Annotated in this window: 52 protein-coding genes and 1 pseudogene (2 of these 53 running past the window's edge); 18 read left to right on the top strand and 35 right to left on the bottom strand. The window is 71.1% G+C overall.

Annotation, left to right across the window (positions count from 1 at the left end; genetic code table 11):
• Window positions 1-3,840, top strand: the 3' portion of a protein-coding gene (locus ACIBJB_RS02795) for an RHS repeat-associated core domain-containing protein (RefSeq protein ID WP_398925802.1). The gene continues 2,655 nt to the left of window position 1, outside the view; only the last 3,840 of its 6,495 coding nucleotides appear in the window; its start codon lies off the left edge, out of view; it ends in the stop codon at window positions 3,838-3,840.
• 4 nt (window positions 3,841-3,844) lie between these two features.
• Window positions 3,845-4,159 (top strand): hypothetical protein, encoded by a 315-nt coding sequence (locus tag ACIBJB_RS02790; protein WP_398925800.1) that lies wholly within the window; start codon window positions 3,845-3,847, stop codon window positions 4,157-4,159.
• Between the two features lie 104 nt (window positions 4,160-4,263).
• Here the strand turns inward: ACIBJB_RS02790 and ACIBJB_RS02785 are convergent, their stop codons facing one another.
• The 7 genes from ACIBJB_RS02785 to ACIBJB_RS02755 all read right to left on the bottom strand — a co-directional run bounded on the left by ACIBJB_RS02785 (window position 4,264) and on the right by ACIBJB_RS02755 (window position 11,235).
• Entirely contained in the window at window positions 4,264-5,097 is an 834-nt protein-coding gene (locus ACIBJB_RS02785) for an enoyl-CoA hydratase/isomerase family protein (protein ID WP_398925798.1), read from the bottom strand.
• A gap of 30 nt (window positions 5,098-5,127) precedes the next feature.
• Window positions 5,128-6,138 carry an alpha/beta fold hydrolase gene (locus ACIBJB_RS02780; RefSeq protein ID WP_398925796.1) on the bottom strand — a complete coding sequence of 337 codons (1,011 nt, stop codon included), beginning with the start codon at window positions 6,136-6,138 and terminating at the stop codon, window positions 5,128-5,130.
• 57 nt (window positions 6,139-6,195) lie between these two features.
• Window positions 6,196-6,852: a response regulator gene (locus ACIBJB_RS02775; protein WP_398926817.1), complete on the bottom strand. Its 657-nt coding sequence runs from the start codon at window positions 6,850-6,852 to the stop codon at window positions 6,196-6,198.
• Window positions 6,853-7,001: 149 nt separating this feature from the next.
• The gene (locus tag ACIBJB_RS02770; protein ID WP_398925794.1) at window positions 7,002-8,177 is read right to left on the bottom strand and encodes a low temperature requirement protein A; all 1,176 of its coding nucleotides are present in this window, start codon (window positions 8,175-8,177) and stop codon (window positions 7,002-7,004) included.
• A gap of 22 nt (window positions 8,178-8,199) precedes the next feature.
• Complete coding sequence (locus ACIBJB_RS02765) at window positions 8,200-9,051, bottom strand: alpha/beta fold hydrolase (RefSeq protein ID WP_398925792.1); 852 nt, start codon at window positions 9,049-9,051, stop codon at window positions 8,200-8,202.
• Between the two features lie 33 nt (window positions 9,052-9,084).
• The gene (locus tag ACIBJB_RS02760) at window positions 9,085-9,903 is read right to left on the bottom strand and encodes an oxidoreductase (RefSeq protein ID WP_398925790.1); all 819 of its coding nucleotides are present in this window, start codon (window positions 9,901-9,903) and stop codon (window positions 9,085-9,087) included.
• Between the two features lie 126 nt (window positions 9,904-10,029).
• The gene (locus ACIBJB_RS02755; RefSeq protein ID WP_398926815.1) at window positions 10,030-11,235 is read right to left on the bottom strand and encodes an MFS transporter; all 1,206 of its coding nucleotides are present in this window, start codon (window positions 11,233-11,235) and stop codon (window positions 10,030-10,032) included.
• A gap of 124 nt (window positions 11,236-11,359) precedes the next feature.
• On the opposite strand from ACIBJB_RS02755, the gene ACIBJB_RS02750 reads away from it, so the two are divergent.
• Window positions 11,360-11,938, top strand: coding sequence for a TetR/AcrR family transcriptional regulator (locus ACIBJB_RS02750; protein WP_398925788.1), 579 nt, complete (start codon window positions 11,360-11,362; stop codon window positions 11,936-11,938).
• A 42-nt stretch (window positions 11,939-11,980) separates the two neighbouring features.
• On the opposite strand, the gene ACIBJB_RS02745 is transcribed toward ACIBJB_RS02750, so the two are convergent.
• Window positions 11,981-13,186, bottom strand: coding sequence for a glycoside hydrolase family 1 protein (locus tag ACIBJB_RS02745; RefSeq protein ID WP_398925786.1), 1,206 nt, complete (start codon window positions 13,184-13,186; stop codon window positions 11,981-11,983).
• Window positions 13,187-13,197: 11 nt separating this feature from the next.
• Window positions 13,198-14,541: a mucin-1 gene (locus tag ACIBJB_RS02740; protein ID WP_398925784.1), complete on the bottom strand. Its 1,344-nt coding sequence runs from the start codon at window positions 14,539-14,541 to the stop codon at window positions 13,198-13,200.
• Window positions 14,542-14,721: 180 nt separating this feature from the next.
• On the opposite strand from ACIBJB_RS02740, the gene ACIBJB_RS02735 reads away from it, so the two are divergent.
• The 5 genes from ACIBJB_RS02735 to ACIBJB_RS02715 all read left to right on the top strand — a co-directional run bounded on the left by ACIBJB_RS02735 (window position 14,722) and on the right by ACIBJB_RS02715 (window position 19,727).
• Window positions 14,722-15,741 carry a LacI family DNA-binding transcriptional regulator gene (locus ACIBJB_RS02735; RefSeq protein WP_398925783.1) on the top strand — a complete coding sequence of 340 codons (1,020 nt, stop codon included), beginning with the start codon at window positions 14,722-14,724 and terminating at the stop codon, window positions 15,739-15,741.
• Between the two features lie 130 nt (window positions 15,742-15,871).
• Window positions 15,872-17,212 carry an ABC transporter substrate-binding protein gene (locus ACIBJB_RS02730; protein WP_398925781.1) on the top strand — a complete coding sequence of 447 codons (1,341 nt, stop codon included), beginning with the start codon at window positions 15,872-15,874 and terminating at the stop codon, window positions 17,210-17,212.
• Window positions 17,213-17,351: 139 nt separating this feature from the next.
• Window positions 17,352-18,305, top strand: coding sequence for a carbohydrate ABC transporter permease (locus tag ACIBJB_RS02725; protein WP_398925779.1), 954 nt, complete (start codon window positions 17,352-17,354; stop codon window positions 18,303-18,305).
• 6 nt (window positions 18,306-18,311) lie between these two features.
• Window positions 18,312-19,154 (top strand): carbohydrate ABC transporter permease, encoded by an 843-nt coding sequence (locus ACIBJB_RS02720; RefSeq protein WP_398925777.1) that lies wholly within the window; start codon window positions 18,312-18,314, stop codon window positions 19,152-19,154.
• 180 nt (window positions 19,155-19,334) lie between these two features.
• On the top strand, window positions 19,335-19,727 hold the full coding sequence (locus ACIBJB_RS02715; protein WP_398925775.1) for a nuclear transport factor 2 family protein: 393 nt from the start codon (window positions 19,335-19,337) through the stop codon (window positions 19,725-19,727).
• 39 nt (window positions 19,728-19,766) lie between these two features.
• Here the strand turns inward: ACIBJB_RS02715 and ACIBJB_RS02710 are convergent, their stop codons facing one another.
• From ACIBJB_RS02710 to ACIBJB_RS02665, 10 genes are all read right to left on the bottom strand, one after another.
• Window positions 19,767-20,282 (bottom strand): MarR family winged helix-turn-helix transcriptional regulator, encoded by a 516-nt coding sequence (locus ACIBJB_RS02710; protein WP_398925773.1) that lies wholly within the window; start codon window positions 20,280-20,282, stop codon window positions 19,767-19,769.
• Between the two features lie 84 nt (window positions 20,283-20,366).
• Window positions 20,367-21,293, bottom strand: coding sequence for an SDR family oxidoreductase (locus ACIBJB_RS02705; protein WP_398925771.1), 927 nt, complete (start codon window positions 21,291-21,293; stop codon window positions 20,367-20,369).
• Between the two features lie 237 nt (window positions 21,294-21,530).
• A complete protein-coding gene (locus tag ACIBJB_RS02700) occupies window positions 21,531-22,010 on the bottom strand; it encodes a MarR family winged helix-turn-helix transcriptional regulator (protein WP_398925769.1) in 480 nt (159 codons plus the stop codon).
• Window positions 22,011-22,021: 11 nt separating this feature from the next.
• Window positions 22,022-23,083, bottom strand: a complete 1,062-nt coding sequence (locus tag ACIBJB_RS02695) for an alkene reductase (protein ID WP_398925767.1) — start codon at window positions 23,081-23,083, stop codon at window positions 22,022-22,024.
• A 64-nt stretch (window positions 23,084-23,147) separates the two neighbouring features.
• Window positions 23,148-24,053: an NADP-dependent oxidoreductase gene (locus ACIBJB_RS02690; RefSeq protein WP_398925765.1), complete on the bottom strand. Its 906-nt coding sequence runs from the start codon at window positions 24,051-24,053 to the stop codon at window positions 23,148-23,150.
• A 163-nt stretch (window positions 24,054-24,216) separates the two neighbouring features.
• Window positions 24,217-24,489, bottom strand: a complete 273-nt coding sequence (locus ACIBJB_RS02685; protein WP_398925763.1) for a hypothetical protein — start codon at window positions 24,487-24,489, stop codon at window positions 24,217-24,219.
• Window positions 24,490-24,665: 176 nt separating this feature from the next.
• The gene (locus ACIBJB_RS02680) at window positions 24,666-25,913 is read right to left on the bottom strand and encodes an ABC transporter permease (protein ID WP_398925761.1); all 1,248 of its coding nucleotides are present in this window, start codon (window positions 25,911-25,913) and stop codon (window positions 24,666-24,668) included.
• A complete protein-coding gene (locus tag ACIBJB_RS02675) occupies window positions 25,910-26,620 on the bottom strand; it encodes an ABC transporter ATP-binding protein (protein ID WP_398925760.1) in 711 nt (236 codons plus the stop codon). Before ACIBJB_RS02675 ends, ACIBJB_RS02680 begins: the two co-directional genes overlap by 4 nt.
• On the bottom strand, window positions 26,617-27,855 hold the full coding sequence (locus tag ACIBJB_RS02670; protein WP_398925758.1) for a hypothetical protein: 1,239 nt from the start codon (window positions 27,853-27,855) through the stop codon (window positions 26,617-26,619). The genes ACIBJB_RS02675 and ACIBJB_RS02670 overlap by 4 nt, the downstream gene beginning before the upstream one ends.
• A complete protein-coding gene (locus ACIBJB_RS02665) occupies window positions 27,842-28,390 on the bottom strand; it encodes a hypothetical protein (protein ID WP_398925756.1) in 549 nt (182 codons plus the stop codon). The genes ACIBJB_RS02670 and ACIBJB_RS02665 overlap by 14 nt, the downstream gene beginning before the upstream one ends.
• 92 nt (window positions 28,391-28,482) lie before the next feature.
• Here ACIBJB_RS02665 and ACIBJB_RS02660 point away from each other — a divergent pair, with 92 nt between their 5' ends.
• The gene (locus tag ACIBJB_RS02660) at window positions 28,483-29,184 is read left to right on the top strand and encodes a response regulator transcription factor (protein ID WP_398925754.1); all 702 of its coding nucleotides are present in this window, start codon (window positions 28,483-28,485) and stop codon (window positions 29,182-29,184) included.
• Window positions 29,174-30,985 (top strand): sensor histidine kinase, encoded by a 1,812-nt coding sequence (locus ACIBJB_RS02655; RefSeq protein ID WP_398925752.1) that lies wholly within the window; start codon window positions 29,174-29,176, stop codon window positions 30,983-30,985. The genes ACIBJB_RS02660 and ACIBJB_RS02655 overlap by 11 nt, the downstream gene beginning before the upstream one ends.
• A gap of 23 nt (window positions 30,986-31,008) precedes the next feature.
• On the opposite strand, the gene ACIBJB_RS02650 is transcribed toward ACIBJB_RS02655, so the two are convergent.
• From ACIBJB_RS02650 to ACIBJB_RS02640, 3 genes are all read right to left on the bottom strand, one after another.
• Window positions 31,009-32,562, bottom strand: a complete 1,554-nt coding sequence (locus ACIBJB_RS02650; RefSeq protein WP_398925750.1) for an APC family permease — start codon at window positions 32,560-32,562, stop codon at window positions 31,009-31,011.
• A 115-nt stretch (window positions 32,563-32,677) separates the two neighbouring features.
• Window positions 32,678-33,274 (bottom strand): hypothetical protein, encoded by a 597-nt coding sequence (locus ACIBJB_RS02645; RefSeq protein WP_398925748.1) that lies wholly within the window; start codon window positions 33,272-33,274, stop codon window positions 32,678-32,680.
• Between the two features lie 697 nt (window positions 33,275-33,971).
• Window positions 33,972-34,643 (bottom strand): ANTAR domain-containing response regulator, encoded by a 672-nt coding sequence (locus ACIBJB_RS02640; protein WP_398925746.1) that lies wholly within the window; start codon window positions 34,641-34,643, stop codon window positions 33,972-33,974.
• Between the two features lie 400 nt (window positions 34,644-35,043).
• Between ACIBJB_RS02640 and ACIBJB_RS02635 the strand changes: the two genes are divergently transcribed.
• From ACIBJB_RS02635 to ACIBJB_RS02625, 3 genes and pseudogenes are all read left to right on the top strand, one after another.
• Complete coding sequence (locus ACIBJB_RS02635; RefSeq protein ID WP_398925744.1) at window positions 35,044-35,982, top strand: anti-sigma factor RsbA family regulatory protein; 939 nt, start codon at window positions 35,044-35,046, stop codon at window positions 35,980-35,982.
• A gap of 142 nt (window positions 35,983-36,124) precedes the next feature.
• Window positions 36,125-36,452: pseudogene (locus ACIBJB_RS02630) on the top strand (alpha/beta fold hydrolase); the annotation flags it as partial.
• A gap of 185 nt (window positions 36,453-36,637) precedes the next feature.
• A complete protein-coding gene (locus tag ACIBJB_RS02625) occupies window positions 36,638-37,552 on the top strand; it encodes a DUF4231 domain-containing protein (protein WP_398925742.1) in 915 nt (304 codons plus the stop codon).
• Between the two features lie 140 nt (window positions 37,553-37,692).
• On the opposite strand, the gene ACIBJB_RS02620 is transcribed toward ACIBJB_RS02625, so the two are convergent.
• Together ACIBJB_RS02620 and ACIBJB_RS02615 are read right to left on the bottom strand one after the other, a co-directional pair.
• A complete protein-coding gene (locus ACIBJB_RS02620) occupies window positions 37,693-38,160 on the bottom strand; it encodes a hypothetical protein (protein ID WP_398926813.1) in 468 nt (155 codons plus the stop codon).
• A 208-nt stretch (window positions 38,161-38,368) separates the two neighbouring features.
• Entirely contained in the window at window positions 38,369-39,463 is a 1,095-nt protein-coding gene (locus tag ACIBJB_RS02615; RefSeq protein ID WP_398925740.1) for a Gfo/Idh/MocA family protein, read from the bottom strand.
• A gap of 131 nt (window positions 39,464-39,594) precedes the next feature.
• On the opposite strand from ACIBJB_RS02615, the gene ACIBJB_RS02610 reads away from it, so the two are divergent.
• Entirely contained in the window at window positions 39,595-40,224 is a 630-nt protein-coding gene (locus ACIBJB_RS02610; protein WP_398925738.1) for a ScbR family autoregulator-binding transcription factor, read from the top strand.
• A 57-nt stretch (window positions 40,225-40,281) separates the two neighbouring features.
• Here the strand turns inward: ACIBJB_RS02610 and ACIBJB_RS02605 are convergent, their stop codons facing one another.
• The 4 genes from ACIBJB_RS02605 to ACIBJB_RS02590 form a co-directional block, all read right to left on the bottom strand.
• Entirely contained in the window at window positions 40,282-41,319 is a 1,038-nt protein-coding gene (locus ACIBJB_RS02605) for a rod shape-determining protein (RefSeq protein WP_398925736.1), read from the bottom strand.
• A gap of 197 nt (window positions 41,320-41,516) precedes the next feature.
• Window positions 41,517-42,914, bottom strand: a complete 1,398-nt coding sequence (locus tag ACIBJB_RS02600) for a carboxyl transferase domain-containing protein (RefSeq protein WP_398925734.1) — start codon at window positions 42,912-42,914, stop codon at window positions 41,517-41,519.
• Window positions 42,907-44,352, bottom strand: coding sequence for an acyl-CoA synthetase (locus ACIBJB_RS02595; RefSeq protein WP_398925732.1), 1,446 nt, complete (start codon window positions 44,350-44,352; stop codon window positions 42,907-42,909). The genes ACIBJB_RS02600 and ACIBJB_RS02595 overlap by 8 nt, the downstream gene beginning before the upstream one ends.
• 36 nt (window positions 44,353-44,388) lie before the next feature.
• The gene (locus ACIBJB_RS02590; RefSeq protein WP_398925730.1) at window positions 44,389-45,786 is read right to left on the bottom strand and encodes an SLC13 family permease; all 1,398 of its coding nucleotides are present in this window, start codon (window positions 45,784-45,786) and stop codon (window positions 44,389-44,391) included.
• Between the two features lie 228 nt (window positions 45,787-46,014).
• Between ACIBJB_RS02590 and ACIBJB_RS02585 the strand changes: the two genes are divergently transcribed.
• Window positions 46,015-46,725, top strand: a complete 711-nt coding sequence (locus ACIBJB_RS02585) for a FadR/GntR family transcriptional regulator (protein ID WP_398925728.1) — start codon at window positions 46,015-46,017, stop codon at window positions 46,723-46,725.
• 443 nt (window positions 46,726-47,168) lie between these two features.
• Window positions 47,169-50,378: an FxSxx-COOH system tetratricopeptide repeat protein gene (gene fxsT / locus ACIBJB_RS02580; RefSeq protein ID WP_398925726.1), complete on the top strand. Its 3,210-nt coding sequence runs from the start codon at window positions 47,169-47,171 to the stop codon at window positions 50,376-50,378.
• 28 nt (window positions 50,379-50,406) lie between these two features.
• Here fxsT and ACIBJB_RS02575 read toward each other — a convergent pair whose 3' ends face one another.
• The gene (locus tag ACIBJB_RS02575) at window positions 50,407-51,279 is read right to left on the bottom strand and encodes a RimK family alpha-L-glutamate ligase (protein ID WP_398925724.1); all 873 of its coding nucleotides are present in this window, start codon (window positions 51,277-51,279) and stop codon (window positions 50,407-50,409) included.
• Between the two features lie 125 nt (window positions 51,280-51,404).
• Between ACIBJB_RS02575 and ACIBJB_RS02570 the strand changes: the two genes are divergently transcribed.
• A complete protein-coding gene (locus tag ACIBJB_RS02570; protein ID WP_398925722.1) occupies window positions 51,405-52,472 on the top strand; it encodes a MerR family transcriptional regulator in 1,068 nt (355 codons plus the stop codon).
• Window positions 52,473-52,477: 5 nt separating this feature from the next.
• Entirely contained in the window at window positions 52,478-53,137 is a 660-nt protein-coding gene (locus ACIBJB_RS02565) for an O-methyltransferase (protein ID WP_398925720.1), read from the top strand.
• Here ACIBJB_RS02565 and ACIBJB_RS02560 read toward each other — a convergent pair.
• The 6 genes in view from ACIBJB_RS02560 to ACIBJB_RS02535 are tightly spaced (at most 23 nt apart) and all read right to left on the bottom strand, a layout consistent with a single transcriptional unit that may run on beyond the window.
• Complete coding sequence (locus ACIBJB_RS02560) at window positions 53,100-53,702, bottom strand: hypothetical protein (protein ID WP_398925718.1); 603 nt, start codon at window positions 53,700-53,702, stop codon at window positions 53,100-53,102. The genes ACIBJB_RS02565 and ACIBJB_RS02560 overlap by 38 nt on opposite strands.
• On the bottom strand, window positions 53,668-54,501 hold the full coding sequence (locus ACIBJB_RS02555; protein WP_398925716.1) for an FkbM family methyltransferase: 834 nt from the start codon (window positions 54,499-54,501) through the stop codon (window positions 53,668-53,670). The genes ACIBJB_RS02560 and ACIBJB_RS02555 overlap by 35 nt, the downstream gene beginning before the upstream one ends.
• Window positions 54,498-54,707 (bottom strand): Trm112 family protein, encoded by a 210-nt coding sequence (locus ACIBJB_RS02550; protein WP_359375591.1) that lies wholly within the window; start codon window positions 54,705-54,707, stop codon window positions 54,498-54,500. The genes ACIBJB_RS02555 and ACIBJB_RS02550 overlap by 4 nt, the downstream gene beginning before the upstream one ends.
• Window positions 54,704-55,609: a hypothetical protein gene (locus ACIBJB_RS02545; RefSeq protein WP_398926811.1), complete on the bottom strand. Its 906-nt coding sequence runs from the start codon at window positions 55,607-55,609 to the stop codon at window positions 54,704-54,706. The genes ACIBJB_RS02550 and ACIBJB_RS02545 overlap by 4 nt, the downstream gene beginning before the upstream one ends.
• A 23-nt stretch (window positions 55,610-55,632) precedes the next feature.
• Window positions 55,633-56,370, bottom strand: coding sequence for a methyltransferase domain-containing protein (locus ACIBJB_RS02540; RefSeq protein ID WP_398925714.1), 738 nt, complete (start codon window positions 56,368-56,370; stop codon window positions 55,633-55,635).
• Window positions 56,367-56,572 carry the end of a condensation protein gene (locus tag ACIBJB_RS02535; RefSeq protein WP_398925712.1) on the bottom strand. The gene runs 1,186 nt beyond the window's last position, so only the last 206 of its 1,392 coding nucleotides appear in the window; its start codon lies beyond the right edge, outside the window — the gene reads right to left on this strand; it ends in the stop codon at window positions 56,367-56,369. Before ACIBJB_RS02535 ends, ACIBJB_RS02540 begins: the two co-directional genes overlap by 4 nt.

The following is a 56,572-nucleotide window of genomic DNA, read 5'->3' as shown; positions in this document are numbered from 1 at the left end:
CGCAACATGACCACCAGCTTCGACGGCTACGGCATGCCCACCACCGTCTACGACGCGGGTGACACGGCCGTCACCGGGGACGAGACCTGCACCCGCACCTGGTACGCCCGCAACGACAGTCTGGGCATCAACTCCCTGGTCTCCCGCACCCGCGTCGTCGGCCGCGCCTGCTCCACCGCCGAGACCGACCTGAGCCTGCCGGCCTCGTCGAGCACGCGTGGGGACGTGTTGTCCGACGCGGCCACGGTCTACGACACGGCCACCGCCACCGCCTGGACCGCCTCGCAGACCCCGACCCTGGGGGACGCGAGCTGGACCGGACGTGCCTCCGCCTACCCCGCCACGGCCACCAACGGCGAGCGGTACCCGACCTCCTGGCAGACCGTCGAGAAGACCACGTACGACACGCTGGGCCGGCCCTTGAGCGTGACCGACGCGCTGGGCAACCCGACGACCACCGTCTACACCCCGACCACGACGGGGCCGCTGACCAAGATCACGGCCACCAACGCGAAGACCCAGAAGTCCTACACCTACTTCGACTACGCTCGCGGCACTCCCGTCAAGGCCTACGACGTCAACACGAAGCTGACCGAGTCGACGTACGACGCGCTGGGCCGGGTGACCGCCGTCTGGCTGCCCAACCACCTGCGCGCCGCCGGGTACGGCGCCAACTACACCTACGCCTACTCGGTCACCAACAACGCCCCGTCCTGGGTCTCCACCTCCAGCATCCTCGGCGAAGGCGTCTACAACACCAGCTACACGATCTACGACTCGCTGCTGAGGCCGCTGCAGACCCAGTCCCCGACCGCGAACGGCGGCCGGCTGCTGACCGACGCGCGCTACAACAGCCGCGGCCTGGCGTACGAGACCTACGCCGACGTCTTCGACTCCACCGCCACCCCCTCCGGCAGCTACGCCCGTGCCGAGTACGGCGGCGCACCGAAGCAGACCGACACGGTCTTCGACGGCGCGGAACGCCCGACCAGCAGCTCCTTCTACGTCTACGGCGTCAAGAAGCGGTCCACATCGACGACGTACACGGGAGATTCCACCGCCACCACCGCCCTGGCCGGCGGATCAGCGGCCCGCACCATCACCGACGTCTTCGGCCGCACCACCGAGCAGCGCGAGTACTCCGGCACCGACCCGGCGGACACCGCCTACGGTGCGGGCGTCGGCGCCGCCTACACGGCCACGAAGTACACCTACACCCGCGACTCCAAACCGGACGTCGTCACCGGCCCCGACGGCACCCACTGGTCCTACACGTACGACCTGTTCGGTCGCCAGGCCTCGGCGACGGACCCGGACAAGGGCACGAGCACCACGTCGTACACCGACCTGGACCAGGTCGCCACGACCACCGACTCCCGCAAAAGCACCCTCCTGTACGGCTACGACGAACTCGGCCGCAGGACCGACCAGTGGCAGACGTCGAAGACCGACGCCAACAAGCTCACCCACTGGGCCTATGACACCCTGGCCAAGGGGCAGCTGGACTCGTCCACCAGCTATGTCGGAGGGGTGACCGGCACCGCCTACACCCGCAAGGTCACCGCCTACGACAGCCTGTACCGGCCGACCACCACCCAGTTGGTCCTGCCCTCGACCGACGCCCTGGTCACCTCCGGCGCCGTCACCTCCACGCTGACCTCCTCGACGTACTACAACCTCGACGGCACCCAGCAGTACATCTCCGAACCCGCCGCCGCGGGCCTGGCCGCGGAGAAGGTCGTCACCCACTACAACAGTGTCGGTCTGCCCACCGACGTCACCGGCCTCAGCGGCTACCTGCTCGGCGCCGCCTACTCCGAGATCGGCCAGCCCCAGCAGTTCACTCTGGGCACCTCCGCGGCCGAGGGCACCAAGAAGGCCTACATCACCAATACCTGGGAGGAGGGCACCGACCGGCTCAAGCAGTCGGCCGTCACCGACCAGACGCACAACTACGAACTGCAGGAACTGAACTACGGCTACGACGACGCCGGCAACGTCACCTCCGTCACCGACCCCACCGTCCTCGGCGGCACCGGCAAGGCCGACGACCAGTGCTTCACCTACGACGGCCACCAACGCCTGACCCAGGCGTGGACCCCGTCCACCGCCGACTGCTCCGCCTCCGGCCGCACCACCGCGAACCTCGGCGGTGCCGCCCCGTACTGGACGTCGTACAGCTACACCGACGGCGGCCTGCGCAGCACGGAGACCAGCCACAGCTCCGCCGGTGACACCACCAAGACGTACTGCTACGGCGACACCGCCCACCCGCACGGCCTGACCGCCACCACCGCGGCCACTTCGTGCACGGGTGTGACCGCCACGTACGCCTACGACGCGACCGGCAACACCACCGGCCGTCCCAACGGCACCGACACCCAGAGCCTCACCTGGAGCCCCGAGGGCCAACTCGGCACCCTCACCGAGAAGTCCGGCTCGGGCACCACGAAGAGCACCACCAGCCACGTCTACGACGCCGACGGCACCCTCCTGATCCGCCGCAACACCGGCGGAGAGACCGTCCTCTTCCTCGACGACGGCACCGAGGTCCACCTCGACACCTCCACCGCGACCGCCAAGTACTGGGCCCAGCGGTACTACGACGCCGGCGGCCAGGTCATCGCCGTACGCACCAACAAGACCGGCACCGAGACCCTCTCCTGGCTCGCATCCGACCAGCACGGGACCAGCAGCCTGGCCCTGGACGCCACCAGCCAGGCGGTCACGAAGCGATACACCACCCCCTTCGGCACCTCCCGCACCGGCGGCACCGGCACCTGGCCCGACGACAAAGCGTTCCTCGGCAAGTCCGCCGATTCCTCCAGCGGCCTCACCTACGTCGGTGCCCGCGAATACGATCCGACCATCGGCCGTTTCCTCAGCGTCGACCCGGTCCTTGACACAAGCGACACTCAATCCCTCAACGGCTACACCTACGCCGACAACAGCCCGTTGACCCAGAGCGATCCCACGGGTCTGGAAAGCTGTGGGCTCGTCCACTTCTGTTCCGGCAGTAACGGCACGTACGGCACCTATCACGAGGAGAACGACCCGGGGTCGAAGAAGTACAAGGGCTCCAGCCACTATTGCGACACGCACAAATGCGGCGGCAGCGGCGGCGGCAGCGGCACCGGAAGTGCCCCGGCGAGCGATCCGGTCACGATCGCGCCGATCCCGCCGCGTCAGTTCGGCGCGGAGGCGAAGCGAGCATGGCTCGACGCACTCCACATGGTCGACAAGCAGAACCGCATGACGGACGCCAACGACATGTGGGACGCCCGCAACGGAATCCATCTGGCGAGTGAGACGTTCTGGGAGGTCTTCTGCGACGAGGCCCCCGGAGCCTGCCCCAAGAGCCGGCCCGACGCACACAACTCCACCGACTTCGGGTACTTCCCGATGACTTCGGCAGACTCCTCGGGGGAGTCCCTCAAAGACGTTCTGAAGGGTGGCCCCTCGGCGGCAGCTGCCGGAATCTGGTACAGAAACCTGCGCCCCGACGAGGATCCGGCAGAAGGATTGTTCGCCAAGAACGTCGACGGCGACTACACCATCAACGTGCAGATAGGTCAGGGGAGTCGGGTACGGACCCAGTGGATTTCGGTGACGAAGAGCTGGGACGTGATCAAGAAGTGGCGCCAGCCCGGTCAGCGGGTCGCTATCATCGACGGCGACAAAGTCGAGGCGCGGCTGGTCGACCTCACCACCCCGGACAACAGGGCCAGGTACCTGCGAGGATTTCGTTCGCTCAACAATGCGCAATCATCGCAAGAGGGCCTCGTCGAGAGATACATAAACCCGAACGCCATCATCGGAATGGTCGAAGATGAGGAATGATCCCGTGGATGAGGAACTCGTGTCGCAACTCAACGACGCGGCTGAGGGATTCATCGGTCCCCTGCGCCTGAACGACGGCTTCGATCAGCTCGCGCTGGACGAGCTGTGCAGCCAGATCGACCGGCTCGGGCAGCAGTGGCGCACAGCCGAGGTCATTCCGAAATCGGCTGCGCTCCTCCTCTCGGAGCTGTACCCGTCGATCAGCGCCTGCGCCGACCTCTACGCGGGGGACGAACGCCAGAGAATGATCGAGGCTGCGGTGCGGGTCGGCGAAAGAGTCACCTTCGCCCTGGACCCCGCGGGCGAACCCGAGATGTGAGGCCTCGCGCAACCGGACACCCGTCCGGGGCCCTGCTGCGTGAGGTCGATCGCGCGGAGATCAGACCGGGCCGGCGCTGTGGTGTTCGCCCACGGGCACGGTCCCTATGTCTGCTGGTTGATGAGGCCGGCGTAGTAACCGAGGTTCCGCTCGATCTCTTCGAGACCGATCTCGGCGATGGCCTTCCCGAGCTGTGGCACGCGGGCCTGGAATCCCGGCCAGGTGACGGACTCCGCGAACTCCCTCCAGGACGCGCGCAGGTCGGCCACGGGCGGCAGGGTCGACCGGTTGATCTGTGCCCTGGCGCCCAGGACGGATGCCTTGTCGAAGGACGCGATGCGCGCCGCGACACCTTCGACGAAGGCGTCGAGTTCGGCGTCGGGGACGGCCCGGGTCACCCAGCCGTACCGTTCGGCGCGCTCGGCGTCGTAGTCCTCGCTGGTGAGGATCGCTTCGAGCGCGCGGTCCCGTCCCAGCAGCCGGGCCAGACGGTCGCTGCCGCCCCCACCCGGGACAATGCCGATCGCGACCTCGGGCTGGCAGAAGAAGGCTTCCTCGCGGCTGGCGTAGCGCAGGTCGAAGGCCAGGGTGATCTCGTCCCCTCCGCCCCGCGTGCGCCCGCGGATGGAGGCGATGCTGATGAACGGGGCGCTGGTCAGGCGGGTGACGAGTTCGACCCACGTCGGGGTCCCGTCCGCGGCGTTCAGCGCCAGGAGTTCGGGCACCTGGCCGAGATCGGCGTGGTTGAAGAAGTATCCGGGCGTTCCGCTGTCGAAGACGACGACCTGAACCTGTTCGTCACGGCTCAACTCGTCGACGGCGTCGATCAGTTGGACGACGGTGTCCGCGCCGACGACGTTCACCGGCGGATTGGTGAAGGTGACCTTGCGGATCTTCGGCCCGACGATGTCGATCTCGAACATGCTGTGCTGGGTCATGCTGGGCTCCAGTGCCGAGGGGGGGATACGTCAGCGGTCGAGGAACGTGTTCACCTCGGTGCCGAACTTGACGGCGTACTGGTAGAGGAAGCCGTGGCCCGCGTCCGGGTAGATGTGCAGCTGGGCGTCGGGGAGGTACGTGGCCAGCAGGTGGGAGTTCTTGGCGGGCATGAGGATGTCGCTCTCGCCGTCGGCGACCAGGGTGGGCTGGAAGAGGGCGTGCAGGCGGACGAACTTGGACTTGTCGGGGATGCCCCACTCGGACCACGCGGTGAGTTGGCGGTCGCGGGTGGCCAGGCTGGAGGGGGCGTCCTGATCGGTGGTGCGCCGGCCGAGGCGCTGCAGGAACTCGCGTCCCGCGGCCTGGCTGGAGGCGGTGTTCTTGAAGAAGAGGAAGAGGTAGTCCTCAGGGCCCGGGTTGTCCTTCAGGGTCCGCTGCAGGATGTCGGGGTCGGATGCGCGCTGGTCCACTCCGCCCTGGGGGCCGGTGGCGGCCAGGACGACGCGGCGGACCTGCCAGGGGCGGCGCAGCGCGACCTCCTGGGCGACCTCACCGCCGAGGGAGAACCCGAACACGTCGTAGCGGGGCAGCTTGAGGGCGTCGATGAAGTCGATGGCGTCCAGGGCCATCTGCTGGACGGTGCTGGGCGTGGTGCCGGTGGAGCCGCCGACGCCGACGTTGTCCACGAGGATGACCTCGCGCTGGGCGCCGATGGTGTCGATGAGCTTGGGGTCCCAGCTGTCGAGGGTGCCGCGGAAGTGCTGGAGGAAGACCAGGGGCACGCTGCCGGCACCGGGGTGGCCGAAGCGGCGGTACTGGTAGGTGACGCCGTTGGCGGCCTTGACGCGCAGGTTGGGGGCGGTGCCGGCGCTCTCCGCGTTCTGCGTCTGGGCGACTGAGTGGCGTGCGGCGCTGGAGCTGCCGCTCACGGCGTTGGCCATGCTCGGTGCCGTGGCGGTCAGGGCCGCGACGACCGATACGCCGGCCAGCGCCATCGCGGTGCGCCGGGAGACACGGGTACGTCGATTGGTTGAGGACATGTCCAAAAGCTAGGCAGCGGCAATGTCGCCGGAAACCATCCCGAGCGCCCGACGGGGTCATCCGCCAGGGCGAACCAGTCCGCTCTCGTAGGCCACGACGACGGCCTCTATCCGGTCGCGGACGCGCAGTTTGGCGAGGATGCGGGCCACGTGGGTCTTGACCGTGGTCTCGCCGAGGAACAGCTTCCCCGCGATCTCCGCGTTGTTCAGCCCGCGGGCGACCAGACCCAGCACCTCACGCTCGCGGTCGGAGAGTACGTCGAGGCGTTTGTCTGCGACGGGAGCGACGGCGCCCGTGACGTACCGGTCGATCAACCGCCGCATCACCGACGGGGCGATCACCGCGTCGCCGCGCAGCACACCGCGGATGGCCATCAGCAGTTCGGCGGTCGGTGTGTCCTTGACGAGGAAGCCGCTCGCTCCCGCACGCAGGGCCGCGTAGGCGTACTCGTCGCGGTCGCACGCGGTGAGGACGAGCACGCGCGTGCCGGGCAGGGCGGCGCGCACTTGCGCGGTGGCCGAGATGCCGTCCAGGCGCGGCAGCCGCACTCCCATGAGGACGACGTCGGGGCGCAGCGTGAGTGCCTGTGCCACGGCCGCCTCACCGTCCCCGGCCTCGCCGACGACCGTGAGATCCGGCTGGCCGTCCACCACCATGCGCAGTCCGACCCGCATCAACTCCTGGTCGTCACAGACCAACACGCCGGCCTCCATCATGGTGCCCCGCCCCCGGACCGGGCCACCCACTCCGGCACGCCGGCCACGGTGAGCGCCCGGCGAAGGCCCCGGCTACTGGCGTACATGCCCATGAAAGCCTCCCAGCGAATGGGGTGAACAAGGTGAAGGAGAAAGGCGCGCCGGTCTCAGTTCCCGTCGGCGACCAGGGGGCCTGAGGGGATCGGCCTCGCACGCGCGTCCCCCGCCGGACGGCGCTCTTCGAACACGGCCAGGGCGACGACGATCGCGGCGGCGATGACGGCCGACAGGTAGGCCGGGGCCGTCGTCGTGGCCGCGCAGCCGACGACCAGAGCGGACAGCGCGAGCAGCCGTGGCCGGAGCAGGTCGTCGAACAGGGTTGCCCCGTGCCAGGTCTGCGTGCCGAGGTAGAGGGCCGGGCCGCCGAACAGCAGCAGGTTCGTGGTGATGCCGGCGTGTTCCAGGGGGTGGGTGATGACGCGTTCGTCGGCCACGGCGACGGCGATCAACCCGGCGACGGAGGCCATGAGGCTGATGACGCCGCTGCGCGCGGCCCGCATCGGGTCCTCGGTGCTCTGGAAGTGGCGTACGACGCGCTCGGAGCGGCCGAAGAACAGCCAGAACAGCGCGACCGTGCCGGTGAGCGCCACACCGCCGGTCAGCAGGGTCATCGGCTCGTACGGGGCCGCGGTGAGTGCGGTGCCGGTGGTCATGACCGTCTCACCCAACGCGATGATCACGAACAGGCGTCCACGCTCCAGCAGGTGCCCACCGGCGAAGCCGACCTGCCGCGACTCCAGCCGGCGGCCCGGCAGCGGATGCGCCGCCCAGGTGCCCGCCAACTCGATCAGCAGCGCCGCGGCCCACCATGCCGCCCGCGCGCCGCCTTCGGCCGCCGCGCCGGTCAGCCACAGGGGTGCAGGGGCGACGAACCAGACCAGGACGCGGCGGAAATGCTCCTGGTTGACCCGGTCGAGGCCGACGGTGAGCAGCCATACCGTCCGGCCGAGGTGGATCATCAGGAAGGTGGCGACGAAGACCCACCCGGCGTCGCCGAAGGCTCGCGGGATCGCGGCGTTCATGAACAGCCCAAGCAGCATGACCGTCAGCAGCATCCACCGGGTCCGCGGGTCCTCGGCCGGGACGAGGGTGACCGCCCAGGTGGTGTAGGCCCAGGCCGCGTAGACGGCGAGGTAGAGCACGAGCGTCTGGGCGGCGCCGGTCCACGTCGGGTGGGCCAGCAGCTGATGGGACAGCTGGCCGATGGCGAAGACGTAGACCAGGTCGAAGAACAATTCCAGCGGGGTGACCTCCCGGCGCGCCGGAACGCTGGTCGGCTGCACGATGTCTCTCCGGTCGGTCGGGTCAGCCGGCAAGGAAGGCCGTCACCTGAGCGGCGAAGTCCTTGGCGTGCTGGAAGAGGAAGGCGTGGCCGGCGTCGCTGTAGGCGACGAGGGTGGCGTCGCTGATGTGCTGGACGGCGGTGTACGAGGCCAGGGCGGGGATCATCGCGTCCTGGATGCCGGTGGCGTACAGGACGGGCTGCTTGATGGACTCCAGGTCCGTGCGCACCTGCTCGAAGGGGATCGCCGCGTCCTTGCCGATCGCGGCGATCTGGCCCATGGCCGCCGCCTGGGACACGTCGGGGCGTCCGGTGGCCAGCCGGGTGGCCACCCTGGCGAGGTGCGCGTATCCGGCGGCGCGGCCGGTGTCCGTCCCGGGGAAGAACAGGAACACCAGGTCGTCGCCGGTGACCTCGGGCTTGGTCATGGTGGCCCGTACCTCCGGGTCCGGGTCGGGGGCGCCGGGCACCGTGCCGCCCGGGTTGGCGGCCGCGACGACCAGCTTGCGGACCAGGTGGGGCCGGGTGCGGGCGAGGTGCTGGGCGACGGTGCCGCCCAGCGTCCAGCCGAGGAGGTCCACCTGAGCCAGGCCGAGGGACTCGAGGAACTCGACGGTGCCGTCGGCCAGTCCCTCGACCGAGTCGCGCGGGGTGCCGGTGGTGTAGCCGGTGCCGACGTTGTCGAACACGATCACGTCATGGGCGGCGGCGAGGTGGTCCAGGAACTCCGGGTCCCACCAGTCGAGGGTCCCGCGGACCCGGTTCAGCAGGACCAGCGGGATACCGCCCCGCGGACCGATGCGCCGGTAGGTGAACGTCGCGGAGGGACCTTCCACGGTCAGATCCTCGGCCGCGTCTGCCAGATGGGTGCTCATGGCGGGCTTCGCTCTCTGTTGCGGGGACGGGCGTCAGGCGGGCAGCTGGTTGAGCCTGCGCAGCTGCTGGTCGAACATGCGGGCGGGAACGATACGGCGCATGGTGCGGACGCGTCCGGTCATGGCGCCGGCGGTGTAGCGCAGCTTCGGCTTGGCGTCGGTGGCCGCCGCGACGATCTCCTTGGCGACGACGGCGGGGTCGTCGCCGTCCTTGACCGCGCCGGCCATGTACTCCTCGAAGACGTGGCGCTGCTTGGCGTAGACGTCCAGGGGCCGGTCGGGCCGCACGCTGGCCGCGTCGAACGCGGTGTTGGTCCAGGCGGGTTCGACGAGCAGGGACCGTACGCCGTACTCGCGGACCTCGTGGTCGACGGACTCCGAGTAGCCCTCGACGGCGTGCTTGGAGGCGGCGTAGACCGCCATGTAGGGCTGCGGCATGAAGCCGACGATGGACGAGAGGTTGATGATCCGTCCGCTGCGCCGGGCGCGCATGTGCGGCAGGACGGCGTTGGTCATACGGATGACGCCGAAGACGTTGATGTCGAAGAGGCCCTGTGCCTGCGCGGCGGAGCTCTCCTCGGCGGCGCCCGCCGAGCCGATGCCGGCGTTGTTGACCAGGACGTCGATCCGCCCGAACCGGTCGATGACCTCGCCGACCGCGGCGGTCACCGAAGCGTCGCTGGTCACGTCGAGGTCGAGGAAGGTGACGCCCTTCAGCGGGGTGACGTGCGCGGTGTTGCGGCTGGTGCCGACCACGTCGTGGCCCGCTGCGGCCAGCGCGAGCGCGGCTGCCTTTCCGATGCCGGAGGAGGCACCTGTGACGAGGGCCACCGGTCGTGTTGTCGTTGCCATGTCGGGCTCCTGGTTCGTGGGCGCTGCTCCCAATCGGTTTCATCAATGTATCATGTCTGTCGGTAATAGCAACAGCGGAGCATCAATTATCTGGCTACCAGTAGCGTTGACGTATCGCTTCAGGGGTCAGGTCGGCGAGCACGCCGATCGGGTGTCGGCGGCGGGGGCGATGAGGACGGCGGAGGTGACGAAGATCAGAACCACCACCATGGCCGAGCGCAGCCCGTAGTGGTCGCCCAGGAACCCCAGGGCGGGCGGGCCCACGAGGAAGGCGACGTAGCCGATGATGGCGACCAGCGAGACGCGGGCGGTCTGGTCGGGGCCGGAGTCGCCCGCCGCCGACAGGGCCACCGGAAAACCGAGGGAGGCTCCAAGTCCCCAGAAGAGTACGGCTGTTGCCGCGACGACAGCGTTGTCGGAGAAGATGACCAAGAGGAGCCCGACGGCACCGGAGACGGCACTCGCGCGCACGACGGCGGCCCGCCCGAAACGACCGAGGAAGTATGTGCCGCTGAAGCGGCCCAGGGTCATCGCCGCCGCGAACCCCACATAGACGAGCGAGCCCAGCGCGGCGTCAAGGCCGTGACCGTCGACCATGAGCAGCGGCAGCCAGTCGTTGGCGGCGCCCTCGGCCAGCGCCATGGCCAGCACGATGGCGCCGATGAGCAGCAGCTTCCGGTCCTTCCACACCTGCGGCCCGGGTCGTTGCGCCGGACCGGGACCGTTAACCGGTGTCGACGGCGCGGCGCTGATGCTGATGCCGATACCGACGGGAACGGCACGCATGGCGTGGACCAGAATCCCCGTGGCGACCAGGGCGACCACGGCCAGATGCCAGGAGACGGGGACCGCGGCGGCGGTGGCCGCCATTCCGGCCGAACCCCCGATGACCGTGCCCAGGCTGAAGCAGCCGTGCAGCGTGGGCAGCACCGCGGTCCCGGTGATGCGCTCCACGTCGGCGCCGTCCACGTTGACCGCCACCTCGCCCCCGCCCATGCCCGCGCCGAACAGGCACAGCCCCGCGGTGACCAGCGGCGCCGACGGCACGGCGCTGCCCGCACCGATGACGGCCGTGCCCACGATGATCAGGAGAGTGCCGAGCGCGATGACCGGCCGGGTGCCGAACCGGGATACGAAACGGCCGGAACACAGGATGCCGATCATGGAACCGACGGACAGACCGAACAGGACCAGACCCATCTGTCCGGTGGACAGGCCCAGTTGATCGCGGACGTCCGGGGTGCGCGTGACCCAGGACGACAGGGCGATGCCGGGAAGAAAGAACAAGAGGAACAGGGCCTGACGACGTCGGCGTACGGCGCGGTCTGTCAAAGGGGAGCTCACGTATCAAATGTATCTATAGTTGAAACATTGGAGCATCAATTAATTGGGTATCCGTAGCGTTCACGTATCCTCTACAGGGGATCCCCGGTAGCGAACCAGACAGGAGACAGACATGGGCCGAGCACTGCGGGCAGATGCCGAGCGCAGTGTGCGCGCGATTCTGGAGGCGGCCGAGCGGGTCCTCGCCCAGGACGCCGGTGCTTCCATGGAGCAGATCGCCGAGGCGGCGGGGCTGACGAGGATCACCGTGCATCGCCGGTTCGCGAACCGGCAGGCACTGCTGGAGGCGCTCGCGGTCTCCGCGAAGCAGCAGCTCATCGACGCCATCGAGGAAGCCCGGCCCGATGCCGCTCCCGCTCTGGTGGCGCTGTACCGGGTGACCGCGAACGTCCTGCGGGTCAAGGACACCTGGCGCTTCACCCTCAGCCACTCCACGCCCCACACCGCCGCCGCTGCCGCCCTCTGGGAGGAGATCGACACCCGCACCGTCGAACTCCTGAACCGGGCGCAGCGGGAGGGACTGCTCGCCCCGGACGCGGACCTGGACTGGACGCGGCAGGTGTACTACGCCCTCCTCGGCGAAGCCCTCGACAGGCCCGGCGCCGATCAGGATCCAGCCGCGCAGGACCCGGACGCGCTGGCCGCACTCGTCATCGACACCCTGCTGCACGGCGCGGGACCGCGAGGCTGACCTGTACTGATGCGCCGGCCCTGGGCAGTGACCATCGCGGCGTCAGAAGGTGACGCGTGGAAGAACGCGGGTTCGGCCGAAGCCACCGAGCCAGGCCGCGGACGGCTTCGGGGTGCGGGTGAACGTGTCGCGGTCCACGGCGATGAGACCGAAAGTGGGTGTGTAGGAGCCCCACTCGTAGTTGTCGAGGGCGCTCCAGGCCAGGTAGCCGCGGATGTCGAGGCCGTCCTCCAGGGCGGCGGCCACCGCGGACAGGGCTCCCGTGTAGTAGTCGACCCGCCGGTTGTCGTCGGCCGTGGCGATGCCGTTCTCGGTGACGATCAGTGGGACGTCGCCGACGACGGCGGCGGTGTGGCGCAGCGCGTGGCCGATGGCCTCGGGGTAGTACTCCCAGCCGGTGAGGGTGCGTTCGGCGTCCTCCGAGGCAGGGATCGGGCCGTGGGCGCCGATCCTGGTCCGTGTGTAGGACTGCACGCCGATCCAGTCGTCGTCGCGGGCCGCCTCGATGAAGACGTCCTCGCGGGGATGGCTGTAGGCGGCGGTGACCGCTTCGGCGCCCGGCTCGGCCTGGTAGACCTGGTTGGCAATCGACCAGCCGACCTGGATGTCGGAGGAGATCGACTTCACCGCGGCCCGTGCCCTGTGGTGGGCCCGGATCAGCGCGTCCGTGGTCGGCTTGTCGAGGAGCGGGATGCCGGCGACGGGTGCCACCTCGGTGCCCCGTTCGCGGAAGGCGACCGCGAGGGCGATCATGTTGGGCTCGTTGATCGTGCACACGTGCCGGACGCCGGTGCCGATGATCGGCGCGGTGGCGCGTACGTAGCGTTCGAACAGGTCGATCGCGCCCTCGGCGGTCCAGCCGCCCCGCTCGGCGAACCAATGCGGCACGGTGAAGTGGTGGAGGGTGACAAGGGGCCGCAGACCTCGATCGCGGGCTCCCTCGACCATACGGCGGTAGTGCGCGATCTCCGCCTTGGAGAAGCGGCCGGGAGCGGGTTCGATGCGGGCCCACTCGATGCTGAACCGGTAGTCGGTGAAGCCCAGTTCGGCGAGCAGGTCCATGTCCTCGCGCCAGCGGTGATAACTGTCGCAGGCGTCGCCGCTGGGTTCCGGGAGGGTGCTGTCCGCTGCGTGCTCCCGGTGCCACCAGTCGCTGCCCACGTTGTTGCCCTCGATCTGGTGGGCGGCGGTGGAGGCTCCCCACAGGAAGCCGTCGGGGAAGGGGTGACCGCCGGACGTCGCTTTCATGGCTGTGCCTTTCACGTCGATGCCGGTCCGGGCCAGACGGCCGAGGCGTCGTCGCGGGCTGGGTCGGGCAGGCGGATCGGGCGGACGGGGAGGGTGCGGGTACGTCCCTCCGTCACCGTCGTCCAGGGGGCGGGGTGACCCGAGTAGCACAGGCCGGTCAGGACGAAGACGCCGTCGGCGTAGACCTCGACGTACTCGCCGATGGTGAGGATGCGCAGGGTGGCGGCGGGCTCGGTCAGGTCGGACTCGCCGAGCCGGCTGCCCCCGGGACCGGTGATCCAGAGGTTCTTGCCGTCGCACCCGACGGCCAGGGCGGGCCGGCCGTCGTCTCCGGTTCGCAGGGTGATCTCGATCCGCCCGGAGACGTCCACGTCGCCGACCGCGTGCAGCACCGGCTCCTCCGTCTCCTCGCCCAACCAGCCTTCCAGGCCCGGCCACCACTCCAGGCGAGGCGCCGAACCCTCCGGCACCACAAGGGACTTGGGCTGCGCGAGCATCCCCCGGCAACGCTCGCCGGAATCGGTGAGCCCGACGTGGCGTGGGGTGGTGTGCAGCACGACGCGTGAGCCGTCGGGAGCGGCGATGACGCGCGGGGCGTAGGAGCCCCTCGGGCCCAGTGGGCCGCGACGGGTCCAGGGACCGCGTAGCCGGGGCGCCGTCCATGCCTCGAAGCCGCGCGTCGCGCCGATCGAGCCGAGCAGCAACCAGCCGCCGTCGTCGAGGCGTTCCAGGACCGGGCACTCCAACTCGTCCACGTCGCCCGGTGAGATGAGCGGGGGCCGCACGGTCCAGTGCTCCAGGTCGTCCGAAGTCGCCCATGCCACACAGCCGCTGACCTCGACCGGCAAGGAGGCGTCGGCGGCGCAGACCACCATGACCCAGCCGTCCGACTCGTCGTCACGTACGACGAACGGGTCGCGCCAGCCCATGCGTTCGCCGGTGCGGTACCACCGCGCGTCCGCCTCGACGACCGGCCCGGTGCCGTGGCGCCGCCAGCCGGTGCCGTCCGTGCGGTCCGAGTACGCCAGCCCGACCGACTGCAGCGGCCAGCCGTCGGCGGTGAGACCGGAAACGCCCGTGTAGCACATCGCCATGCCCGTGCCGTGGCGGAAGGGGTGCATGGTCCACACCGCCTGCTGGTCGAAGCGGCCGGGCAGGCCGTTGCCGAAGGCGCTGCCCTCCGGTTTCCAGCGGACCAGGTCGGTGGACGTGGCCCTGCCGTACGACGTCTCCATCCTCAGGTGGTCGAACTCGGCCGTCCACGGCCCCTGCAGGTGCAGCACCGCGTAGGTGCCGTCGTCGTCGCGGAGCAGGGCGAAGTCGTTCACGCAGAGGCCGGGCGGGGCGTATCGCATCCACAGTTCCTGTCGGCTCGCAGCGCGCAAACGCGTGCGCTGACCAGTGATCCAGAAGGTCTCGCTTGAGAATCGGCCCCAGTAAAACTGAACGCAAACGCTTGCGCAACAACGAGGCCGGGTTTACGGTCGCGTCACCCCCAGATCACACCGACGTGAAACCGACGGGAGAAATGCGCTGTGACCGTCAGCATCACCGATGTCGCCCGCGCCGCCGGAGTCTCGGCGTCCACCGTGTCCCGCGCCCTGCGCGGCCAACCGGGCGTCTCCGACGAGGTGCGGGCACAGATCGCGGCCGCAGCCGCCTCGCTGGGCTATACCGCGTCGCGTTCGGCGTCCAGCCTGGCGAGCGGTCGCACGCTCACCATCGGAGTCGTCGCCCCGTTCGTGGGCCGCTGGTTCTTCGGCACAGTGCTGGATGCGGCCGAGAACGTGTTCGGTGCCGCCGGGTACGACGTCCTGCTGTACAACCTGGGCTCCCCGGAGACCCGCAAACGCTTCTTCACCAAGATGCCGGTACGCAAACGCGTGGAAGCGGTGCTCTCACTGCTGGTCCACGACGAGGACGAGGCCGACGCGCTGAGGTCACTCGGGGTGCCGCTGGCCACCTTCTGGACCGCGCCCAGGCCCGGTTTCACCGTCGTGGGCATCGACGATCGGGCCGCGGCCCAGAGCGCCGTGCGGCATCTGGTGAACCTCGGCCACCGCAGGATCGGCATGATCGGCGGAACCAGCGGACCACTGCACTGGACCACCCCGGTCGAGCGACGCCAGGGCTACCTGGACATCCTGGCGGACGCCGGGATCGAGCACGATCCGGCCCTGGAAGCGGACGGTGACTACACCGTCGAGGGCGGCGAGCGGGCCATGACCGAACTGCTGGCCGCCTCCCGGCCGCCGACGGCGGTGTTCGCCCAGTCCGACGAGATGGCCATGGGTGCCCTGCGCGCCCTGCGCCTGCACCGCTTGAAGGCGCCGGACGACATGTCCGTGATCGGCCTCGACGACCACGAACTGGCCGAGGTGATCGGGCTGACCACCATCGCCCAGCCGGTCGCGGGCCAGGGTGCCGAAGCCGCCCGGTTGCTGCTGCGGCAGTTGCAGGAGCCGGACGCCGGCCCACCCGGGCATGTGCAGGTACCCACCGGTTTGATCCTGCGTGACACCACCGCACCACCGCACCCGCGCCGACCGCAGTAGTCCCTGCCCCGTTGACCCCGCTGCGGCCGTCAGGCCCCCCGAGGCCCCGCTCCCCACGCCGGAAAGCACCAGCGCACGCCGGAAAGCACCAGCGCACGTCGAAACCCTCGCATCGCACGGAGGCACAACCATGAGCTCGACCAGCAGAAGGTACCGCCGCACGGCCTGTACGAGCCTCGCCCTCGTCCTGCCCCTCGCCGCCCTGGCCGCCTGCGGCGGCGGCAGCGGTGGCACCTCCGCCGACGCGGGCAGCGGCAAGGGCACGATCAGTGTCTGGGCCCACCAGGGCCAGAAGAGCGAGGACACCGCCCTGCAGAACGCGGTGAAGTCCTTCAACTCCTCACAGAACAAGATCAAGGTCGAGCTGAAGCTCATCCCCGGCAACGACTACACCAAGACCATCACCGCCACCGACGCCTCCCAGCTGCCGGACGTGATGGAGTTCGACGGACCGACCATGGCGAACTTCGTCTACAACAAGAAGCTCGCCGCGATCGACTCGTACGTCTCCGCCAAGACCCTGGGCAACGCCACCGCCGCGAGCAAGGCGCAGGGCGAGATCGACGGAAAGCACTACGGCCTGGGCATGTACGACTCCGGGCTCGGCGTCTACGGCAACAAAAAGCTCCTGGACGCGGCCGGCGTGAAGTACCCGACGGGCCTGTCCGACGACTGGACGGCCGCTCAGTTCACCGCCGCGCTCAAGGCGCTGAAGGCCAAGGACTCCGACGGCAAGGTCATCGACCTCCAGGAGAACAACGGCCTGTCCAACGAGTGGGGCACCTACGGCTTCGCCCCGATCGTCTGGTCCGCCGGCGGCTCCCTGCTCAAGGACGGCAAGGCCGAGGGCGCCCTCGACACCCCGGCCGTGGTCTCGGCCATGAAGACCTTCCAGTCCTGGAAGACCTACACCGACCCCAACACGGACGGCAACGCCTTCACCAAGGGCCGCGTCGCTCTCAGCTGGGTCGGCCACTGGATGTACCCCGCCTACAGCAAGGCCCTCGGCAGCGACCTGGTCGTCCTTCCCCTGCCCGACTTCGGCAACGGCCCCAAGTCGGGCCAGGGTTCGTGGGCCTGGGGCATCGGCGCCAACACCAAGAACGCCAAGGCGGCCGGCGCCTTCCTCGACTACCTCATGAACGACACCAACGTCACCGCCATGACGACGGCCAACGGCGCCCCGCCCGCGACGAAGACCGCGCTCGCCGCCAGCACCCTCTACCAGCAGGGCGGCCCCCTCCAGCTCTTCGCCGACCAGCTCGCCAAGCCCTGCGGCGACAGTGACATCACCAAGTCCTGCGTCGCCGTCACCCGCCCGGTCACGGCCGGATATCCCACGGTCACCGCCAAGTTCAGCGACGCCCTGAACTCGATCTACGGCGGCGCCGATCCGAAGAGCGCGCTGGCCAAGGCGGCCCGCTCCATCGACCAGGACTTCTCCGACAACGCCGGATACAAGATCCCGTAGGACCGTGTCGGCCGCGGCGGGTACGCGCAGACGCTGCCCGCCGGGCCGGGAACAGGACCCACCCGTGAAGACAGTGGAACCAGTGGACCCCTTGGACCCCGCGCCCGCCGCGGCCCCCGACCCGGAGCACAGCCCGCCCATGACCGCCGTGAGAACCGCCCGGCCGACACGTTCCGGGACCCGGAACAGGCCCAGGAACCGCGACTGGCTGCACGGACTGCTGATGTCCGCCCCCGCGGTCGCCGGGCTCGTCGCCTTCGTCGGCATCCCCTTCGGCTACGCCGTCGTCCTCTCCTTCTACAACGTGCGCCTCGGCTCGCCCCTGGCCCCCTCGTTCTTCGGCCTGGAGCAGTACCGGCGGCTGTTCACCGACCCGGACCTGTCGGGCCCCTTCCTGCGGGCCCTGTTGAACAACCTGACCTTCGCCGTAGTCGTCGTACCGCTCCAGACGGGCCTGGCGCTGGCGCTGGCGATCCTGCTCAACCGCAAGCTCAAGGCCATCGGCCTCTTCCGTTCCCTCTTCTTCATGCCGGTCGTCTTCCCCATGACGCTGGTCGCCGTGATCTGGCGGCTCATCCTCGCCCGCAGCGACCAGGGCCTGCTCAACTCCGCGCTGCACGCGGTGAGTTTCGGCAACTGGGGCGCCTTCGACTGGCTCGGCGACTCCGCCACCGCCATGGCCTCGGTCATCGTGCTGTCGGTATGGCAGGGCGTCGGCTTCCAGATGGTCATCCTGCTGGCCGGCCTCCAGCAGATCCCCGGCGAGCTGTACGAGGCCGCCGAGCTCGACCGGGCCACGCCCTGGCAGCAGTTCCGGCATGTCACTCTGCCCGGCATCCGCGGCACGCTCGTCTTCGTCGCCACGCTCACCTCGGTGCTGTCCTTCCGGGTCTTCGACCAGGTGTACGTCCTCATCCACGGCGGCGGTCTCGACGAGGACGCCACCCGGACGGTCATGTACCAGGCCGTCAGCACCGCCTTCGACCAGAACAACATCGGTCAGGCGTCCGCGATCACCGTCGTCTTCTTCCTGATCGTGGTCGCCCTGACCCTCATCCAGCGCCGCGTCGTCCGGCCCGACAACGAGGACTGACCCCACATGGCCACGACCCGCGTGCCCCTGCGCCGCTTCGCCGACTACGCCATCCTCAGTGTCCTGGCGTTCGTCTTCGTTCTCCCCGTCCTGTATCTGCTCCTGGGCAGTCTCAAGCCCTCCGGCGAAGTACTGAACGGCCTGAGCGGCTTCCTCCCCACCCATCTGTCCTTCGACAACTACGCGCACGTCCTCGACGCCCTGAACTCCGACAGCACCGGCTACTTCTGGCGGTTCATGGGCATCTCGCTGCTCGTCGCGTTCGTGGTCGTGACCGGTGGCCTGTTCGTCAACTCGATGGCCGCGTACGGAATGTCACGGCTGAAGTGGCGGGGCAGGGAGGCGGTCTTCACGCTGGTCCTGCTGCTGATGCTGGTCCCGTTCGAGTCGGTGGCGGTGCCGCTGTTCTACATGTTCAACGAGCAGCGCAACACGATCTACATCCAGGCGATCCCGTTCGTGGCCAACGCCTTCTCGGTCTACCAGTTCCACACGTTCTTCCGCTCGATCCCGCCGAGCATCGAGGAGGCGGCCCGGCTGGACGGCGCGGGTCCGTGGCGCACCTTCTTCGCGATCATCGTCCCGATGAGCAAACCGGTCTTCGCCTCCGTCGCGATCCTGACCTTTCTCACCCAGTGGGGCTCCTTCCTCTGGCCGGTCCTGATGGTCTCCGACCCCTCGGTCCGCCCTCTCCCGCTGGAGATGAGCGTCTTCCAGGGCCAGCAGCCCCCGGACTGGGGCCAGATCCTCGCCTTTGGCGTCCTTCTCGTCCTGCCCGTCCTGATCGTCTTCGCGTTCTTCCAACGCTGGTTCGTCCAAGGGGTCGCCAGCTCGGCGGTCAAGGGCTGAGCAGATCACTGCCCTGGCGGTGGCGAGGCCGTGGCGGTGCCCTGCGTCACGCGGAACAATAATCTCTGGAAGTTGCTTCCATGGAATCTAAATGCTTTGCTGGGCTCACTGTTCCCCGACCGGGAGTCCCCGATGTCCGGCGCGGGCGCCACCAGTGCAGAACTCAAGGAGCAAAACGACATGACCAGCTCGAACATCGACATCGCCCGCACCTACTTCGAGGCCGTCCAGACCGGCGACATGGCCACCCTCGGCGGCCTCCTCGACGCCGACATCGTCTGGCACCAACCCGGCGCCAACCGGTTCTCCGGCGAGCACAAGGGCCAGGGTGCCGTCTTCCAGATGCTCGGCAGCATGATGGAGGCCAGTCAGGGCACCTTCGCGATCGACAAGATCCACACGCTCATGGGCAACGGCGACATGGTCGCCGCCACCATCCACTTCACCGGTCGCCATGACGGCGCGTCGATGAGCATGGACGGCGTCGACCTCCTGCGCATCGAGAACGGCAAGATCGCCGAGATGTGGCTCTTCTCCGCCGACCCGGCCGCCGAAGACGCCTTCTGGGGCTAGAACCCGTATCGCCGTCCGAGTGGTGGGCTGATGAGCGGCTCACGGTGTCCGTCGGCCGGGCTGCCTCGGCGTCCGCGCAGCCCGCACTGACGTCTGCGCTGCGGCCTTCCGCTCCGCGTCCAAAGCGCGTCCGGCTGCCCGCAGCGTGCTGAGGACCGCGGTCACCTCGCGTACGGACTGCTCGGGAATCACCGACCCGATACGCAGTTCCAGCTCCTCCTCGAAGACCTTCAGCGCCCCGTCCACCAGCTTCTGCCCCTCGGGGGTGAGCTCGACGATCGAGGAACGGCGGTCGTTCGGATTGGCCCGGCGCGCACACAGGCCCGCCGACTCAAGGCGATCGACCACCTTGCTCGTGCCACCGACCGTGATCGAGAACTCCTCCGCGATGTCCTGGATCCGTCGCCCCGGCCGCCGCAGCAGCAGGTGCAGCACCTCGAACGAGGTCAGCGGCAGGTCGTACTCGGCCTTCAACCGCCCCTCGATGCCCTCCCACAGCTCGATCTCCAGCGAGACCAGCTCCCGGTACAGCACCTTCAGGTCGGCGTCAGCCATCGCTCGTCTTCCGGAGACTTGTCTTCTGTGGATGGTTGATTGTAGGCACAGGGCAGGCAGGAGAACTGGGGTCGGCATCGCCCGTCAGGGGTGCCGTGCCGCGCCCAGCTCGTCGGTGTACCGGGCGAGGATGTCCTCGGCCGTGGGTACGGGGCCGAACAGCTGCTCCTGGCGGCGGGTGTCGGCGACGTAGCGGCCTGTGTCGAACCAGCCGAACATCGCGGCCATGTCCTTGACCAGGGGCATGAAGCGGCCGACGACGGCCCCCGCGGCGCGGACGACGACGGAAGGGACCGCCCACACCTTGATCTTCTTTCCGGCCCGTTTGCCCATCAGGTCGGCCAGCTCGCGCATGCTGACCGGACGGTCCCAGCCGATGTCGACGCGCTCACCGTTGGCGGCCTGGGCATCGACGGCGGCCGCCAGGTTCGCCGCGAGATCGGAAGTGTGGACGAAGGTCAGCGGCACGGTGGCCTTGGCCATCCAGATCAGGCGGCCCTTGTCGATCGGGTCGCCCGCCATGGTCGCGATCTGGTCGAGGAACGCCCCCGGGCGCAGTGCGACGAAGGGGACGCCGAGCTGCTCGAGCTTGTCCTCGGCGATCTTCTTGTGCCAGAAGTGTGGGACCTGGGGTGTCCGGTCACTGGTGAGGATGCTGGTCAGGACGAACCGCCGGATGCCGGCGCGGTGGGCGGCCTCGGCGAGGTTGGCGTTGCCGACGGTGTCGATGTCGTGCGCGTTCTTGCCGCCGCGGGTGTAGCCGGCGGCGGTGGTGATGACGGCGTCGGCGCCGTTCATGGCGGCGACGAGCGAGTCGAGGTCGAGCATGTCGCCACGGGCGATCTCGACGCCCCGGCTCTCGAGCCTGCTCGCGTCGGTGGTCGGCCGGACCAGGGCGCGGACGTTCTTACCGCGCCTCAGTAGTTCGTCGACGACCTTGCCGCCGAGGGAGCCGGTCGCGCCGACGACGAGGACGGGGCCGGGGAGGGGAGTGGTGCGGGTGGTGGTCATGGGGGTTTCACTTTCCATCGCGGGCAGGGAGTGGCGTCGGCCCGGGGCGCTCAGGGGGCGGGCCTGTGGTGGGCGGATTCGCGTCACGGGTCACCGCAGGCCTGCAGGAGCTTGTGGAGTCGAAGGTGTCCCGGACGCGGGGGCCGCGCTCACCCCGTTCTGCCTGACGTACGGGGGTGAGCGGGAGGGTTCCGCCGATCGCCTTCCAGACCGGAACCGGGGCGTGAATGAGGGGAGTTACTCGGACTCTTCCGCCACGACGCCGCGGCTGTTGATCGCGTCGGCGATGGCGTAGGCGATACGGACGAAGGACTCCGCCTGCTGCTCCGTCAGGTTCCGCGCGGAGGTCTCCTCCAGGGCCTGCCACATGGCCGCGATGGGCTCGCGCATGGCACGGCCCTTGTCCGTGAGGTGGACGACCATGACACGCCGGTCGTGTGCGGCCGGCTCGCGCACGAGCAGGCCCGCCTCCTGCATGCGGCGCAGGGACTTGGAGACCGTGGAGTGGTCCAGGCCGACGCTTTCGAGCAGCTCGGACTGGGTCTGGCCGTCCCGGTCGAGGAGTTGCATCAGCAGCAGTTCCTGTCCGGGATGCAGGTCCATCTCGCGGAGCATGGCGGCGGCGCGGGCGCGGTGAGCGCGGGCGAGCTGGAAGATCGCGTAGCTCATCGGCCCCTCGCCGGCCGTGGAGGGGGTGCGGTGGGTGGAGGCGGGCATGATGCGGTTCCTCAGACGGTGTGGGTGGGGTAGTCGGTGTAGCCGGCCACTCCGCCGCCGTAGAAGGTCGCCGGGTCGGGGGTGTTCAGCGGCGCGTCAGAGCGTAGCCGCTCGACCAGGTCCGGGTTGGCGAGTGCGAGGGCGCCGACGGAGACGAGGTCGGCCGTGCCGTGGTCGATGTCCTTGGCGCGGGTGGGCAGGTCGGTGCCGGCCCGGTTGAGGATCAGCGCGGTCGGCCACAGCGCGCGCAGGGTGCCCAGCAGCTCCTCGTCGCCCGCGTGCATCACGTGGAGGTAGGCGAGGCCGAGCGGGCTGAGGGCGCGCACAAGCGCCGGATACAGCTCGGCGGTGTCGGACTCGGCGATGTCGTTGTAGGGGTTGCCGGGGGAGATGCGCAGGCCGGTGCGGTCGGCGCCGATCTCGTCGGCCACGGCGGTGGCGACCTCGACGGCGAAGCGGATGCGGTTGTCGATGGAGCCGCCGTACCGGTCGGTGCGCTGGTTGGTGTTGTCGGCGAGGAACTGGTGCACGAGGTAGCCGTTGGCGCCGTGGATCTCCACGCCGTCGGCGCCTGCCGCGACGGCGGCCGCCGCGGCGCGGCGGAAGTCGTCGACGGTCGCGGCGACCTCCTCGGTGGACAGCTCGCGCGGTACCGGCATCTCCTGGGGCCCGGACGCGGTGAACATCGCGCCCTGCGGCTGGACCGCCGAAGGGGCGACCGGCCGGCGTCCGTGAGGGGTGTTGTCGGGGTGGGCGATGCGTCCGGTGTGCATCAGCTGGATGACGATCCGGCCGTCGGCCGCGTGCACGGCGTCGGTGACCTTGCGCCACCCGGCGATCTGATCGTCATTGTGGATGCCGGGGGTGAGGAGGTAGCCCTGGCCGTCGGCGTTGGGCTGGGTCCCCTCGGTGATGATGAGGGCATGCGAGGCGCGCTGGGCGTAGTACTCGGCGTTCAGCTCGGTCGGTACGCCTTCGGGGGTGGAGCGGTCACGGGTCATGGGGGCCATGACCAGGCGGTGCGGGAGGGAGATGTCACCGATGGTGGTCGGTGTCCACAGGGCGTTCAGCATGGGTGGTCCTTCGGTGCGGGGATGACCGGATGATGATCGGGACGAGGGGCAAGGGCGGGTGTGATCAGTCGAGGGTGAGGACGAGCTTGCCCCGGCCGTGCCCGGCGTCGCTGACCTGCTGGGCCGTGGCGGCCTCGGTGAGTGGGTAGACGGTGACGGTGGTGACGAGCTTGCCGTTCGCCGCGTCCTGGGCCAGCTCGGCCAGGCGGGCGGCGGAGTGTTCCTGGCCGCCGCTGGAGAAGGTGATGCCGAGCTGGTGCGCGCGGAAGTCGGCGATGGTGACGATGCGGTCGGTGCCGCCGCGCAGGGCGATGGAGTCCTCCAGGGCCCCCTTCCCGGCCAGGTCGAACACCGCGTCCACGCCGTCGGGGGCGAGCGCCCGGACCCGCTCGACCAGGCCCTCGCCGTAGCGGGTCGCGGTGGCGCCGAGCGAGGTGAGGTAGTCCTGGTTCGCGGGGCCGGCCGTGGCGATGACGCGTGCTCCGCGGGCCGTGGCGAGCTGGACCGCGAGGGTGCCGACCGCTCCGGCCGCGCCGTGCATCAGTACGGTCTCCCCGGCGGTGACGCCCAGCAGGTCCAGGACCCGCTCGGCCGTCTCGCCGGCCACCGGCAGGGCGACCGCGTGCTGCCAGTCGAGGCCGGCGGGCTTGGGGGCCACGGTGGTGGCCAGCGCGTATTGGGCGTACGAGCCGGTGTCCGACCAGCCCAGCACCTCGTCGCCCACCTGCACGTCCCGCACGCCCTCACCCAGGGCGTCCACCACGCCGGCGAGCTCGGCACCGGGGACGGCGGGGAGCGGCGTGGGGAACGCGGCCTGCATGGCCCCGGAGCGGATCTTGCCGTCCAGCGCGTTCAGGCCGGCCGCCCTGACGCGGACGCGGATCTGCCCGGGGCCGGGCTGCGGGACCTCGATGTCCGCCTCGTGCAGCACGTCCGTGCCGCCGAAACGGTCGAACAGGATGGCTTTCATGACGACTCCTCTCGTGTCACCACCCATTTAGGTGGCTGGACACATAACCAACGTAACAGCAAACGTGTGGCTAGCCAAGTATTTGCTGTCACGGTCGGGAAGAGTGGTGGTCGGCGACGGTCGGGCCGGGGTGGGATGGGCGTCGAGCCACCCCGGCCGGGCCTCATCGGATGTGCTTCGCCGGTTTGGTGGCGGCGTTGAGCAGGTCCTCGAGGGGCCGCGGTGGAAGAAGCGGGACAGGTCGCGGCGAACTCCGCTGGACGGACTCCGCCGGAGAGGGGCCGGGCATGTCGTCCGTGTCGCCCGACAGCATCGGCATCTTCGGCGACACTCCCGCCGGGATGCCGGCCTCCGACGCGCACAGCGTGGCGACCCTTTCCATCGTGGCCGCCACGGGTGTGGCGATCCTGGTGATCACCGTGTGCCTGGCCGCCATGGACGCCTTCTCCCGCCCGGCTGCGCCGCCTGGCGGGGCCCGTCATCGCGGTCGGCGCGATGTCGCTGACGGCGTACGTCTTCCGCATCGTCGCCATCCGGCTCCTGGACACCGAGGGAGCGGCCTCTTCCAGCGGGGGCCGCTCGAATGGCCTGATCCCCCGCGCGTTGCCGCTGCTACGTCGTCGCCAGGGCTTCCGTCGGGGTCAGGCGGGCGGCGCGTAGGGAGGGGTAGACGCCGGCCAGCATGCCGATCAGGATCGCGCCGCCCAACCCGGCGGTCACCGAGGTGAGCGGGATGACCGGTGGCCAGTCCTGATGGGCCGCGTAGGCGACAGTGGCCAGGGTGCCCAGGAGGGTGCCCGCCAGGCCGCCGAGCGCTGACAGGACGACCGACTCGGTGAGGAACTGGGCGCGAATCTGGCCCCGGTTGGCCCCGAGGGCGCGGCGCAGGCCGATCTCCCGGCGGCGTTCGAGGACGGAGATGACCATGGTGTTGGCCACTCCGATGCCGCCGACGAGGAGCGCGACCCCGGCGAGTCCCAGGAACAGCGCCGAGAAGGTGCTCTCGGTGGCCCGTTTGGCGGCCAGCGCGTCGGACGGGCGGCTGACCTGGACCACGCCGGGCAGTTCGGGGTTGACGGTGGCGGGCAGCACATCGCGTACGGTCTCGATCTCCGACTCCCTGGCCTTGAGATAGATCACCGTGGGGTGGCCGTCGAACTTCAGCAGACTGCGCGCGGCGTCCCAGCCGACCAGGACCGAGCGGTCGATGTCCGGCGACAGCGGGGTCTTTTCCAGGACGCCGATGACCGTGAACCAGCGGCGGTCGAGGTAGATCTGCGGGGGGCTCTGCCCGGCGGTGATCTTCGGAATGCCGAGACGCGAGGCGGCCACCGAGCCGAGGACCGCGGTGGGGAACCTCTCGGTGTCCGCGCTGAGGAACCGGCCCGATCCGACCTCGGCGTTGATCGCCTCGAGCAGATCGAGCTTGCCGGCCAGGACGGTGAGGCCCGTGTAGTCGGCGGCGCCGAGACGGTCGTTGCGGAAGACCTCCGTGTGGGTGTTGGCGACCGCGCTGGCCACCGTGACCGGCCCGATCCGGTCGGCCATGGCCACGGACTCCGGCGGCAGCAGCACCGGTGGGTCCTGGCGGGTCGGTACGACCTGGAGCATGTTGGTGCCCAGTGCGGAGAGCCGCTCCATCAGGGCTTTCTGACTGGACGCCGGGATCCCGGTGACGACGATCAGGGTGGCGATGCCGATCGAGATGCCGAGGGCGGACAGGGCCGCCCGCACCTTGCGGGTCCGGATGCCCAGCAGCCCGAGGCCCAGGATGTCCAGCGGTGCCAGCCGCACCGGCCTGCTGTCGGCGACCTGGCCGACGGGACGGCCGGCGGCGTGCCGCGTCGATGTGGTGATCATGACCAGCTTTCCGTACGGGCGGGGGCGTCGGTGCGGATGTCGGAGCGGAGGCGGCCGTCGCGGATCTCCACCCGGCGGGGCAACTGGGCCGCGATGTCCCGGTCATGGGTGATGATCGCGATGGTGGTCCCCTCGTGGTTCAACGCGGTCAGCAGATCCAGTACGGCCACGCCGTTCGCGGTGTCCAGTGCGCCCGTGGGCTCGTCCGCCAGCACCAGGACGGGCCGGTGGACGAGTGCACGGGCGATGGCCACCCGTTGCCGCTCGCCGCCGGAGAGCTGCTGCGGCAGATGCCGGGCCCGCCGGGCCAGCCCCACCCGGTCCAGCGCCTCCAGAGCCAGCGAGCGGCGCTTGCCGCGCGGCACCCCGGCGTACAGCAGTCCGGTGGCGACGTTCTCGGCGGCGGTCAGCCCGTCGGTGAGGTGGAACTGCTGGAACACGAAGCCGAGTCGACGCCCCCGCAGCGCCGACAGCCTGCGGTCGGAGAGTTCCGCGACGTCCTGGCCGCCGATCTCCACGGTGCCGCTGGTCGGCCGGTCCAGCGTGCCCATGATGTTCAGCAGGGTCGATTTGCCGGACCCCGACGGGCCGACGATCCCCAGGAGTTCGCCGCGCTCGACGGTGAGCGAGACGTCGTGGAGCGCCGTCACCCCGCCGGGGTACACCATGCTCGCGCCGCGCACCGCCAGGACCGGGGGCGCGCTCATGAGGTCGTCACCACCTTGGTCCCGGCACCGATGCCGTCGCCGCTGATCTCCACCACGCCCTTGGAGAACATCCCGGTCCTCACCGCCACCAGACGACCGCCCGGCAACTGGACCGCATAGCCCCCCTCGCGCAGCGCCAGCAGGGCGCCGACGGGCACGGTGAGCACGCCCTTGCGGGTCTCCGAGGTGAACCGCACCCGCACCGGGGCCGAGTTCAGTCCGCGCACCACCGCGGAGTCGCGCAGCGCGATGCCGACGGTCAGCCGGGGCTGCCCGCCGTCACCGTCGCCGGCCGACGCGTCGCCGAGCCGGACGGCGGTGCCGACGGCGGTGATGGTGCCCTGTGCCGTGGAGCCGTCGGGCAGGCTCACCGTCACCCGGTCGCCCCGTCGCATCGAGCCCGCCGCGGACGGATCCACCTCGACGGTCACCGACTTGACGGTGGACGTGACCGTCATCAGGGGCGTGTCGGCCGCGTCGGCGAGCTGCGCCTGCACGCCGTCGACCCGTACGGCACCGGACTGCACCGAGACGTCGCCGACGCCCAGAACGCCGGTGGGCGGCATGCCTGCCGCGGTCTGCCACCGCTTGACGGCGGCGACGAGGCCGGCGGTCAGCACCCCGTCGCCGCGCCCGACCCGGACGGGCGCTCTCAGAGGCGGGGACGTGGGGGTGGAGGGGGAAGGGCCGGCCTCAGGTGTGGTGCTCGGCCGGTTCCCGCTGTCGTCCGGCGTGGCCGGTCGCGGGGTGATCCAGGTGCCCACCGGCGGCTGCGCGCCGATGTCGTAGCCGAGTTTCCTGAGGTTGTCGGCCACCGTCCGCACGTCCGGGCCGGTGGTGCCCTCGGTCTCCAGGGTCCGGTACAGCGGCGTGCCGCCGTAGAAGACCGGCACCGGAACGTCGTCCACCCGGTACAGCGGGTCGCCCCGCCGCACCGTTCTGCCCGCCGTCGGCAGCCAGGTGATCAGGCCCGCCTTGCCGCCCTTCACCGTGGTCGTCCTGCCGTAGCCGAGGGTCCCGTCCAGGGTCTGGGCGTTGGACAGGTCGCCTCTGGTCACGACGGCGGTCGCGACCCGCACCGTGGCGCCGCCCGCGGTGTCCGGCTTGCCGTCGCGGTTCTCCCACGCGGTCACGGTCAACGCGCTCGCCATGACGACCGCCAGTGCCACGGCCCCGATGACCACCCGCCGTCTGCCCGGCGGACGCGCTGCTCCGGTGTCGTTACTCGTCTCCACCGAACGCCTTCACCTGGCAGGTGGTCAGGGATTCCGTGTAGCCGGGAGCGTTCAGGCCGGCTCCGTCTTCCAGGCCCCAGCCTTCCTCCATGACCACACTCTTGATGCCGTGCTCGTTCATGCACTTCACCATGATCCGTACGTCGTCGTCGTAGTCCGGGTTCTTGGCCGGGTCCAGCTCCGGCGGATCGAGCGGCTCCTTCCCCTTGCAGGCCTTCACGCCGGGGGAATTAGGGTCGGTCTTGTACTTCTTCTCCGCCCCGTGCTCCTCCAGACAGGCGGTCCAGGCCTCGAAGAGGCGGTTGATCTCGTCCTGGGTGCTGTCCAGCCGGATCTGCGGGCGGCCCGCGTCGGGATCGGCGCTCGGACTCGCCGAACCACCGCCCGCCGCCGGGGTGGTGAGCGAGGCGACCTCGCCCTGAAGGTCCTTGTCCGCGTCGCCGCCTGTGCCGCCGCCCCCGCACGCGGTGAGGACGACCAGACCGACCGTGCCGACGGAGGTGAACACCGCGGCTCGAGTGAAGAGGTTCAACATGGCGCAGACGATGGGCCGCCGATATGAAGATTCTGTCAGGGCGCCGTCAGAAAGCCGTCTCGGCCGATCTCGCCGCACCTAATCTGACCCCCATGAGCGCCCGTGTCCTGGTGGCCGAGGACGACACCAAACAGGCCGAGGTGATCCGCCGTTACCTGGAGCGGGAGGGCTACACCGCCCTGCTCGTCCATGACGGGCGCGCGGCCCTCGACGAGGTGCGCCGCCACCGGCCCGACCTGCTGGTCCTCGATGTGATGATGCCGGTCGTCGACGGCCTGGACGTGTGCCGCGTCCTACGGCGTGAGAGCGACCTGCCGGTGCTGATGCTGACCGCCCGCAGCACCGAGGAGGACCTGCTGCTCGGCCTGGACCTAGGCGCCGACGACTATCTGACCAAGCCCTACAGCCCCCGCGAGCTGATGGCCCGGATCCGCACCCTGCTGCGGCGCACCCGGGCAGCAGGCGCCGCGCCGGACGACCCCGTGCTGCGGGTCGGCGCCCTCGCTCTCGACCCCGTCCGCCGCGTCGTCGAGATCGAGGGCCGGCGCGTGGCCTGCACACCGGGTGAGTTCGACGTCCTCGCGACGATGGCCGCCGAACCTGAACGGGTCTTCACCCGGCGTCAGTTGCTGGCACGGACGCGGGGCGACGACCGTTACATCACCGAACGCACCATCGACGTCCACGTCCTGAACCTCCGCAAGAAGATCGAGCCCGTTCCCCGGCGTCCGGTCTACCTCCAGACGGTGTTCGGAGTCGGCTACCGCCTCGCCGACGGCACCCATGGACACTGAGACGGGGGCGACACCCGAGGGCAGGGTGCCGTTGCGGCGGAGTCTGCTGGTCCGGCTGCTGGCGGCGTCGATCACCATCGCCGTGTGCTCCGTCGCGGCCACCGCCTGGCTCGCCGCCCGCACCACCACCAGCGCCATCCAGCACGAGCAGGGACAAGTCCTCGCCGACGACGCCCAGATCTACGACACGCTCGTCGGCTACGCCGCCGGCCACACCAACTGGTCGGCCGTGCAGCCCACCCTGAACCGGCTGACCGAGCGGACCGGGCGCCACATCACCCTGACCACCCAGGACCGCCGTCCCCTCGCGGCATCCGGTTCCACCACCGCGCTGCCCACGAGAGCCTCGGCCCTCGTCGACCCCCTGCGGGCCGACCCGGCACTGCTGCCCGGCGTCAAGGCGGACGGTATCGACCCGCGAGCGGTCGGCCCGTACCGACTGCCCGCAGCCGAACGCAGGGAACTGCTGGACCTCGTGGGCACGGTGCAGTCCTGCCTGCGCAACGTCGTCGGTTCCCCCGCCCGCGTCTCCGAGGCGCCGAGCGGCAGGCCCTCCGTCGTCATCACCGGTGACAACGACATCCGCCAGAAAATCAGCGAGACGTGCGCCCTCTACACGCTCGACAGCCCCACCAGCACCGAGAAGCGGGCACTCGACCGGCTCAACGTCCTGGTCGGCGGCTGCGTGACACGCCAGCATCTGGACCCCGTGACGATCGGGCTCAGTTTCGCTCCGAACGGAAGCGCCGACGACGCCGTCCAACGGTGCATCGACACCGCCCGCCGCGAGCAGCTCGCCCCCTATGTCGCCCCGCCCGCGCTGCTGTTCGTCGCCATTCCGGCCGGAGCGGCCGAGGCCGGCTTCGACCTCTCGTCGGCCGGCACGGTCCGGGTCGCGGGAGCCGCCGCGCTCGTACTCGTCCTGACCGTGGCCGTCACCGTCACCGTGGGCACCCGGCTGGTCAGACCGCTGCGGGCGCTGACCGACGCCGCCCGCCGCCCGACCCGGCAGCATCTGCGGGTACCGGTGACCACCAACGACGAGATCGGTCACCTGGCCGCCGCCTTCAACGACCTGGCGGAGCGCCGCGAGCGCGTGGAGGGCCAGCGCAAGGCGATGGTCAGCGACGTCGCCCATGAACTGCGCACCCCGCTCAGTACGATCCGCAGCTGGCTGGAAGCGGCCCAGGACGGCCTGGCCACCTCCGACGACGCGTTCGTCGCGTCCCTGCTGGAGGAGGCCCTGCTGCTCCAGCACATCGTCGACGACCTCCAGCACCTGGCACAGGCCGACGCGGGCCGGCTCCGGCTGCGCCCCGAAGCCCTGCGTCTGCGGGAACTCCTCGACCACGTGGCCGCCGCCCACCGCGGCCGGGCCGAAACCGCCGGCGTCACGCTCACCACCCGCGTCGAGGACACCCCCACCCTCCACGCCGACCCGGTGCGGCTGCGCCAGGCCCTCGGCAACCTGCTGTCCAACGCCCTGCGGCACACCCCTCCCGGAGGCACCGTCACCCTGAGCTGCCGCGGTGCCGGCGACCAGACAGTGATCGAGGTCGCCGACACCGGCACCGGTATCGCCGCGGGTGATCTGCCGCACGTCTTCGACCGCTTCTGGCGTGCCGACAAGTCCCGCAGCCGCCAGACCGGCGGCAGCGGCCTGGGCCTGGCCATCGTCCGCCAGCTCACCGAGGCCCACGGCGGCGAGGTGTCGGTGACCAGCACCCCGCACACGCGGACGGTCTTCACCCTGCGCCTGCCGCACGCCTCCGGCCAAGGGGCGACGCGGGCCGATCGGTGACCGCTGTCTCCGGATACCAGGTGTCAGCCGAGCAGCTTGCCCGCCCGGGCGGCCGCCTCGGCCTCCGCCCTGCGCGTCGGCGTGCCCAGCGCCCAGAACAGGACGCCGAGGAGGATGAATCCGAGCAGGGGAAGGGCCTCCGTCAGGAGGTACTTGACGCGTTCGTGGTGGCTCCAGCCGTCCGGTGCGTAGGTCGGGCCGAACCACCCGTCGCCGGCGCCCGGGGCGACCAACTGGACGCAGGCGAACAGGACGAGCAGGGTCAGGACGATGCTGATGGCGAGCGGGGCGGGCGCCTTGTACGGGCGCGGGACCTCTGGGGCCCTCCAGCGCAGTACCGCGAGCGCCGGGAAGATGCCCAGGTAGCTGACCAGGGTGGTGGAGATCGCCAGGCCCAGGACCGCGCCGAAGAGCTTCGCCGCGCTGCCGTTCGTGAGTTCGTGGGCCAGGACCAGGACGGCCGTGGAGACCAGCCCGCTGAGGACGTTGACGCGGACCGGGGTGCCGAAGCGGCTGGAGATGACGCCGAGGAAGCGCGGGGCCGCGCCGTCGTAGCCGGAGACGGCGAGGGCGCGGTCGGAGCCCATCACCCAGGTCACGCCCGAGGACAGCACGGTGAGGATGAACAGGATCGCGGCCAGGTCCCCGAGCACGCTTCCGGCGCCGCTGAGGGTGGCGGTGCCGTCGCCGGCGACATGGCCGCCGTAGACCGTGAAGACCTGGCGGATCGCGTCGATGAAGCCGCCGAGACCGCTGATGGCCTTGACGGGCAGCACGAGCAGGATGCCGAGGATCGGCAGGGCGTAGAGGAGTACGGCGAGGGCGGCGCTGCGGAAGACCGCGTACGGCACGTCCTTCTGGGCGTCGGTCATCTCGTCGCCCGCGGTGCTGGGCAGTTCGAAGCCGACGTAGTTGAACATCAGGACGGGCACCAGGCCGACGAAGCCCGCGTACGTCGGGGAGAAGTCGCCGAGTCCGAATCCGTGCAGGCCGTGCCGGACGCCGTAGACGCCGACCGTGGCGGTGAACAGGCCGAGCAGGAGGAAGCGGCTCCACGCGCCGATGGTGGGGATCCACTTGCCGACGTCGAAGGAGAGGATCGCGGCGAGGACCCCGATCCAGACGAAGGCGAGGGTGAAGACGTAGAAGGCCGGGGTGCTCAGGTCCTTGCCGTCGTTGAAGAAGGTCGTGTACGCGGTGACCGCGGAGACGGAGAGGGTGCCGCCGAGCCAGACCGGATTGGTGATCCAGTAAAGGAAGTTGTTGACCGCGCCGGCCAGGCGGCCGAAGGCGCGGCTGGTCCAGATGTAGGGGCCGCCCTCGTCGGGGAACGCGGCGCCGAGCTCGGCCGTCAGCAGGGCGGAGGGCACGAAGAACACGGCGGCCAGCACGAGGAGCCAGGTGAACGCCTCCGCGCCGGAGGAGGCCACGGTGCCGATGGTGTCCACGCCCACGATGGTGCACAGCAGGAAGAACAGGATGTCGAAGCGGCCGAAGTGCTTGCGCAGCTTCTGGCGTTCCGACCGGGCTGCCGGCGGCGCGTCGGCCGGCTCTGAGGTGATGGGGCCAGCGGTCACCGGGAGCTCCTGCGGATGGGCGGTACAGGCGGAATTCGGCCAATGATCGACGCCGCCGCACATGCTCACAAGCGTTCATTGGGAACTCTTGACCGGGTGTTGCCGAAAGCGGGCCCTAGCGGTCCTGAAGCGGGCCCCAGCCGTCCCGGAGCTCCGCGCGCAGGGTGTCGCGCAGGCGGCGCAGGTCGTCCGCGGGGCGGCCCAGGCCGTTGAGGCGCAGACGGGCCGCCTCGGTGCGGTCGACGGGGCGGACGGTGAAGGCCAGGTTCATCGAGGCGCGCAGCATCCACAGGTCGTAGGCGAGCAGCCGGGCCGCGCGGGCCTGTGCCGCCACCAGGTCCGGGTCGGTGGTGCGCAGGTCCTGGAGGCGGGTGCGCAGCCGGTGCACGGTGATGCTCTGCAGCCCGCAGTCGCGTGCCGTACCGCGGGACACCGGGCCGGGCTCGCCGCACGCGGCCACCGCCTCGTCGGCCGGCCGCTGCGCGGCCACCGCCTCGTCCAGCACCGCGACGAGCGCCCGCAACTCGTCAGGGCGTGACGGGCCGACGGGGGCGGGGCGCCGGTGGGGGCGCAGAAGCGGGCGCACGTGTGCCCCTACGGCCGAGAACTGCCGTACGACAGCGAGCAGTCGTCCGGCCGCGAGCCACCGTCGGACACCGGGCCACGGTGCCGCTCGGGGCGCGGGCCGGTCCGGAGCTGTGCCTGTGCGCATGGCTCCTCCTGGCGTCCGTGGCGGCCCGGGCTCCCTCGCCACGCCCTCGCGCGAACCGGCTTTCGGGCGCCGCGTCCCTCCAGTGTGCGCCTCGTGCGCGGGCCCTTGTTCCTTCGCGTCCTGCCGGACAAGGCGTGATCGGCCGTTCTCAGGGGTAGTTCTCCTCCCCCGGGAGTAGTGGGAGGCGGTGCGGTCGTCCCGGGGAGGCAGGGCAGGTGCCTCCGTGGGCACGATGTGCGGGCGGGTCTCGGGGACGAGGCTGGTTCGTGTCGGGGAACAGGAAACCAGGCCCAGGAGGGCGCCATGAACCGCCAGATCCGCGTTCGCGTCAGCCGTCGGCCCTCGTCCTCCCGTGACACCCGGCAGCCCGAGATCGACCGCAGGACACCGTCGGGACGGCTGCTGCCGTACTGACACCGGTGCGGGCAGTCCCTCGACGCCACGACCGTCCACGGGCGATCGACGTCCACTCCGGCGCCGTACCGCTTCGCCGCAGTTCCGGGTGAGCCCCGGCCGCCTCGAACAGGTTCCGCCGGCGTACCTCGGTCTCGCCGACCGTCTCGCCGTCGTACGACGTGATCGGCGCCCCGTCCTCCTCCACCAGCCGCGGCTCCACGCCCGGCAGCGGTACGCCACGATCCCGGCGCGTGGCTCGCCGTCCGCGTGAACGGCGGCTCGTCGATCCGTTCCTCGGCGCTCAGTTCGGGCAACGTTCGATCGCCGTCCGCAGCGCCCGCCGCAGCTCCGGCGACGGCGGCGGGCCGGCGCCCCCGGCCTCTGCCGTGACCACCGCGGCGACCTTGCGCAGCTTGGTGTTGGAGAGCTGGGAAGCCTCCCGCAGGACGTGCCACGCCTGGTCCGAGGAGCAGGAATAGGCGGCCATCAGGACCCCGCGCGCCTGGTCGATGACCGGGCGGGTGACGATCGCCCGGCGCAGTTGCTCGACCTCCGTGCGCAGCAGGTCCAGCTGTTCCGCGCGCTCCACGACCACCGCGGAGGGCACCGGCTCGCGGTGGGTCCCCGGGCCGTTCAGCGGATCGTCGGGATCCAGACCGGCCGTCTCCAGGACGCGGCGCGGCAGGCCGTTCCAGCCGGTCGCCGTCACCCGCACCCGACGGCGGCGGCCGTAGGTGTCGAGGACCTCCAGGAACTGCAGTCCCGTCGTGTCCATGAACACGACGCCGGTCATGTCCAGGTCGACCCGGCCGATGCCGTCCGGCAGCCGCGCCAGGGCCCTGGCCAGGGTGTCCGCACAGCCGTGGACCAGATCGCCGCGGAGGACGAGCACGGCCCTGTCCCCCTCCACGCCGGTGTCGATGGTCAGGTTGTTCCATCGCCCTGCGAGCGACGTGTGTGCCGCTGAGCTCATGTCCGCCTCGCTGCTCCCCACAGTCGTCACGACGTTGAGTCACCGATCGCCGCCGGCTCCCGGCCCGGTCCGGGGGTGGCGTCGCGCGGGGCCCGGCGGTGCTGGAATGCGCCTGCCCGGCGCGTCGGGGAGTACACCCGGCTCCTGTGGGGAGGACACCCGGCCGCTGTGGGGAGGACACCCGGCCGCTGTCGGGAGTACACCCGGCTCATCGGGGAGTGACAGGCGCCTCCCGGGGGTAAACGCGCTCTCGTCCAGGTAGTGGCGGAGAGACGTTTCTGGCGGGGAGACGTATCGAAGGGAAGACAGCCCGGTCGGGAGAGTGGAGAGCAGGTGTGGACAGATGGCCCGAGACGCCCCGGCGCCACCTTCCGGCGGGCGGGAGCGTGGTGAAGACGTCGTGAACGCCGTGGCCGAGACCGCGGGTCCGTTCGTGCATCCCGCGCTCTTCTACCGCGACGAGCGGGAGTACCTCGCCGGTGTGGTGCCGTTCGTACGCAAGGCGCTCGCCGCCGGGGAACCGGTGGCCGTGGCCGTTCCCACCGAGAACCTGCGGTTGCTGAAGGCGGAGATCGGCACCGGGGAGGCCGTACGGTTCCTCGACATGCGCGAGGCCGGGCGCAACCCCGGCCGGATCATCCCGGGGGTGCTGCGCGCCTTCGCCGACGCCCAGCCGCCGGGTACCCGGGTGCGGATCGTCGGTGAGCCGATCTGGGCCGGGCGCACGGCCACCGAGTACCCGGCCTGCGTCCAGCACGAGGCGCTGATCAACGCGGCCTTCCAGGGCCGCCCGGTCACCATCCTGTGCCCCTACGACACCCGGCGCCTCGACCCGCAGGCCGTCGCCGACGCCTACGCCACCCACCCCGTGGTCGTCGACGCCGGCTCCGGACGCGAGGAGGAGAGCGGACGGTACGACTTCGAGGCCGTGCACGCCCGTTACAACGCCCCGCTGCCGCCGGCCCCCGACGTGCCGGCCCACGCCTTCGTCGCCGATGTGCTCGGCGAGATCCGGCACTTCGCCACCGACGCGGCCGCGCGGTGCGGGCTCGTGCGGCCACGGCTCGACGACCTGGCGCTGGCCGTGGCCGAGCTGACCACCAACAGCGTGGTGCACGGCGGCGGTTCGGGCCTGCTGCGGGTATGGGCCGAGGACGGGCACGTGGTGTGCGAGGTCCGCGACCGGGGACACCTCACCGACCTGCTGGCCGGCCGCCGGCCGCCCTCGCGGGACCAGCACGGCGGCCGCGGCCTTCTCATCGTCAACCTCGTCGCCGACCTCGTGCGGGTGCACACCGGGCCGGAGGGCTCCACGGTCCGCTGCTGGTTCGCCCTCTGAGCCCTTGACGAGCCCGTGCCGAACTGCGCCGGGTCCACCCGGCCCCGGTCCCGCTTGACCTGCGCATTCGTCGCCGTGCCCCCGCGTGGGCAAGGTTCGGGCAGCGTGGCCCGGTCAAGGCCTCGGGTGGGGGAGCGCGGCGGTGCCCGCCCCTGTGCGTACGGCGGACGGACGACGGTTACGCGTGGAGGTCTCGGGGGATCCGCACGGACGCCCCGTGTTCCTCCCGCACGGCATGCCCGGCAGCCGGGTGGGGCCGAAACCCCGCTCGATGTTCCTCCACCAGCGCGGAGCCCGCCTCATCAGCTACGACCGCCCGGGGTACGGCGGTTCGGACCGTACGAAGGCGCCCGGACCGTATGCCGCGCCGCCGGGTGGCGGACGTGGCCCAGGATGTGGCCGATGTGGCCGACGCCCTCGGACTCGACCGGGTCACGGTGGCCGGCCGCTCCGCCGGAGCCCCGCACGCCGGGCCCGGCGGCCGAGGCGGCGCAACTCCCGGACCGACGCGAGGGGTTCGGACGTGGGAACCGGTGGCGGGCGCGCCGTCGTGAGAGCGGCCTTGCCTCAAGAGACAGCCTCTGCGGCGTGGCCTGGCAGGGCAATCACACCCATACTCGGTTTCCGGGGGAGTCCGACATCGGGGGTGGTGTCCATGAGACCTGCTGCACCGGGTCCCAGCATGACCTTGAGCGTGGAAGATCTGCCCCCGCTCTTTCGCGTGAGTGACCAGACCGCGATCTCTCATCAGAGCGAATCCTTCCGCGCCGTGCGCCGGCAGCTGACCGTTCTGCTGGCCGCCACCACGGTGGCGATGCTGGGCCAGGGCCTGGACAGCCACGTCCCGGCGATCCTCGCGGCGGTGCTGTACGGCCTGACCATCGCCATCGGCCTGCACATCGCACGCCGCCGCGCCCGCGCGCAGTGGCAGGCCCACCGAGCGGTCGCCGAACTGCTGAAGTCCCTGGCCTGGCAGTACATGGTGCACGGAGGAGTCTTCCACTCCCAAGCGCCCAACCCGGACGCACTGTTCGCGGAACGGCTGGAGGAACGCCTGCGGGAGATGCGCAAGGTCGGCTGGGTGGACCTGAGGAACGGCCCCGCCGCCCGCGGCGCGGGCCAGATCACGCCGAGGATGCGGGCCGTACGCGCGAAGACGATCGAGGTACGGCGGGACCTCTATCTGCGCGAGCGGCTCCTGGAGCAGCAGGCCTGGTACCGGCGCCGCGCGGCGCAGAGCCACCGCGCCTCCGTGCAGTGGTCGTCCGTGACCGCCGTACTGACTTTCCTGGCCCTGCTCGCGGCCGTGCTCAGGGCGGCCGGGATGCTCGGCGCCTGGGACCTGACCGGGGTGCTCAGCGCTTCCGCGGCGGCCGGGGTCGCCTGGCAGGAGGTGCGCCGGCACCGGCCGCTGACCTACGCGCACTCGCTCGTCGAGCAGGATCTGGAGACCCTGCGGGTCGAGATGAGCACGACCGTGACCGAGGACCGGTGGGCCCTCGCGGTGGCGGAGGCGGAGCGGCTGGTGTCGCCGCAGCACTCCGACTGGCTCGGCAGGTTCGGCGGCTGACGGACCCGGCCCGGCGGTCTCGGCCTGCTGCTCGACGCGCGCCCGCCCCTGTTCTCGTACGGCGGTCCCGGTCCCCGGCGCCACCGCCGGCAGCCGCCCCCGGCCCCGCACGCTCGGCGCCGCCGGTCACCAGGCGGCTGTCATGGCGCGCGGCGCACGTCCGGCTCCCACAGTACGGTCACCGGCACCCCCGTCCTCCGCGCGTAGGCGACCACATCGCCGGTGCCTCCCGGTCCCCGGGCCGGGCGGCCGTCCCAGACGGCGATCAGGCGGTCGCAGTGGTCGACGATCCAGCGGCCCGCCGTGAAGTACGCCTCCTCGTGCGTCGGCTCGCGCGGCAGATCCACCCGGTTCGCGCAGGCGCGCAGGATCCTGCGGTATCCGGCGCGCGCCGCCTCGTCGTCGAGGTGGGCCTCGTAGTCCATGCCCGGGATCACCGCCGTCACCGGGACGCCGCCGTCCAGGGCGATGTCCGCGAACAGCTGGTCGGCGCCGGCCGCGAGGCAGGTGAAGGCCTCCAGGGCGCCGCCGCTGAGGTGTCTGCGCATCTCCGCCCGCACACCGGGTAAGACGGAGCCCGGGATGGAGCGGTGCCCCGTCACGCCGATCCGGGTGACGGAGGTGTAAGCCGGTGCGGTCGCGGTGGAATCGGTTCCGGCCTGTCGGGTCGTCGCGGTTCCGCTCGTCACGAGAGAGCCTCCCACAGCCGTCGGAACTCCACCGTAACGCCGCCGGCGGGGAGCACACAGGGGCGCACCTGCTCACACCGGGCTCGTCGGGCGACGTCCCCTCAGCTCAGCCCGTCAGACCAGCCCCTCAGCTCAGCCGCACCCGACGGCCGCTTGCGGCCGAGGACCTGACCGCGTCCAGCAGCCGGTGCACCCGGACGGCGGTGGTGAAGTCCGGGCCGAAGTCGTCGCCCGTGCGGATCGCGCGGGCCAGGTCCGTGTAGACCTGGGCGACGTTGCTGACCGGGGACGGGGTGCCCAGCAGCGGGCGGTGTGCGTCGGGGACGGTGAGCTGCCGGGCCGGGGAGCCGCCCGCCGGGGCGTGGGTCAGGGTGAAACGCGGGCCCACCAGCGAGTCGTCCGACGACACCAGGACCAGCCGGCCCGTCCGCCCGTGCACCTCGATCCGGAAGCCGTCGCCGCGCGGGCCGCCCGTCATGAAGTGCGCCGAGGCCGCCGCGCCCGACTCCAGCAGACCGCCGAGCACGATCTGGTCCGGGGAGGTCACCTCGATCGCCTCGCCGGTCTCCTCCATCGTGATCCGGTCGATCCGGGTCGCCAGGGTCGCCGAGATCTCGGCGAAGTCCCCGACGGCGTACTGGAACATGTCCAGCGAGTGACCACCCACCACGGCGAGGTGGTTGACGCGTTTCGTCTCGTCGAACAGCGCCGCGTACCGCGTGGACCACACCTCGGGCGTCGCGAGCGAGTACAGCAGGGACGCCGACAGCACCTCCCCGATCAGCCCCTGCGTCAACACCTCCCGCAGCAGCCGTACTTCGGGGTGGTGCCGGCTCTGCAGCCCCACCGCGTGCCGTACGCCCGCCGCCCGCGCCGCCGACTCGAAGCGCTCGGCGCCCGCCGCGTCCGGGGCCAGCGGCCACTCGCTGTAGACATGCCGGCCCGCGGCGATCGCCGCCTCCACCAGACCGTCCCGGGAGGGGAGTTGGACGGCGACGGTGACCAGGTCGACGTCCGGGTCGGCCATCAGTGCCCGGGCGTCGTCGTACGACTTCTGCGCGCCCCACACCTCGGCGGCGGCCCGCGCCGACGCGGCGGTCGTACCGGCAACGGCCGTGACCTGAAAGTCGTTTAGCGCCCTGAGTGCCGGGAGATGGATGTGGCGACCCCATCCCCGCTCGGCGTGCGCGCCGACGACTCCCACCCGGATCCTGTCCGCCATGCGAACTCCCCTCGTTTTCCAGGGTGGTTCCCTGGTCCATCGATAAAAGTACCAGTCGGTTGGTTTTTTTATGAGCCGGGAAGGCAGACTGATCCCGAGAGCTCGTCGCGACACAGGCAGGGGTTGGACGCATGGTCAGGCAGGAACGCGCGGAGGTCACCCGGTCGGCCATCCTCGACGGGGCGGCCCGCGCCTTCGACGCCGAGGGGTACCACGGGACGTCTCTCGGGGACATCGTCAAGGAGGCCGGGGTGACGAAGGGCGCGCTCTACTTCCACTTCGGCTCGAAGGAGGAGCTCGCCCAGGCCCTCGTCGACGAGCAGTTCTCCGCCCTGGAGTCGGTCACGGACACGGGCAGGCCCGGGGTGCAGACCGTCATCGACATCGTGCACACCATGGCCCGGCTGCTGGTGGCGGACGTCCGGGTGCGGGCCGGCATCCGCCTGGTCATCGACCAGAGCTCCAAGACGGGCATCGTCAGCGAGCCGTACACCCGGTGGATCGAGCTCTTCCGGGAGTGCCTGGTCCAGGCGCAGCGGCGCGGGGACGTCAAGGCGGACCTCGACCCCGGGCGGGTGGCCCGGCTGATCGTCGGCTCCTGGACCGGGCTGCAGCTCAGCTCCCAGGTCCTCAGCGGGCGGGCCGACCTGACCGAGGAGACCACCCTCATGTGGGAGATGCTGCTGCCGAGCATCGTGCCGCCACGGCGGCTGGAGCGGTTCCGTCCCGAGGGCACGGCGCTGGTGCCCGAGATGGTCTGACGGGGTCTCACGGGTCACACGGGGGTGACTGCGGCGGCTTCGGGCGCCTGCCGTGCCTCAGGTGGCCAGCGGGTCGAGCGACAGCGGCTCGATCCTGCCCTCCAGCATGTACCCCAGTCCCTGTACGGCGCAGACGTCGGGCCGCTCGGCGATGTGCACCGGCATTCCGGTCGCCTGCCGCAGCATCTGGTCGAGCCCGGGGAGCAGGGCGGAACCGCCGACCATCATGATCCCGCGGTCGGCGAGGTCGGCCACCAGGTCGGGCGGGCAGTTGCGCAGTACCCGGCCGATCCCGTCCAGGACGGCGGTCAGCGGGGTCTCGATCGCGTCCCGTACGGCGGCGGTGTCGACCCGCACGGAACGCGCGAGGCCGGTGGCGACGTCCCGGCCGTGGATCTCGGTGGAGGCGGGGCCCTGCGGGGTGAGGCCGTTGCCGGAGAGGGCGAGCTGCAGCGGTCGTACGGACTGACTGGGCAGCATCAGCTCGTGCTCGTGACGCAGGTGCTGCACGATCGCGTGATCGACGGCCTCACCGCCGACCGGGATGCGCTCGGCGGTCACGATCGACCCGAGCGAGAGCACGGCGACCTGGGTGGCGGCGGCCCCGCACACCATGATCATGGTCGCCTCGGGCCGCTCGACGGGCAGCCCGCAGCCGACGGCGGCGGCGATGAGGGTGTCCACGAGTTCCACGCGTCGCGCCCCGAGTCCCACGAGGGTCTCGATCGCCGCGCGCCGGGCCAGCGGGTCGGCGTCGTGCGGGGTGCAGGCGGCGGCCCGCAGGCGGGGCTTGCGGCGCAGATTGCGGCGGATCCTGTCGCCGAGCAGATGGCGCAGCATGCGCTGGGCCATCTCGATGTCGACGATGGTGCCGCCGGAGACGGGCCGTACGACACGGATGTAGTCGGGGGTGCGGCCCGTCATCTTCTCGGCGAACTCACCGACCGCGATCAGCGCGCCGGTGCGGGTGTTCACGGCGGCGGCCGACGGCTGGTCGACGACCAGCCCGGCCCCCTTCACGTACACCCGCGTCCTCGCCGCGCCCAGGTCGACGGCGAAGTGGCAGCGGCGCAGCTGCTCCAGACTGGCGGTCATCGCAGGTCCTCCCGAGAGCACAGACCGTGGGCCGCGCCGGGTGGCGGGGCTTAGTGGCATTGTGCGGCGGTGGGGGAGGAGGGGCCTTTATTGAGGGGCCGGGTGGGGTGCGGCTAAATGGGCGGTTTTGTGGTTTATGCCCGATGTGAGCGTTTTGTAAAGTCTCGTGATTCAGGGTCAAGGGGTCCGCGGGCGGCCTACGGCAGTGTTCCCCGCTCGGGGTGGGCGATCACCCCGAGCTCCACCAAGTCCTGCGGCCGGATCCGCAGTTGGTCCGCCGTCGCCTCGACCTCCGCCCGCGGTCGCTTGAGGATCGCCGCCGCCAGTTCGGGGGCGATCACGGAGAAATAGCTGTCCGGGGTGGCGTACGTGGCGCCGGGTGCCGCCAGCGCCAGGGCGCCGCCTGACCCGCCCTCACCGATGAGGAGGGTGGTGATCGGGACGCGGGCGGAGGCGACCGTGGTGAACAGGTCGGCGATGGCCGCGCCCGCGCCCTGGCGTTCGGCCTCCGCGTCGTTGGCCGCGCCCGGGGTGTCCACCAGGGTGAGCACCGGGATGCCCAGCCGCTCCGCGAGGCGGATCAGGCGGGTGGCGGTGCGGTAGCCGGCGGGGCGGGTCGCCGTGCCGGTCTGGGCGGCGTAGGCGATGGTGCGCCCCTCGTGCTCGCCGAACCCGCACACCATGCCCGGGTCGGCGCCGCCGCAGCGATCCCCCGAGATGGCCACGCGGTGAGTGAAGTAGGCGTCCAGGTAGGCGCCCGCGCGAGGGCGCTCCGCGCTACGGGCACGCCGGACCGCGTCCCACCCGGTGGCGGGGAGGGCGGTGGCGCCGAGAGGGGGCGGGACGGGGGCGGGTTCGGTACGTCGTGCGGGGTGGGCCTCGGGGGTGCGACCGTCCGCCGTCGCGTCGGCGGCGCTGTCCGACGGCCTCGCCAGCAACCGCAGCCACCTCCCCAGCGTCCGCCGCAGCTCCTCCGGTCGTACGACCGCGTCCGCCGCGCCCGCCGCCACCTGGGCCTCCGCCGTGTACGCCGACGGGTCGGCGTCCGGGGGGCGGACCCGGGAGCCCGCGAAGCCGACCTGGGCGCCAGGGAGGGCGAGGATCACGTCCGCGCCGGCGCCCAGAGTGGCCCAGCCGCCGCCCGTGGTGGGGTCGCGCAGGACGGCGATCTGCGCGAGACCGGCCTCCCGGGTGAGGGCCGACTCGCGGGCCACGCGCTGGAGTTGGGTCAGGGCGAGCATGCCCTCCTGCATCCGGCTGCCGCCCGTGGCCACCAACGGGACGACAGGAAGCCGGTGTGCGCGGGCGTACGTGTACGCCGCCTCCAGACGGTCGCCGGTGCGTTCGCCCAGCGAGCCGCCGAGGAAGCCGAACTCGAAGGCGATCAGGACGGCTCGGGTGCCCTCGACGCGCGCGGTGCCGCAGATGACCGACTCCTGCTCGCCGGTGCGTTCGGCGGCACGGGCGCGCGAGGCGTCGTAACCCTGCCAGGCGAGGGGGCCGTCGGGCTTCGACTGCCGTTCGGGGTACGGGATTTCGGAGAAGTCGTCGGACACCAGGGCCACGACCTCGCGCGCTGACGGCCGTTCAGTCATGCAGCGCCCGCTTCATGATCTTCCCCATGTCGTTGCGGGGGAGGGCGGTGAGGTGGTGGACGACCCGCGGGCGCTTGTGGGGGGCGAGACGGGCGGCCACGTGGTCCGCCAACTCGCCCAGAGCGGGCGGGGACTGGGGATCGTCCGGGACGATCCACGCCACGATCCGCTCGCCCAGATCCGGGTCCGGCTCCCCGGTCACGGCGGCCTCCCGCACCCCCGGGTGCTCCAGCAGTGCGTTCTCGATCTCGCCCGCCCCGATCTTGTACCCCCCGCTCTTGATCAGGTCGGTGGCCTTCCGGCCGACGATCCGGACGTATCCGTCCGCGTCCCGCACCGCCATGTCCCCGGTGCGGAACCAGCCGTCCGCCGCGAACGCCGCCGCCGTCGCGTCCGGCCGGTTGAGGTACTCGGTGAAGAGGTTCGGCCCGCGCACCTGGATCTCGCCGACCGTCTCGCCGTCGTACGACGTGATCGGCGACCCGTCCTCCTCCACCAGCCGCAGTTCCACGCCCGGCAGCGGCACCCCCACGGTCCCGGCGCGCGGCTCGCCGTCCGCGCGCACGCTGGTGTTCATCAGGGTCTCCGTCATGCCGTAGCGCTCGATGACCCGTCGGCCGGTCGTGGCCGTGATGCGCTCGTGGTCGTGCACGGGGAGCGCCGCCGAACCGGAGACGAGCAGCCGGGCCCCGGCCAGTGCCTTCACCAACTCGGGGTCCTGCGCCAGGGTTTCGGCGATGCGGTGGTACATCGTCGGGACGCCGAAGAGCATGGTCGCGCCGGCGTTCAGCTCGCGGGCCACCCCCTCCGTGCTGAACCGGCCGAGGTGACGGACCGAGCCGCCGCGGCGGAGCGGGCCGAGGATGCCGAGGACCAGGCCGTGCACATGGAAGAGGGGCAGGCCGTGCACGAGGATGTCGTCCGACGTCCACTGCCAGGCGTCGGCGAGGGCGTCCAGCGTGGTGGCGACGGCCCGGCGGGGGAGCACGGCGCCCTTCGGCGGGCCCGTGGTGCCGGAGGTGTAGACGACCAGGGCGGGGTCGCCGTCCTGCGCCGCACTGTCGGGGACGGTGCCGCCGGTGGCGCGCACGTCGATGTCGACGCGCTCCAAGTCACCGACGGCTGCCGGAAGTTCGGTGCCAGGCGCGGCGAGCAGCAGGCCCGGCCTGCTGTCGTTCAGGATGTGCCCGAGCTCCTTCTCCCCGGACTTCGGGTTGAGCGGCACCGCGGCGACACCGGCCTCCAGCGCCGCCACCACGGCCACCGCGGTCTCCAGTTCCGCGGTCGCCCAGACGGCCACGCGGTCGTACCGCGCGAGACGGCCCGCCAGGGCGCCGGACGCTGCCGCGAGTTGCCCGTAGGTGAGTGAGCGGTCGCCGAACCGCAGGGCGGGACGGTCCGCCGTGGCGCCCCTGAGGGCCGGGAAGAGAGAGGTCACGCTTCACAACTCCAAACATGTCGTCGCCTGTCGGTCCTACCCGAAGCCCGGAACCACCAACACCAGCCACACCACCGCGGGTACCACCGCCACCACGATGCCTCCGTAGATCATCAACTGCCGGAAGAAACGCTCGCGGTCCACGTCCGGTGCCGCGGCCAGCACCAGCGCGCCGTTCGTCGAGAACGGGCTGACGTCCACGACCGTCGCCGAGACCGCCAGCGCCGCCACCATCCCGACCGCCCCGATCTCGCCCTGCGCGAGGAACGGCACCGCCAGCGGGATCAGCGCACCCATGATCCCCACGGACGAGGCGAACGCGGAGACGATCGCGCCGATGTAGCACAGCAGCACGGCGGCCAGCAGCGGGACGCCGATGCCGCCGACGCCCTCCCCGGCCCACTTGATCGTGCCGATCTCCTCCAGCACGCCGACGTAGGTGAGGACACCGCAGATCAGCAGCACCGTGGACCAGGCGATCTGCCCGACCGCCTTGCGGCTGTCCTCCGGCCAGGCGGCGCTCAGGATCACCGCGAGGGTGATGGAGGTGAGCCCGGCGTCGAGGTCGAAGGCGAGGACGGCGACGACGAGGGCGACCAGAGCGGTGAGGGTGGCGATCCGGGCGGGGGTGAGACGGGTGGTGCCGGGGGTCTCGGTGCGGGTGGCCACGGCGGTGGCGGTGGCGGGACCGGTGCCGCCGCCGGGGGCGGCACCGGAGGAGGTGCCGGCACCGGGGGAGGGCGCGGCGCCGGTGCCGTCGTCCGGGGCGTCCCGCTTGTCGGGAGCACCCCCGGCCCCGGTGGCCTCGTCCAACGGGACCGCACCCTGCGCCCACAGCTTCAGCCCGCCGAACAGCACGAACATCACGCCCGCGATGACGAGGTTGACGATGAGCGAGGCCAGGAAGAGGAACACCTCGTTGCCCGGGAGGTGCTCGCGCTCGACGATGCCGTTGACGATCGTGCCGTAGATGCTGATCGGTGAGAAACCGCCGCCCTGGGCGCCGTGCACGACCATCGCGCCCATCAGCAACGGGCTGATCCCGTACCGCGCGGCGAAGCTCAGCGCGATCGGCGCGACGATCGCGACCGCGGCCGGGCTGACCGCGCCGATCGCCGTCAGCGCGCCGGTGATCGCGAACATCACCCACGGGATCAGCGCCACCCGCCCGCGCACGAGCCGGATGGACGCGTGGACCAGCCAGTCCGTGGTGCCGTTGGCCCGCGCGATCGCAAACAGGTACGTCACGCCGACGAGGACGACGAACAGGTCGCCGGGGAAGCCGGCGAAGATGCCGTCCGCGTCGAGATCGGCGACGAGCTCGCCCACGGCGAATGCCGCGGCGAAGGCGAGGGCGCCCATGTTGACGGAACGGGTGGTGGCGATGACGAACACCACGACCAGGACGAGGATCGAGATGAGTTCTGGGGACATACGGGCTCCCGTCGTTGGGCCCCGGAGCGGTGGGGTGGCCAACTGGCTCAGTGGACAATTGGACAATTGGCTGAGCCACTCGGCCACATGGGGGATGGCTGGTTAGCGTGGTGCGGACCGCGCGGTCCGTCAAGGGGGCGCGCAAAATTGGCTCAGCCACTTGACCAATTGGCCACCTATGGGGTGTTACTCGGGTGTTACTCTCCCGACGAAACGAGAGGGGGACCCGTGACCGACGCCCTGCGCCCCATGACCAAGCCGCGGCTCTACGAGCAGGTGCTCGACCGGCTGCGCCAGTACGTCGCCGAGGGCGGGCTGCGGGCCGGCGACCGGCTCCCGCCCGAGCGCGACCTGGCCACCCGCCTCGGCGTCAGCCGGGCCTCCGTGAAGCAGGCGATCGTCGTGCTGGAGGTCCAGGGGCTGGTCGAGGCACGGCACGGCGGCGGGACGTATCTCGTCCGGGACAGCCTCGACGTCGAGCCCGTCGAGAAGATGGTCGAGCGGCGCCGGCGCCTGCCCGACGTCCTCGACGCCCGCGAGGCCCTGGAGACCAAACTCGCCGAACTGGCCGCCGAACGCCGCACGGACGAGGACCTGGTCGCCATGCGCATGGCCCTCGCCAGGATGGCCGGGGAGATCGAGGACGGCGGCCACGGCATCGAGGGCGACCGGCTGTTCCACGCGGCAGTGACGGCAGCCGCGCACAGCAGCCTGCTCGCGGAGTTCATGCGCTCCATCGCCGACCAGATCGCCGAGAGCCGCACCGAGTCCCTGCGCCAGCCGCACCGCCCCGAGCGTTCCCTCGCCCAGCACCGCGCGATCCTCGACGCGATCACCCTCCAGCGCCCGGGCCAGGCGGCCTCGGCGATGCGCCGCCATGTCCGCACGGTGGCGAAGGTACGGCTGCTGGACTGGGAGCCGGACCCGACGGACCAGTAGACCGCCGACGAGCTCCGGCGACCGGGCCCGCCACCGCTCACCCGCCATCGCCGACCGGCTACCAGCCATCGGCTACTGACTGCCGCCACGACGGCACAGCAGTACCTTCAGCGCTTCACGGGCGTCCCGACGCCTGCCCGGGCTGCGCGCCAGCACGGCCGTGAGAGCCACGGTTGCGATGGTGCCTACATAGAGCGCACCGCTGATCGTGACGGGCAGGAGTGTGCCATCGACACCGTGGAGCGTAGCGAGCATCGTCGCCGCCTTCCGTCGAGCCGGCCGGGTGGCCGGGTGAGCTGGTCTGCGCCCATGTCCTCAGGCCCGTGGCGGTTCTGTGGAGCGGGCCCGCACTGGCGGACGTCCGTTTACGCTGGTCAGTCCAGGTACGGAGGTTGTTCGGTGTTCATTCGGACCGGAAGAACGGCGGACGGGGCGGTCACGGCATGACGGAGGGGCAGGGGGACCCCGTTCGGGGCTTCGGGGACGACTTGCGTGGCCTCTATGTGGCCGCGGGCTCGCCGCAGTACGAGGCGCTCGCCCGCCGGGTGGGCGTGGCGCAGTCCGTCCTGCATGAATGGGTGAACGGTGCGTCGATTCCCTCGGACAAGCATCGGCAGTCTCTGGACGCTCTGGTGACGGTCCTGGGGAAGCTGGTCCGCGGGGAGCACCGGACGTACCCGACCGCTTGGTGGGAAGCCCGGCGCAGGGCGGCCCGGCAGCACAGGCGGACGAACGCCGGCCGAGGCGGCTCCCGGCCGGTATGCAGGGTCCTGGGGCCGGTCCCGCCCGCAGCGGAGTGCTACCAGGATCGGCCACATCTGCGCCGGACGTTGGAGACCGCGGCGGCGGACGGCACCTCAGCGCCCTGCGAACTCGTGACCGGTATGGGCGGTGTCGGAAAGACCCAACTGGCAGCCTGTCACGCCCGTTCGGCCTTGGCGGCGAAACGGGTGGATGTGCTGCTGTGGGCCACGGCGGCGTCGAGGGCGGCAGTCGTCGACGCGTACACGAGCGCGGCCGTTCAGCTCCTTGGAGTCGGGGAGGACGATCCCCAGGCCGCGCACACGTTCCTGAACTGGCTCGCGATTCCCCCGGGAAGCAGGTCCGGCTCCCCCGTTCCCGGGGCGCGCTGGCTGATCGTCTTGGACGACGTGCCGCACGCCGAAGCCGTACGTGGGCTGCTGCCTCCGCCCTCCCCTCATGGGCAGACCGTGATCACCACGCGGAACCGGGACGCGGCCCTCCTGGGGCCCGGGCGCCGGCGTGTCGAGGTCGACCGGTTCAGCCGCGAGGAGGCCGTCGCGTACCTGACCGCGAAGCTGGAAGCCCACGGTCGAAACGCAGAGCCGGTACAGGTCGAGGGTCTGGCGGAGGACCTCGGCCGACTGCCTCTGGCCCTCTCCCAAACCGTGCCCTACATGGTCAATAGGCAGCTGGACTGCGCGGCGTACCGCAGACGCCTGGCCGACCACGCGAGAACCCTGAAGGACCTGCTGCCGCCGCGCATCGGCCTTCCGGACGAACAGGACCTGACCGTGGCTGCGGCCTGGGACCTGTCCATCGACCTGGCCGATCAACTGCCTCCCCAAGGCCTGGCGCGCCCGCTGCTCCAGCTGCTGTCCGTCCTCGACCCCAACGGGATCCCAGCCGCCGTGATCACATCGGCCCCCGCTCGCGCCCATCTCGCTCATGGCGGCGTGTACCACGCACACCCCTCGTCCGATGCCGAGCCGACGGCCGACGACGCCACGGACGCCCTGTGGAATCTGCATCAGTTCAGCCTCGTCGAGCACAACCCTCAGGTGGCGCACCGAGCGGTTCGTGTCCACCGGCTCGTCCAGCGCGCGGTCCAGGAGCGCTTCAGCGCGGGGAGCCGGCGCCACTGCGGCCGGACTGCGGCCGACGCTCTCGTCGCAGCCTGGCCCGACACCGAACGTGACACGGACCTCATCGGCTCCCTGCGTGCGAACGCCGCCGTTCTGTACGAGCACTTCCCCGACGCGCTGTGGGAACCGGAGAAGCACCCGGTGCTGTCCGTGATGGGGTACAGCCTCCTGGAGGCGGGCCAGGTGATCGCGGCCCGGGACCACTGGCGGCGGCTGGCGGAGACGGCCCGGTCGCGACTCGGCCCGGATCACCGGATCACCCTGGCGGCGCTTGGGACGTTCGCGAACTGCCTGGGGGAGTCGGGGGACACCGTCGGGGCGGCCGCCGTCTGCGCAGAACTGGTACAGGACGCGGGCCGAGTGCTAGGCGCACGGGACAGGAACGTCCTGATCGCCCGTTCCAACAGGGCGATGTGGCGGGGGCGGTCGGGGGAGTGGGCGCAGGCAGCCGACGAGTTGACCGAGATCCTCAAGGACGTGGCGGAGGTGCTCGGCGCGGACAGTCCCGAGACCTTCCAGCTGCGGGGGAACCTCGCGGCTTTCCGCGGAAGGTCGGGAGACGCGGCCAGTGCTGTCGAGGCATCCGCCGAACTGCTGGAGATCCAGCGAGAGACGCTGGGGACCGACCATCCTCATACCTTGACCACCTGGAACAACTACGCCTACTTCCTGGGAGAGTCGGGCGACGTGACCGGGGCGGTAGAGGCCTTCGCCGAACTGCTGGAGCACCGCAGGAGGGTCCTGGGGGACGATCACCCGATGACTCTCGCCACCAGGGGCAACCACGCCTTCTGCCGGGGACAGGCGGGGGATGCGGCCGGTGCCGTCGAGGCTCTCACCGAATTGCTGGAGCACCGCAGGCGGGTTCTCGGGGAAGGACACCCCGACACGGTCACCAGCAGAAGCAATCTGGCCCTGTGGAAAGGGTGGTCGGGGGACGCGTCAGGAGCGGCCGCCGAGTTCGCCTTCGTCGCGGCGGACGCGGAACGCGTATTCGGCGCGGACCACCCGGACACGCTGGTGGCTCGCGCCCGACTCGGCCTCTGGCGAGGGCGGGCCGGCGATCCTGTCGGGGCCGTCGCCGCATACGCCGAATTGCTGGAGGACCAAAGGCGGATCCTGCGCGACGACCACGATCGCATCCGCTCTACGCTGGTCGAGATTGCCCGCTGGAGCTGGATCGCGGGCGACCGCGAAGCGGCTCTCGCCGCGCACGACCAGTTGCTCGAGAACGTGACGCGACATCTGGGTCCCCATGACCCGGCCGTCCTCGATGTCAGGACGGGGCGCGCCCACCACAAGGGACACACGGGGGATCCCGCAGCCGCCGCGGACGAGCTCACCCATGTGGTCTCCTCCCTCTTGCTCACGGAGGGTGCCGACAGTCCCCACACACTCTCCGTCCTACGCGGCGTCTTGATGTGGCGCATGGAGGCGGGTGACATCGCCGCGGCCGCCCTCGTGTACGCGAGGCTGACGGAAAGTCTGCGCCGGGCCCTGGAGGCGGGTCCGCAGTACCTGGGGCTGCGCCACGAGCTCGCCTGCGGGCGTGGAGAGGCCGGAGACCGGGAGGGGGCGGCGACCGCGTTCGGCGAACTGACCCGGAACATCCAGCGGACGCTCGGCGCCGACGCGTCGGAGGCGTACACCGCCGTTTCCGCCGCGGCCTATTGGCGTTGGCGCGCGGGAAAGGGAACGCCACTCGCAGCCCATTCAGCGCGCCGTGAGCTTTTCATCGAGACGTTCAGGGTCGCTGCCCACCTGTGACTCGCCCGCTCGGCGTCCGGGGCCCGCGCTAGCGACCGGCAGCCGCAAGCACCGTCTCCACCACCGGCCGCAGCGACTCCGGATGCAGGAACAGGAACAGGTTCGGTTCGACCAGTTCCAGTTCCATCACCCGCGGCCGCCCGTCCTCCCCGTCGACGAGGTCCACGCGCGCGTACAGCAGTTCCGGCGCATCCGGTACGGCGGCCAGGGCGCGCTCGGCGACCTCGAGTTCGGCCGGAGTCGGCGTCCAGGGTTCCAGGCCCGGGTGGGCGACCTTGGCCGCGTCGAAGGCCGTACCGGGAGCGAGGACCGCCCGCTTGCGGCTGGCGTGCAGCAGCCGGCCCCCGAAGAACTGCAGCGCCCGCTCACCGCCCGCGTCGATGCCCCGCATGTACGGCTGCACCATCGCGGTCAGCCCCTCGGCGTGCATGCGCTCCAGCTGTCGTACGGCACTGTCGTGCTGCTCGGGCGTGTACCGGGCGGCATACCGTGCGCCCGCCCCGGACGTGGGCTTGACGACGTACTCGTGGTCGCGGGGCAGGTCGGCCGGGTCGCCGGGCGCGAGATACCGGGTCGGCACCACCGGCACCCCGGCCTCCGCGAGCTCCCCGAGGTACCGCTTGTCGGTGTTCCAGCGCACGACCTCCGCCGGGTTGGCGAGCCGCGTCACCTTGGCGCACCGCTCCGCCCACGTCACGAACTCGGCCGCCCGCCAGCTGTAGTCCCAGGTGGACCGGATGACGGCCAGGTCGTACCCGGCCCAGTCGACGTCACCGTCGTCCCAGAACACGGCCTCCGCCTCGGCCCCGGCCTCGCGCAGCGCGGCCACCAGCAGAGGGAGGTCGGCGTCCCTGCTGGGTTCCGGTCGGGGGTCGTAGGTGACGAGGGCTATTCGGGGCACGGCGGATTCCTTTCCCATACGGCTCGACCGGCAGGCTATCCGCCGCGGAAGCAACCGCGGCAACCGCTTTACCTTCCCCCTGGGTGAAGCCCCACCATCAGGAGCGAGGAACATGAGGAGGCCGTATGGAGTGGCTGACGATCGGGGCCTTTGCGCGGGTGTGCCGTCTGTCGCCGAAGGCGTTGCGGCTCTATGACGAGCTGGAGCTGCTGCGTCCGGCCCGCGTCGACGCGGCGACGGGCTACCGCTACTACACGCCGGCCCAGCTCGAGCAGGCCCGGCTGGTGGCGTGGCTGCGGCGGCTGGGCATGCCGCTGGCCCGGATCCGTACGGTGTGCGCGCTCCCGCCTGCTGCCGCCGCCGACGAGATCCGCGCGTACTGGGCGCAGGTCGAGGCGGAGACGGCCGTACGGCGGGATCTCGCCGCGTTCCTCGTCGACGAGCTGGCGGCGACGCCGAGGAAGGACACCACCGTGCTCGAACTGCGGTACTCCGCCCACTCGGACCCGGGCCTGGTCCGCCCCGTCAACCAGGACACCGCCCACGCGGGCGCCCGCCTGCTCGCGGTCGCCGACGGATACGGCCCGGCGGGCGCCCCCGCCAGCAGCGCGGCCGTGGCGGCACTGCGGTTCCTGGACACCGCCGACCTCCGCGCCGGCAACGTCCTCAACCTGCTGGCGGACGCCGTGCACGGGGCGACCGAGGCGGTACGGGACGTCGCCGCGGGGACCGCCGAGAACGGCACGACCCTGACCGCCCTGCTGTGGACCGGCTCCCGCCTCGCCCTGGTGCACATCGGCGACTCCCGCGCGTATCTCCTTCGCGGCGGCGCCCTCTTCCGTGTCACCCACGACCACACGGTGGTCCAGTCGCTGATCGACGAGGGCCGGCTGACGGTGGAGGAGGCCGTCACCCATCCCCAGCGGGCCCTGCTCCTCAAGGCCCTCACCACCGGCCTCCCGGACCTGAAACTGCACGACGCGGAACCCGGCGACCGCTATCTGCTGTGCTCCGACGGCCTCTCGGGCGTCGTCCCCGACACCACCATCCGCGACCTGCTCACCACCGCCCCCGCCCCCGACACGGCCGTCCACTGTCTGGTCGACGCGGCGAACACCGCGGGCGGCCCGGACAACGTCAGCTGTGTGGTGGCGGACGTGGTGGAGACGGTGGCCCATACCCCTGCATCATGACGGCCATGTCGATGTCCGGAACCGACGCGTACGACAGGGAATCCCCTCTCCCCCCGCTCGTCGAACGAGCCCTCGCCGCGGCCCGTACCCATGGCTTCCCCTACTCCTGCCGCCCCGAACAGGGCCGTCTGCTGCAGGTCCTGGCGGGCGGAGCGCGGACCCTCGTCGGGGAGACCGGTACGGGCTGCGGGGTGGGTCTGGCGTGGCTGGCCTCGGGGGCGCGGGACGGCGTACGGCTCCTGAGCGTCGAGCGTGACCCGGAGCGCGCCCGCGTCGCCGCCGAGGTGTTCGCCGACCGACCCGACGTGCGGATCCTTGACGGCGACTGGCGCCGCATCGAGGATTACGGCCCCTACGACCTCCTCGTCCTCGACGGCGGCGGCACCGGCAAGACCTCCGACGACACCCCGGCCGACCCGGCCCGTCTTCTCATCCCGGGCGGCAGAATCGTGATCGACGACTTCACCCCGGCATCCAACTGGCCGCCCCGGCACGGCGGTTCCGTGGACCGCCCCCGCGTCTTCTGGCTGGAGCACCCCGCCCTGGACACGATCGAACTGCCGCTGGCCGAGGACCTGGCCACCCTGGTGGGGACGCGGCGCCGGACCGCCGGGCGGCAGGGCGCGATCAGCGCACCGCAACCCTTTGCAGCAGGCCCCACGTGAACTCGGCCACCACCTCCCGGCGCACGCCCTTCCCGTCCGGGGCCGTGAACGTCAGGCCCCAGCGGGTCGGGGCCGTGCCCTCCAGGGGGCGGGTCGGAGGGAAGGCCCGGGCCGCCTCGTCCACGGTGCAGGACCAGGGGGTGAGGTCTTCGAGGGTGCGCAGGTCAGGGCCTTCGGTTTCCGGTGCCCTGATCAGCCACTCGTTCCACACCGTCGAGCCGTTCGGCGCCAGGAGTGCTTCGAAGCGGAGGTCGGGCCACAGGGGGACGGGCCAGAGCCAGGCCTCGCACTCCAGGTCGCCGACCTTGCGGGTGAGGACGGTCTCGGGGGCGCCGAGGACCGAGCGGTACCGGGAGGCGGGGGTGCGGGCCCGCGGGGAACGGATCATCGCCTGCCAGCGTTTGTTGGCCTCCCGCATGTCCGCGATCGAGACGCCCAGCGCGTGCCGGGCGTCCTCCACCAGGCCGGGGTTGTGGTCGGCCATGCGGCGCAGCAGGACCAGCTGGAAGTCGAGCGGGGTGAAGGGCGCGCTAGCCGCCTGCTTTCCGGAGGGCATGTCCCCCATCGTCCCCTACAGCACTGACACCGGGACGGCGCCCGTCAGGGAGGAACAGCACCGAGTTGATGTACCGCGGGCGGTGGACGAAGGGCAGGACCCGGCGCAGGAGGCCCTGGTTGACGACGTACGACGCCGTCTCCTGGTGGGCCTCCAGGGGGAAGCCGGACAGCGGGACCCAGGTGGCGCGGGGCAGCACCCAGCCGTCGTAGCCGAGGAGGGACAGGTACGTCACCACCGGGCCGATCGGCTGGATGCGGGACTCCAGTTCGACGAAGAGCGCGGGCCGGTCGCGCGCGAGGATTCCCGTGGCCCCGCGCAGCACCGCCAGCTCGCTCCCGTCCACGTCGATCTTGATGAAGTCGACGTCCTTGAGGTCCAGTTCGTCCAGCGTGACGCAGCGGACATCCACCGCCCGGCCGTGGATGTCCCGCCGGACCAGGGAGGACACCCCCCGGTCGCCCTCGTCGCCGGGCGGCAGCCACAGCCGGGCGGTGCCCGGCTTGTCCGTCGCGGCTGCCTGCACGACCTGGACGTTCGCCGGGGCCGCGGAGGTCAGCAGCCGGGCCAGATGGGGTACCGGCTCGACGGTCACCACCCGCCGTGCCCGTCCGGCCAGCCGCCGTGTCCACGGCCCGTACCAGCCGCCCACGTCCACCGCCGTCCGGCAGTCCGCCGGGCACAGGTCGGCAAGGCGCGCCAGCTCCGGTTCGAAGCGCGGGTACACGGCCCGGGCGGCCGCCGCGACCAGCCGGGTGGGCAGAAGGGGGGCCACTCTGGCAGCCCAGGTACGAGCCGGTCCGGTCATGGAGTCATCCGTTTCAGGAAGTCTTCGTGTTCGTCGTCCGTCACCTGCTCGCCGGAGGCGGGCAGCAGCTGCGGGATGCCGTCGACGATCGGATAGCGGCGGCGCAGCCGCGGGTTGTACAGGGCCTCGTCCGGCGGTACGAGATGCAGGGGGCCCTTGTCGAGCGGGCAGGCCAGGATCTGCAGCAGCGGGTCGTCGGGGTTCATGGGGGCGTCAACTCCTTGGCACCGATGGGGGGTTTGGGCGCCGGATCGTGCTTGGGCATGCTGAGCAGTACGGCGACGGCGAGCACCGTGCCCGCGAGGCGCAGTGCGAGCCGCAGCGGGTCGTGGGGGAGGGACTCGCCGAACGAGAGCGTGCCGAGCACCGCCGTGTAGAGGCAGGTCACCGTCGTGCACACCGGCACGATCAGCGAGGCCCGGCAGCGTTGCAGCGCCGCCTGCGACATCACCAGGCCGAACGCCCCGGTGAACAACAGAAGATACGGATACGGAGAGCCCAACAGCTCAACTACCGCGCTGCCGAGTCCACTTGACGTCAGACAGCTCGACACGCCCTTGATCGCGAGGGAGCTGACCCCGTACAGCAGGCCCACCGCGACGCCGTACTCGACGCCGGTCGTCGGCATGCGGTGCCGGTGCCTCGTGCGCCGCTCGGCGGACCCGTACAGCCACACGCCGGCCGCCAGCGACGGCACGCACACCAGCAGGATCAGCTGATAGGGGGCGTCCCGGCTGACCTGGTCCGAACCCTCCTTCAGCGACAGCACGACCATGAGGAGCGCGGCGAGGATGGCGCCCAGCGCGTACCGCTCCCGGCCGGTCGTCTCCTCGCCCAGTAGCCGGGCCGACAGCAGGACGAGCAGCACCAGACCGGAGACGAAGATGCCCTGCGCGGCCGCGATCGGCAGCGTCCGGTAGACCGCGAGCTGCGCCCCGAACCCGGCCGCCAGCGAGAGCGAGCCGCCGATCCACAGGGGGCTGCGGAGCACCAGCCCGAGCAGCTTGACCGGTTGCCGGATGTTCACCTCCGGCAGGGAGGTGAGCGCCCGTTTCTCCAGGACGAATCCGACGCTGTACAGGGTGTTCGCCAACAGGGCCGCCGCCACTCCCCACCACATCGTCCCGCCCCCTAGGTCTTGCGCGCGTGCAGCAGCAGGATCGACGCGAGCGACGGTCTGGCACACGCCAGCCGGTCCAGTGCGCGCAGCGGACGCGGCACGCCGTGGAAGGGCGCCCCCTCCAGTCGTACGACCTCGAAGCCGGACGCCGCGACGAACTCCCGCAGCGCACGGGCCGTGTACAGCCGCAGATGCCCTACGACCTCCCGCCCCGGCCTGCCGTGGATCGCCCGCAGGCTCACCTCCGAGAACACCGGCTGGACGCCGGCCAGCAGCAGTCCGCGGTTGTACCAGGCGGCCAGGTTCGGTGTGGACAGCATGAGATGACCTCCCGGGCGCAGGATGCGGCGGATCTCGTCGAGCGCGGCGTCCGGGTCGACGAGATGCTCGACGACCTCGCTGAACAGCACGGCGTCGACCGAGGCGTCCTTGAACGGCAGCCCGGAGCCCGTGAGTTCACCGCGGACGGCGTACGGCAGCCTGGTGCGGGCCCGCTTGAGGGCGTCCTGGGACCAGTCGACGCCGACGATCCGGTGACCGGTGAGGAGGGGGGCCGCGGTGGCGGCCGCGGTGCCGTCGCCGCAGCCGATGTCGAGGACGGTGCGCGCGGTCTTTCCGGGGGCTCCGAGGGCCGTGGCCAGCGTGCGGGCCTGGCGCAGGGAGCGGGGGGTGCCGGAGGCGACGGGGACGGCGGGATCCTCGTAGAAGTCTCTGAGGCCGCCGCGGCGCGGGGGTGCGGTGGTGTTCACGGGGCCACCTCCGTGGCGTGCAGGTAGTGCTCGAACAGGTCCCGCAGGTGGGTGCCGTCGCCGTGGCTGAGCAGGGCGCGGGACCAGCGCAGCGCGAGGTGCAGCCGGCCCGCGGTGGAGGCGGTCGTGACCGTGAGACCGCGGGGCATCCTCGCGGGCGCCGAGAACCACACGGCGTGCGCGCGTCCGGCCTCCTCGCCGA

Source organism: Streptomyces sp. NPDC050759 (assembly GCF_044456945.1).
In the GTDB taxonomy this organism is placed as follows: Bacteria; Actinomycetota; Actinomycetes; order Streptomycetales; family Streptomycetaceae; genus Streptomyces.
The sequence above is the reverse complement of the archived record's forward strand: the minus strand, read 5'-3'. Positions and strand labels throughout refer to the sequence as shown.

Coding starts and splice junctions, on each gene's coding strand:
- ACIBJB_RS02785 (WP_398925798.1), bottom strand. CDS start 5,097: ATGACCCAGCACAGCATGTTCGAGATCGACATCGTCGGGCCGAAGATC.
- ACIBJB_RS02780 (WP_398925796.1), bottom strand. CDS start 6,138: ATGTCCTCAACCAATCGACGTACCCGTGTCTCCCGGCGCACCGCGATG.
- ACIBJB_RS02775 (WP_398926817.1), bottom strand. CDS start 6,852: ATGGAGGCCGGCGTGTTGGTCTGTGACGACCAGGAGTTGATGCGGGTC.
- ACIBJB_RS02765 (WP_398925792.1), bottom strand. CDS start 9,051: ATGAGCACCCATCTGGCAGACGCGGCCGAGGATCTGACCGTGGAAGGT.
- ACIBJB_RS02760 (WP_398925790.1), bottom strand. CDS start 9,903: ATGGCAACGACAACACGACCGGTGGCCCTCGTCACAGGTGCCTCCTCC.
- ACIBJB_RS02750 (WP_398925788.1), top strand. CDS start 11,360: ATGGGCCGAGCACTGCGGGCAGATGCCGAGCGCAGTGTGCGCGCGATT.
- ACIBJB_RS02745 (WP_398925786.1), bottom strand. CDS start 13,186: ATGAAAGCGACGTCCGGCGGTCACCCCTTCCCCGACGGCTTCCTGTGG.
- ACIBJB_RS02740 (WP_398925784.1), bottom strand. CDS start 14,541: ATGCGATACGCCCCGCCCGGCCTCTGCGTGAACGACTTCGCCCTGCTC.
- ACIBJB_RS02730 (WP_398925781.1), top strand. CDS start 15,872: ATGAGCTCGACCAGCAGAAGGTACCGCCGCACGGCCTGTACGAGCCTC.
- ACIBJB_RS02725 (WP_398925779.1), top strand. CDS start 17,352: ATGACCGCCGTGAGAACCGCCCGGCCGACACGTTCCGGGACCCGGAAC.
- ACIBJB_RS02720 (WP_398925777.1), top strand. CDS start 18,312: ATGGCCACGACCCGCGTGCCCCTGCGCCGCTTCGCCGACTACGCCATC.
- ACIBJB_RS02715 (WP_398925775.1), top strand. CDS start 19,335: ATGACCAGCTCGAACATCGACATCGCCCGCACCTACTTCGAGGCCGTC.
- ACIBJB_RS02710 (WP_398925773.1), bottom strand. CDS start 20,282: ATGGCTGACGCCGACCTGAAGGTGCTGTACCGGGAGCTGGTCTCGCTG.
- ACIBJB_RS02705 (WP_398925771.1), bottom strand. CDS start 21,293: ATGACCACCACCCGCACCACTCCCCTCCCCGGCCCCGTCCTCGTCGTC.
- ACIBJB_RS02700 (WP_398925769.1), bottom strand. CDS start 22,010: ATGCCCGCCTCCACCCACCGCACCCCCTCCACGGCCGGCGAGGGGCCG.
- ACIBJB_RS02695 (WP_398925767.1), bottom strand. CDS start 23,083: ATGCTGAACGCCCTGTGGACACCGACCACCATCGGTGACATCTCCCTC.
- ACIBJB_RS02690 (WP_398925765.1), bottom strand. CDS start 24,053: ATGAAAGCCATCCTGTTCGACCGTTTCGGCGGCACGGACGTGCTGCAC.
- ACIBJB_RS02685 (WP_398925763.1), bottom strand. CDS start 24,489: ATGGCGGCCAGGCACACGGTGATCACCAGGATCGCCACACCCGTGGCG.
- ACIBJB_RS02680 (WP_398925761.1), bottom strand. CDS start 25,913: ATGATCACCACATCGACGCGGCACGCCGCCGGCCGTCCCGTCGGCCAG.
- ACIBJB_RS02675 (WP_398925760.1), bottom strand. CDS start 26,620: ATGAGCGCGCCCCCGGTCCTGGCGGTGCGCGGCGCGAGCATGGTGTAC.
- ACIBJB_RS02665 (WP_398925756.1), bottom strand. CDS start 28,390: ATGTTGAACCTCTTCACTCGAGCCGCGGTGTTCACCTCCGTCGGCACG.
- ACIBJB_RS02660 (WP_398925754.1), top strand. CDS start 28,483: ATGAGCGCCCGTGTCCTGGTGGCCGAGGACGACACCAAACAGGCCGAG.
- ACIBJB_RS02655 (WP_398925752.1), top strand. CDS start 29,174: ATGGACACTGAGACGGGGGCGACACCCGAGGGCAGGGTGCCGTTGCGG.
- ACIBJB_RS02645 (WP_398925748.1), bottom strand. CDS start 33,274: ATGCGCACAGGCACAGCTCCGGACCGGCCCGCGCCCCGAGCGGCACCG.
- ACIBJB_RS02640 (WP_398925746.1), bottom strand. CDS start 34,643: ATGAGCTCAGCGGCACACACGTCGCTCGCAGGGCGATGGAACAACCTG.
- ACIBJB_RS02625 (WP_398925742.1), top strand. CDS start 36,638: ATGAGACCTGCTGCACCGGGTCCCAGCATGACCTTGAGCGTGGAAGAT.
- ACIBJB_RS02615 (WP_398925740.1), bottom strand. CDS start 39,463: ATGGCGGACAGGATCCGGGTGGGAGTCGTCGGCGCGCACGCCGAGCGG.
- ACIBJB_RS02610 (WP_398925738.1), top strand. CDS start 39,595: ATGGTCAGGCAGGAACGCGCGGAGGTCACCCGGTCGGCCATCCTCGAC.
- ACIBJB_RS02605 (WP_398925736.1), bottom strand. CDS start 41,319: ATGACCGCCAGTCTGGAGCAGCTGCGCCGCTGCCACTTCGCCGTCGAC.
- ACIBJB_RS02600 (WP_398925734.1), bottom strand. CDS start 42,914: ATGACTGAACGGCCGTCAGCGCGCGAGGTCGTGGCCCTGGTGTCCGAC.
- ACIBJB_RS02590 (WP_398925730.1), bottom strand. CDS start 45,786: ATGTCCCCAGAACTCATCTCGATCCTCGTCCTGGTCGTGGTGTTCGTC.
- fxsT (WP_398925726.1), top strand. CDS start 47,169: ATGACGGAGGGGCAGGGGGACCCCGTTCGGGGCTTCGGGGACGACTTG.
- ACIBJB_RS02570 (WP_398925722.1), top strand. CDS start 51,405: ATGGAGTGGCTGACGATCGGGGCCTTTGCGCGGGTGTGCCGTCTGTCG.
- ACIBJB_RS02565 (WP_398925720.1), top strand. CDS start 52,478: ATGTCGATGTCCGGAACCGACGCGTACGACAGGGAATCCCCTCTCCCC.
- ACIBJB_RS02560 (WP_398925718.1), bottom strand. CDS start 53,702: ATGGGGGACATGCCCTCCGGAAAGCAGGCGGCTAGCGCGCCCTTCACC.
- ACIBJB_RS02555 (WP_398925716.1), bottom strand. CDS start 54,501: ATGACCGGACCGGCTCGTACCTGGGCTGCCAGAGTGGCCCCCCTTCTG.
- ACIBJB_RS02550 (WP_359375591.1), bottom strand. CDS start 54,707: ATGAACCCCGACGACCCGCTGCTGCAGATCCTGGCCTGCCCGCTCGAC.